At 45.2% G+C, this 57671-nt stretch carries 40 protein-coding genes, 1 tRNA gene, 1 other RNA gene and 1 pseudogene (2 of these 43 cut by a window edge); 29 read left to right on the forward strand and 14 right to left on the reverse strand.

Annotated elements, in window-relative coordinates; genetic code table 11:
* The 3 genes from DQN70_RS02020 to DQN70_RS02030 all read left to right on the forward strand — a co-directional run.
* Positions 1–965, forward strand: the 3' portion of a protein-coding gene (locus tag DQN70_RS02020) for a hypothetical protein (protein ID WP_023938611.1). It extends 238 nt beyond the left edge of the window; only the last 965 of its 1203 coding nucleotides appear in the window; the start codon falls outside the window, past its left edge; its stop codon occupies positions 963–965.
* 9 nt (positions 966–974) lie between these two features.
* Entirely contained in the window at positions 975–2603 is a 1629-nt protein-coding gene (locus tag DQN70_RS02025) for a GLUG motif-containing protein (RefSeq protein WP_023940655.1), read from the forward strand.
* 542 nt (positions 2604–3145) lie between these two features.
* Positions 3146–4480 (forward strand): T9SS type A sorting domain-containing protein, encoded by a 1335-nt coding sequence (locus tag DQN70_RS02030; RefSeq protein ID WP_158441740.1) that lies wholly within the window; start codon positions 3146–3148, stop codon positions 4478–4480.
* Positions 4481–5077: 597 nt separating this feature from the next.
* Here DQN70_RS02030 and DQN70_RS02040 read toward each other — a convergent pair.
* Together DQN70_RS02040 and purN are read right to left on the reverse strand one after the other, a co-directional pair.
* Positions 5078–6394, reverse strand: a complete 1317-nt coding sequence (locus tag DQN70_RS02040) for a DUF6080 domain-containing protein (RefSeq protein ID WP_145980591.1) — start codon at positions 6392–6394, stop codon at positions 5078–5080.
* Between the two features lie 34 nt (positions 6395–6428).
* Positions 6429–7010, reverse strand: a complete 582-nt coding sequence (gene purN, locus DQN70_RS02045; protein WP_036888285.1) for a phosphoribosylglycinamide formyltransferase — start codon at positions 7008–7010, stop codon at positions 6429–6431.
* Positions 7011–7268: 258 nt separating this feature from the next.
* Between purN and DQN70_RS02050 the strand changes: the two genes are divergently transcribed.
* Genes DQN70_RS02050 through rnc form a run of 3 tightly spaced genes read left to right on the forward strand, consistent with a single transcriptional unit; the run spans position 7269 to position 9584 of the window.
* On the forward strand, positions 7269–7502 hold the full coding sequence (locus DQN70_RS02050) for an acyl carrier protein (protein ID WP_023939024.1): 234 nt from the start codon (positions 7269–7271) through the stop codon (positions 7500–7502).
* Between the two features lie 29 nt (positions 7503–7531).
* Positions 7532–8788, forward strand: a complete 1257-nt coding sequence (gene fabF, locus DQN70_RS02055) for a beta-ketoacyl-ACP synthase II (RefSeq protein ID WP_023939023.1) — start codon at positions 7532–7534, stop codon at positions 8786–8788.
* A 43-nt stretch (positions 8789–8831) separates the two neighbouring features.
* Positions 8832–9584: a ribonuclease III gene (rnc, locus tag DQN70_RS02060; RefSeq protein WP_023940648.1), complete on the forward strand. Its 753-nt coding sequence runs from the start codon at positions 8832–8834 to the stop codon at positions 9582–9584.
* A gap of 519 nt (positions 9585–10103) precedes the next feature.
* Here the strand turns inward: rnc and DQN70_RS02065 are convergent.
* The 5 genes from DQN70_RS02065 to DQN70_RS02085 all read right to left on the reverse strand — a co-directional run bounded on the left by DQN70_RS02065 (position 10104) and on the right by DQN70_RS02085 (position 16390).
* Positions 10104–11126: a glycosyltransferase gene (locus DQN70_RS02065; RefSeq protein ID WP_023940645.1), complete on the reverse strand. Its 1023-nt coding sequence runs from the start codon at positions 11124–11126 to the stop codon at positions 10104–10106.
* The gene (gene cysS / locus DQN70_RS02070) at positions 11114–12586 is read right to left on the reverse strand and encodes a cysteine--tRNA ligase (RefSeq protein ID WP_023940643.1); all 1473 of its coding nucleotides are present in this window, start codon (positions 12584–12586) and stop codon (positions 11114–11116) included. Before cysS ends, DQN70_RS02065 begins: the two co-directional genes overlap by 13 nt.
* Positions 12587–12640: 54 nt before the next feature.
* Positions 12641–13924 (reverse strand): nucleoside permease, encoded by a 1284-nt coding sequence (locus DQN70_RS02075; protein WP_036889910.1) that lies wholly within the window; start codon positions 13922–13924, stop codon positions 12641–12643.
* A gap of 289 nt (positions 13925–14213) precedes the next feature.
* Positions 14214–15581, reverse strand: coding sequence for a DUF4270 domain-containing protein (locus tag DQN70_RS02080; protein WP_023940640.1), 1368 nt, complete (start codon positions 15579–15581; stop codon positions 14214–14216).
* Entirely contained in the window at positions 15581–16390 is an 810-nt protein-coding gene (locus tag DQN70_RS02085) for a glycogen/starch synthase (RefSeq protein WP_036888287.1), read from the reverse strand. The genes DQN70_RS02080 and DQN70_RS02085 overlap by 1 nt, the downstream gene beginning before the upstream one ends.
* Before the next feature lie 276 nt (positions 16391–16666).
* On the opposite strand from DQN70_RS02085, the gene DQN70_RS02090 reads away from it, so the two are divergent.
* The 9 genes and pseudogenes from DQN70_RS02090 to DQN70_RS02140 all read left to right on the forward strand — a co-directional run.
* Entirely contained in the window at positions 16667–17929 is a 1263-nt protein-coding gene (locus DQN70_RS02090; protein WP_023940636.1) for a peptidase U32 family protein, read from the forward strand.
* A gap of 64 nt (positions 17930–17993) precedes the next feature.
* Complete coding sequence (locus DQN70_RS02095) at positions 17994–18422, forward strand: acyl-CoA thioesterase (RefSeq protein WP_023938124.1); 429 nt, start codon at positions 17994–17996, stop codon at positions 18420–18422.
* A 1967-nt stretch (positions 18423–20389) separates the two neighbouring features.
* Positions 20390–21679 (forward strand): DUF3575 domain-containing protein, encoded by a 1290-nt coding sequence (locus DQN70_RS02105; protein WP_023940627.1) that lies wholly within the window; start codon positions 20390–20392, stop codon positions 21677–21679.
* Between the two features lie 11 nt (positions 21680–21690).
* Positions 21691–22782 carry a DUF6562 domain-containing protein gene (locus tag DQN70_RS02110; RefSeq protein WP_023940625.1) on the forward strand — a complete coding sequence of 364 codons (1092 nt, stop codon included), beginning with the start codon at positions 21691–21693 and terminating at the stop codon, positions 22780–22782.
* Positions 22783–22798: 16 nt separating this feature from the next.
* Entirely contained in the window at positions 22799–23836 is a 1038-nt protein-coding gene (locus DQN70_RS02115) for a DUF6562 domain-containing protein (RefSeq protein ID WP_036888089.1), read from the forward strand.
* 81 nt (positions 23837–23917) lie between these two features.
* Positions 23918–25915: a DUF6562 domain-containing protein gene (locus DQN70_RS02120; RefSeq protein WP_042225999.1), complete on the forward strand. Its 1998-nt coding sequence runs from the start codon at positions 23918–23920 to the stop codon at positions 25913–25915.
* 56 nt (positions 25916–25971) lie between these two features.
* A complete protein-coding gene (locus DQN70_RS02125) occupies positions 25972–27924 on the forward strand; it encodes a DUF6562 domain-containing protein (RefSeq protein WP_023940619.1) in 1953 nt (650 codons plus the stop codon).
* Between the two features lie 412 nt (positions 27925–28336).
* Positions 28337–30919: a TonB-dependent receptor gene (locus DQN70_RS02135; protein ID WP_023940615.1), complete on the forward strand. Its 2583-nt coding sequence runs from the start codon at positions 28337–28339 to the stop codon at positions 30917–30919.
* A 308-nt stretch (positions 30920–31227) separates the two neighbouring features.
* Positions 31228–32229: pseudogene (locus DQN70_RS02140) on the forward strand (NAD(P)H-dependent flavin oxidoreductase); the annotation flags it as partial.
* A gap of 242 nt (positions 32230–32471) precedes the next feature.
* On the opposite strand, the gene DQN70_RS02145 reads toward DQN70_RS02140, so the two are convergent.
* Together DQN70_RS02145 and DQN70_RS02150 are read right to left on the reverse strand one after the other, a co-directional pair.
* A complete protein-coding gene (locus tag DQN70_RS02145; protein ID WP_036889922.1) occupies positions 32472–32849 on the reverse strand; it encodes a hypothetical protein in 378 nt (125 codons plus the stop codon).
* Positions 32850–32917: 68 nt separating this feature from the next.
* On the reverse strand, positions 32918–34279 hold the full coding sequence (locus tag DQN70_RS02150) for a PhoH family protein (protein WP_023938151.1): 1362 nt from the start codon (positions 34277–34279) through the stop codon (positions 32918–32920).
* 270 nt (positions 34280–34549) lie between these two features.
* Between DQN70_RS02150 and DQN70_RS02155 the strand changes: the two genes are divergently transcribed.
* The 5 genes from DQN70_RS02155 to uvrC all read left to right on the forward strand — a co-directional run bounded on the left by DQN70_RS02155 (position 34550) and on the right by uvrC (position 41455).
* On the forward strand, positions 34550–35476 hold the full coding sequence (locus tag DQN70_RS02155) for a hydrogen peroxide-inducible genes activator (RefSeq protein ID WP_023940610.1): 927 nt from the start codon (positions 34550–34552) through the stop codon (positions 35474–35476).
* 1145 nt (positions 35477–36621) lie between these two features.
* Positions 36622–36918: a hypothetical protein gene (locus tag DQN70_RS02160; protein WP_023940608.1), complete on the forward strand. Its 297-nt coding sequence runs from the start codon at positions 36622–36624 to the stop codon at positions 36916–36918.
* Positions 36919–36944: 26 nt separating this feature from the next.
* Entirely contained in the window at positions 36945–37541 is a 597-nt protein-coding gene (locus DQN70_RS02165) for a hypothetical protein (RefSeq protein WP_145980592.1), read from the forward strand.
* 134 nt (positions 37542–37675) lie between these two features.
* A complete protein-coding gene (gene mnmG, locus DQN70_RS02170; protein ID WP_023938160.1) occupies positions 37676–39565 on the forward strand; it encodes a tRNA uridine-5-carboxymethylaminomethyl(34) synthesis enzyme MnmG in 1890 nt (629 codons plus the stop codon).
* Positions 39566–39583: 18 nt separating this feature from the next.
* Positions 39584–41455, forward strand: coding sequence for an excinuclease ABC subunit UvrC (gene uvrC, locus DQN70_RS02175; protein ID WP_023940604.1), 1872 nt, complete (start codon positions 39584–39586; stop codon positions 41453–41455).
* A gap of 52 nt (positions 41456–41507) precedes the next feature.
* Here uvrC and DQN70_RS02180 read toward each other — a convergent pair whose 3' ends face one another.
* Entirely contained in the window at positions 41508–42500 is a 993-nt protein-coding gene (locus DQN70_RS02180) for a polyprenyl synthetase family protein (RefSeq protein ID WP_081711901.1), read from the reverse strand.
* Positions 42501–42544: 44 nt separating this feature from the next.
* On the opposite strand from DQN70_RS02180, the gene polA reads away from it, so the two are divergent.
* Entirely contained in the window at positions 42545–45328 is a 2784-nt protein-coding gene (gene polA / locus DQN70_RS02185; RefSeq protein WP_036888291.1) for a DNA polymerase I, read from the forward strand.
* Between the two features lie 824 nt (positions 45329–46152).
* Here polA and ssrA read toward each other — a convergent pair.
* Together ssrA and DQN70_RS09475 are read right to left on the reverse strand one after the other, a co-directional pair.
* Positions 46153–46558: a transfer-messenger RNA gene (gene ssrA / locus DQN70_RS02195) on the reverse strand.
* A 95-nt stretch (positions 46559–46653) separates the two neighbouring features.
* Entirely contained in the window at positions 46654–46836 is a 183-nt protein-coding gene (locus DQN70_RS09475; RefSeq protein WP_042120447.1) for a hypothetical protein, read from the reverse strand.
* 386 nt (positions 46837–47222) lie between these two features.
* On the opposite strand from DQN70_RS09475, the gene DQN70_RS02205 reads away from it, so the two are divergent.
* The 8 genes from DQN70_RS02205 to DQN70_RS02240 all read left to right on the forward strand — a co-directional run bounded on the left by DQN70_RS02205 (position 47223) and on the right by DQN70_RS02240 (position 55122).
* Positions 47223–47296 (forward strand) — tRNA-Ile (locus DQN70_RS02205).
* A 234-nt stretch (positions 47297–47530) separates the two neighbouring features.
* Positions 47531–48118, forward strand: a complete 588-nt coding sequence (locus DQN70_RS02210; RefSeq protein WP_023938171.1) for a nitroreductase family protein — start codon at positions 47531–47533, stop codon at positions 48116–48118.
* A gap of 92 nt (positions 48119–48210) precedes the next feature.
* On the forward strand, positions 48211–49113 hold the full coding sequence (locus DQN70_RS02215) for a diaminopimelate dehydrogenase (RefSeq protein ID WP_023938172.1): 903 nt from the start codon (positions 48211–48213) through the stop codon (positions 49111–49113).
* Positions 49114–49140: 27 nt separating this feature from the next.
* A complete protein-coding gene (gene lgt, locus DQN70_RS02220) occupies positions 49141–50043 on the forward strand; it encodes a prolipoprotein diacylglyceryl transferase (protein ID WP_023938174.1) in 903 nt (300 codons plus the stop codon).
* A gap of 39 nt (positions 50044–50082) precedes the next feature.
* Positions 50083–51291 carry an FprA family A-type flavoprotein gene (locus DQN70_RS02225; RefSeq protein WP_023940597.1) on the forward strand — a complete coding sequence of 403 codons (1209 nt, stop codon included), beginning with the start codon at positions 50083–50085 and terminating at the stop codon, positions 51289–51291.
* Positions 51292–51440: 149 nt separating this feature from the next.
* Entirely contained in the window at positions 51441–52802 is a 1362-nt protein-coding gene (locus DQN70_RS02230) for an MATE family efflux transporter (RefSeq protein WP_036889530.1), read from the forward strand.
* A 170-nt stretch (positions 52803–52972) separates the two neighbouring features.
* Positions 52973–53980 (forward strand): glycosyltransferase family 2 protein, encoded by a 1008-nt coding sequence (locus tag DQN70_RS02235; protein ID WP_023940595.1) that lies wholly within the window; start codon positions 52973–52975, stop codon positions 53978–53980.
* The gene (locus tag DQN70_RS02240) at positions 53956–55122 is read left to right on the forward strand and encodes an EpsG family protein (RefSeq protein ID WP_023938183.1); all 1167 of its coding nucleotides are present in this window, start codon (positions 53956–53958) and stop codon (positions 55120–55122) included. The genes DQN70_RS02235 and DQN70_RS02240 overlap by 25 nt, the downstream gene beginning before the upstream one ends.
* Positions 55123–55339: 217 nt before the next feature.
* On the opposite strand, the gene DQN70_RS02245 is transcribed toward DQN70_RS02240, so the two are convergent.
* Both DQN70_RS02245 and DQN70_RS02250 read right to left on the reverse strand, forming a co-directional pair.
* On the reverse strand, positions 55340–55633 hold the full coding sequence (locus tag DQN70_RS02245; protein WP_036888110.1) for a PG0541 family transporter-associated protein: 294 nt from the start codon (positions 55631–55633) through the stop codon (positions 55340–55342).
* Positions 55630–57671 carry the 3' portion of an efflux RND transporter permease subunit gene (locus DQN70_RS02250; RefSeq protein WP_023940593.1) on the reverse strand. The gene runs 1114 nt beyond the window's last position, so the window shows 2042 of its 3156 coding nt (coding positions 1115–3156); its start codon lies beyond the right edge, outside the window — the gene reads right to left on this strand; its stop codon occupies positions 55630–55632. Before DQN70_RS02250 ends, DQN70_RS02245 begins: the two co-directional genes overlap by 4 nt.

A 57671-nucleotide genomic window follows, 5' to 3' on the forward strand; every position in this document is an offset into this window, starting at 1 on the left:
CCCGCAAGGGATATGTAGTCTTTGTGTGGAAGAAAGCGAACAAAGGCAACGAAAGGAAAGAAGAGTTCCCAGAGTCCTATAGCAACACATCAATAGAGATAGAGAGAGTAGAGAACTCAATCGAGATAGAGGCTGATATATGCCGATTGATCCCTGTCGTCTTCACTACCGAGGAAGAAGGTTCGGATGGCAAAGAGGTGAATGTAGAAGAGCAAGGAGAGTTCGGCCGAGCGATTGCCCCGGAAAAAGACGGTAAGACCTACATGCTACCAGAAAATCGAGGAGCCTATTTCGATCCCAAAACAAAGGAAGGATATAATATCCTTTGCTGGTCTTTCGGTGAAGGACTGCGTTTTCCGAGCCGTCCTGACCAGTTTTACAAGCAAAACGTTCCCGAGGACTTTTACCTACACACCCGTTTCTACAAAGACGGAGAAACTCGCACAGTCACTTTCACACAGCCTCTCACAGCCGTACTCTCCTGCTTCAACCAAGGAGAGACAGGAGGTCCCGAGATCGGCACAGGTGCCAAGGTGACACCTGGCGACCCCATCCTCTTCCAAGTAGCACCTCCAGACAACCCCAGTGGAAAAGTGAGCCTGCATCATTGGGAAATAAACGGCCGAGAGTATGTAGACAGAAAGGGTGAATATTATATAGACAACTCCCTCTCTTGGCCTGCCGATGAAGATCTGAATGTGAAAGTCGTGCCGATGGCTGAATACACCTCTACTGAAAACATAGCCCGGCAGACTCAATTCGAATACAGCTATCTGGCAGCAAGCCGGAAAATTGTTGTCCGCACTTCTTCTGAACAAAGCATAGAGCTGCTGGACATAAGCGGCAAAAGTATTGCAACGGTGTATCCTCAAGCCGGTAGCGCAGAGATATCAGCATCAAACCTGCCAGAAGGTACCTACCTGTTGGCACAAGGACGTTGTGTAGGCAAACTCATGATCAAATAAGAGTAGCCCATGAATATGCATCTACACTCAGTAGCAAGCAAGATCTTGCTTTGGTTTGCATTGCCCATGCTCCTTCTGCCTATTGTCTCCAAAGCTCAAGAAGGAGCAGAGCAAGAAGAATATCCCTACCACTTGGCCGCAAAACCGGAGAGAGGCAGTGGCTCAGCTGAAGATCCTTATCAGATCGATCACATATATCAGCTGGTCTGGATGGCGCAACAAGTCAATACAACCAACGATCTGGCCGATGTACACTTCGTGCAGACAAAAGACCTTGACTTCAGTGAAACACAAAAGTGGGAAAACGGAGAGGGCTGGATGCCTATAGGAGGTTTCTATTCCATCGGTGGCATTCCCAAAAAGTTTGGCTTCCGGGGGCACTATGATGGTCAAGGATACAGGATAGTGAATCTGAAGATTAACCGTCCGAAATATCCCTACCAAGGTCTTTTCGGCTATATCAATAGCGGAGAAGTTCGTAACCTGATTATCGAAAAAGCCGAAATAATAGGTCAGGAAAATGTGGGTTGTCTCACGGCTTATGTACACAATAGCCATATTGTCAACTGCCAGGTGATAGACAGTCGTTCTCAGGGAAAAGACTTCTATGTCGGTCTGTTGGCGGGCTATCAAGATGGAGGATTGATAGAAGATTGCATCGTGAAAGGAGAAGTATATGGTCGGGATTATCTCGGTGGTATCACTTCCTGGAACAACGAAGGAGAAATCTCTGGCTGTACGATGGAGGGAAAGATAGTAGGGAAAGTCCCCGAAGGGACTCCGGAAGATGCTTTGGCTCGCGTAATAGGAGGTATTGCCGGATATATACGAGGCAAAATATCCTACTGTATGGCCAATGTAGAAATGACAGGCGATGAAAAAGTGGGAGGCTTGCTGGGAGTCGCTTCGCGTGCTGAAGTCCGCAGGAGCTATGTCATCGGGGGTTGGATTAAGGGGCAGACCTATGTAGGCGGTTTGATCGGAGAGAATGACACTTCGATCATCGAGGACTGCTATGCTCGTGCCAAAGTGCAGGGAGAGCGCAATGTAGGGGGCTTGCTTGGCTCAAGCTCATATAGCGATAGCCGGGTTACCCGCTGCTACTCCACTGGCGAAGTAAAGGCCGAGAATCCCAGCTTCGGAGGGGCTTTCATCGGAGTCAAGTCTACAGGAGTTGTCTCCAAATGCTATTGGAATACAGAAACCTCGAATATGCAAGAAGCTGTGGGAGGTTTCTATCACGAGGATATCCAATGCGACGGAAAGACGTCGGAAGAGATGAAGAAACAAAATACCTATGAAGGTTGGGATTTCTCTCAAGTATGGATGATATCTCCGAGCCTGAATGAGGGATACCCTACCCTGCGAGGAAAGGATAGCTATCCACTCGACAATGCCCATCTGCCAAACCCCACTATACAGCTTACAGCTACGGCAGACGGCTATCACATAGATAGTGAAGAAATGATAGAGCAGATAGATATCTTCTCGACGGATGGCCAAAAAGTGTACTCCCGTCAGGTAAAGGCTAATAGCTGCCGTGTGGCTACAAATAGCCTGCCAAAAGGCTTGCATGTCCTGCGTGTCAAGACTGGCCACAAGGCTGTAAGTTTCAAGCTTTTTCTCGACAAACGATAGAAGAGCATCTGTTGCAAGTCTTATGTCTGTAAAAGGTGAATACACCGGATCTTAGGGAAAAGAGCAAAATAATCTCCTAAGAAAAAAGGCAAACACAAACAAGGCTGTGCTGAAATTCCATTTCAGCACAGCCTTGTTTTATTTTACCCCCCCGGAATATGGACTTCAAAGAAAATGTGATGTGTACTGAGAAAGTTGACAGTTGGAGAGGGGAAAAGAGAGGGATAATAAAAAAATTGACAGATTCTGCTCGTCTTGGGATCCAGCAGGGCTAATACACATTCACCATAGACTACTCTTTTTGTCAAATACTCAAGAATACATTATCTTGGCCGCACAGAAAGAAAATAATTTTCATAGGACATGAAATCCTCTACATTAGTTTGTGGGGTTTCTGTAGGTGCCATGGAGGTCTGATGCAGCTCCGCATCCGCGGAGGGTTGTGTCCCACAGTAATAAACTTAAAAAGAGTATTACGGGAAAAGCACTTCAAACAATCCGCAACACCCCAATTCTCTTTCAATATTAATCATGTGGTCAGTATGAAAAGAATAATCCGTTTCTCCGTAACGTTTCTCGTGTTACTTGGGTTCTCTTGCCCAATAGGCCGAGCACAGTGGGTTTCGCTGGATCTTGAGAAAGAAAGAACCCCCCAAATCTCGTATCAATCACTCAAACTCATTGGCGATCAACTCTATTTCTTTTCCAAGGATGGTGTTTACAGCAAAAACCTTGCGACCAACGCGACTTGGCAAGAACCGACTTTCTCTGGGTCTAGCATTCTGAACTCTGTAATCCATGAAGAGGAGGCGTTTGCTCTTGCTTTTAATGGAGTGGAAGGCTCGCCAACGGACTGTCCTATCTCCTTACTTTACTCTCCGAATAAGGGGAAGACCTTTAAGGATATAACAGAGGAGATAACCTCACGATTGGATCTTCCTAAAGCCCCGAGGCAATATTTCTTAATGCAAAACCCTCAAAACGAAAAAGAACTTCTCCTACTCATAGACGATTGGGATGATATATTTCTCGTTTCCTCCTCCGATTTTGGAAAAACATGGACACCAAAAGTTAGCATAGAGGAGGCGCATTCCGACCTGTCGACTCTTTCTGGAGCTCTGCTTGTCCCCTCTAATCCTAAACAACTCCTTCTCTATGGGGTATCTGCAAGCTATGTAGGATTTATATCGACTATCAATTTAGACGACTTTTCCGTGAAAAATTATGAGTTGAAGAAGACCGATAGCAATCTGGAGAATATCATCTATCACCCCTCCAATCCAAGAAGTCTTTTCGCTTTTTCTGGGATCAATAATATTCTTGTGAAAAGTGAAGATGGAGGCAACACATGGACAGAGAAAATACTTGAGGGTGGCTCCATGATTCTTCTCTCTACCTGCATTGATTACTCATCCCCCAGTACCTTATTCTTATTAGCCACATCCTCGGATAAGTATGAAATATACGTATCGACAGATGCAGGGAAGACTTGTCAGTTGTTCTTCACCGCAGATGCCGAGCTGGGGAAATTGTTGGATATATTGTGCTACAAAGATCGTCTCATCCTTCACTCCGAGAGAAAGGGGTTGATCTCAGTCCCTTTGACCGGAAGCAATCCCATAGAAAAAATTAATACACAAAAGTCCGAGCTGAAAGTTTATATGGATAGCTCAGGTAGGCAACTCCGCTACGAGACGGTCGCAAATAAATCGATCAATCGTGTTGAGCTCTCCGATCTCTCGGGGCAAATTGTCTTGAGAAACTTTCGTGAAAGCCAGAGCGGAACACTGGATGTTTCATCTTTGACACCGGGTGGCTATATCCTCAATATCTACTTCTTCAATGGCCAAGTTGCCTCGTACAAAATACAGATATAGATACATGTACAGGCAAGCTCTATGAACATTACATATATGTTCAATCTCTCCGACTGTCAACTTTTTCAGTACACGTCACACTATGTAGTTTCTTTTGTGAGATACCGCCTTCGCAAAATGTATAGATTTATTTCTCTTTATGTTTTTCCGTTTCTCTTTTGCTATCTTTTTTCCGCCTGAAATGAGATCTCTATTGCCTCGTTTTTCTCTCCTTTCCGACCTCCACAGGTTCTATTTTTTCGTGACACGGGAGAGAACGAAAATTCTCTCCTGAGAAAAATTTTATTCTCTCCTATGTTAGCAAAAATTCTCTCCTGTGAGAATTTTGACCCTCTCAGAATGCCGATGAATAGGGCATTTTGGGAAGCGATTTCGGGAGGCTCCCCAAAGAAGGTATTAGGTCGGATATTTGAGACCCATTTCTTCGATTTTTCTTGTTCGAGGCTTAGTTGCCATTTTACAAAAAACATCATCTTAAAGCCGTACAACAGACTCAGGACTTCTTTGCACAAGCTAAGAGATGGCAATCAATTGCCATTTCGCTCACCTTGCAGAATGTGGTAATCGCAAGGCTTTGAGACTGAGAAGACGGTAGCCTCACGAATACGGGAGAAGAGCCGGATTAAGCACTGTATCGAAGAGTACATCCAGATTATGCCACAGCATTGCCGCCGCTACGAATAGCAGAGCACAATCCAGTACATATCGCGTCCGGTTTTGTGCCTCCCGAGAGTAGGCATAGGCAGCCAACAGTGCCGGGACAAAAACCCAATGTCCACCATATATAATAGCTTCTCTCATGCCGTAGTTGAGGAGAAGGTGGATAGTCAAATCGACAGCTATATAGCAGAGGATAAGATGGAGAGCCTTCTCTCTTCGCCCTCGCCAAATACCCAGTAGGCAAACGGCCAAGAGTGGCCCCAGCACGAACAAGTAGTTTTCAGAGCAATAGGGATCCGGTCTCCAGGTAATCTCTCCATTAAAATCCTGCAGACTCAAATCGGAGATGAACAACGGATGAGCCAAGAAAGCCTCAATGTGAGATTGGGAAGAAGGAAGCATCCAAGAGCTGACATTCCTCAAGTCTATCCACTGCATTTCTCCATGCCGCATCCAATAGGCCAACTGAAAGAACACAATAGACAACAAAAACAATAGAGTGAAACAGAGAGCCAAGACACAAGCTCGCTTAAAACCTCGCTTATACGGCTTCTGTATCAGAAGGGCCAAGGTGGGTTTGGCTACATTGCTCAGAGTGATCCCTCCGGCAATAAAAGACGAAGCCCAAACAGTACGTAATCGGTAGTAGCCATACAGCTGTCTATCTCGCTCAAGCAGGTAGAGAGACAGGATAAGAACAAAGAAACTGAATGGGTAATATTCGCAGGTAAAACTCAGTCCCAAAGCCGTAAAGCTCGTACCGGTGACAGCTGCAACAGCAATAGAGCTGACAAGAGGTAGTTTTTTGAGCCGGTAGGCATAGGCGAAAAGCAGTGCAACACCAGCTGCTACAAGTGTAGCCATGAGAGATATCTGGAAAAGAAAGTTCAGCCGAACCGGAACAATAGCAAGGCCAACAATACCGAAGAGCCAATGCCATGGTCCTACAAAGGGGTGAACAAAATCTTGCACCCCTCCTTTCCGGAAAAAGAAATAGAAGTTGTCGTATCCGAGCATTGCTCCGGGAAGAAAATCATCCTTCTCCAGATCCTCCAAGACAGTGGGTAATTGCAACTGGTATGCAAGCAGAGCAAGAGAGAGGTAACCCAGCCATACAATTGCAAAAAATAGAAGCTCTGCTTTGTGTCGATTGCCCCAAGCCTGCAGACGCTCTTTGTTCAAACTTTGCAAGGAAGAGAGAAATCCGAGGAAAACCTGTCGTGCCTCATGGCAAGAAGTCTTTATTTCGGACATATTCATCAGTGTTTTGCAGCTCCTCATTGTCTCCTCATTGCATTTGCTGCAACTCCTCAATGTATTGCTCGATGCAAATGGGATAATATCGGTGTTCGAGTCGGTGTATCCTTGCAGCCAGAGACTCAACCGTATCTCCGGACAAGACAGGGCAAGAGGCTTGACAAAGCGTTCGTCCATGGTCATAATGGTCATCCACCAAGTGCACACTGATACCACTGACAGTCTCGCCGGCAGCTATCACTGCCCGATGTACATGCTCACCGTACATCCCTTTGCCTCCATATTTGGGGAGTAGGGCCGGGTGAATATTCAAGATCTTATTGGGGAAAGCCTCCAAATAGGGAGCTGTAATGGGGCACATATATCCTGCCAAAACAATCAAATCGGTCTTCCATTTGTGCAGCAAATCGAGGGCCTGACCGCCCTCCAACAACTTTTCTCGACTTATATGTACAATCTCCACTCCCAATCTTTTGGCACGGTCATACACACCGGCCTGAGCTCTGTTGCACACGATCCCCACTATACGGACAGTCTTCGACACTGCAAAAAAATTACAAATCCGTTCCGCATTGGTTCCCTCCCCAGAGGCGAAAATAGCAATGTTCATCATCAATATTTTATTCTTCTTTATATGCACATCTTTCTTGGGTTTGTGCAAGAAAAAGCGTTTTTCCTCCTCTCAAATGGTGATTGTTCGAGGAAATTGTTGTTTCTTTGCTTGCAAATGTACGTAAGCTTTGCCGGATCAATCTCATTGCATACCGCATTGCAGGGTGGATTTGGGAAGCTTCATACGGAGAAAAACAAGCCTGAATAATTTTATTTGGGGAAAAGGTAATGAGTGTTTAACCTATTAATAGTATTAGTTATGTCTGAAATTGAAGCAAAAGTACGCGACATCATCGTTGAGAAGTTGAATCTGGAACCTTCTGAAGTAACAATGGAAGCCAGCTTTACCAACGACCTTGGTGCAGATTCTTTGGATACAGTAGAGTTGATCATGAACTTCGAAAAGGAATTCGATATGCAAATTCCCGATGACGACGCTCGTGAAATCAAGACTGTAGCCGACGCTGTGGCATACATCGAAAGCCACAAGTAATTAGCTCGACTGATTCTCAAATTAGATTTATGGAACTGAAAAGAGTAGTCGTAACAGGAGTAGGTGCCGTTACTCCCTTGGCCAAGACAGCCCATGCTACATGGGATGCCCTCGTGGCCGGTAAGAGCGGTGCCGGCCCGATCACTCTCTTCGATGCGTCTAAGTTCAAGACCCAGTTTGCCTGCGAAGTAAAAGACTTCAATGCACTGGACTATTTCGATCGCAAAGAGGCTCGCCGTTTCGACCGCTATGCGCAATTTGCCATGGTAGCTTCGGACGAGTGTCTGAGCGACTCCGGTTTGAATCTTGAGAAAGTAGACAAAAATCGCGTCGGAGTGATCATTGCTGCAGGTATCGGAGGTTTGCACACTTTCGAATCAGAGGTGATGGATTACGACCCGGAGGCCGGCCCACGATTCAATCCGTTCTTCATCCCCAAGATGATCTCGGATATAGCAGCTGGTCAGGTATCCATTAAATATGGCTTCCACGGGCCTAACTATTCCACAGCTTCGGCTTGTGCTTCCTCTACCAATGCTCTTATAGATGCTTGTATGCTCATTCGTTTGGGCAAGGCAGATGTAATTGTAGCAGGTGGGGCAGAGGCACCTATCTGCGCTGCCGGAGTAGGAGGTTTCAACGCTATGATGGCCCTCTCTACTCGCAACGAGTCTCCTGAGACAGCTTCACGCCCCTTTAGTGCCAGCCGTGACGGCTTTGTAATAGGAGAGGGAGGATGCTGTATGGTGCTCGAAGAGCTGGAGCATGCCAAGGCCAGAGGAGCCCGTATATACGCCGAGTTCGTTGGCACGGGACTTTCTGCCGATGCTTACCACCTCACAGCCAGCCATCCGGAAGGATTGGGGGCACGTCTGGTGATGCAGAATGCAATAGAGGATGCTAACATTCGGCCGGAAGATGTAGACTATGTCAATGTACATGGCACTTCCACTCCGGTTGGAGACATATCGGAAACAAAGGCTATCAAGACTGTATTCGGAGATCATGCATATAATCTGAATATCAGTTCTACCAAATCCATGACAGGACACCTCTTGGGTGCTGCCGGAGCTATGGAAGCCATGGTAACTCTGCTTTCTGTTTACCACGATGTCGTACCGCCTACGATCAACCATGATCCCGAAGACAAGGATCCGGAGATCGACTATAAGTTGAACTTTACCTTTGGTCAGGCTCAACACAGGCCGGTGCGGGTGGCTCTCTCCAACACCTTCGGTTTTGGAGGTCACAATGCAAGTGTGATTTTCAAGAAGTACGAGGAATAATTTTCGAGATTTTCTTCCGATCTATACTTACTCAAATTAGGTCGTGTTAAGATCAATAATCGACTTCCTTAGATCCCCTTGGCGCAAACGCAGCTCAAGGGGATCTCTTGTTGCTCTCCCCTCTGTTTTGGGCTTTGATCCTGCCAACTGGGATTTGTATTCATTGGCTTTCAGGCACAGCTCTTGTAGCCTTACAGCCCTTGATGGCACGCAGATCAACAATGAACGATTGGAATTCCTCGGCGACTCCGTCTTGGCCACAGCTATCAGTCATTTCCTCTACTGCAAATACCCTCAATGGCAGGAAGGAGAGCTGAGCCAACGCAGAGGAATGCTTGTCAAAAGGGCTGTGAACAACAAGATTGCTCAGGAAATGGGACTTGGGCAGATGATCAACGCCAAGATGAGTATCAACAAAATGAGTCAGGATACTCTCGGGAACGCTTTGGAAGCCCTTATTGGAGCCATATTCCTCGACAAAGGGTATCAACAAGCAGAGACATTTGTCCATGAGAAATTCCTGCACGCATTTTACGAACTGGAAGGAGAACTGGAAGACGAAACAACAAACTACAAAAGCCAACTTTTGGAATGGGTACAGAAACACCACCTCTCCTTGGAATATAAGATGCTCCGAGAGCCGGGACGATCCAGGGGAGAGTTTGTCTGTGCCGTTGTTGTAAACGGCTTGCGTGTAGGTGTAGGATACGGACACAATAAAAAAGAGGCCCATCAGGATGCCTCTCACAATGCTCTGAAAGAGCTGACCAAAGCACAACAGACAATAGAACAATAGTTTTCTCTCCCTGCATCTCTCTAATAATCTCCCTCTTCCTTGTCTGGCATGGTTGAGGGATTTCTTTTAAGAATATCATAAAATCCACAGCAGCCTTTCCATAATAACTCTCGAATATGGCTATCCTTTCATAGGACTATTGCATTGTAAAAAGTATCGAGCATAGAGTTGTCGGTTGATACAAACGGCAATTCTTTTATGGGGCTATTACAATGTAAAAAGGGCTGTGTCAAATAGAAATTTTGACACAGCCCTTTCCCCATAAGAATACTCTAATACTGCGTGAGTTCGATATAGAGAGACCTTTTATGTTATTCAAAATCGTGAAGTCCCTCAAAATAATCCCGACTTTTTTCCCTCTTGACAAAAAATGTGGGCTTCTATCGTTGGTACCCAACCCTGTCACTCGCAAGTCATCTTTTTCAGAAATGGAACAACTCTCATTTTAACACCAGTCCGATTTGTTCTTACATCGAACTCACGTTAATACTAATCTCCTAAAGAGAAAAGATCGATTTATCAGTCGTAGAAACTCTTATCGAAGGCTGTAAACTCCGATTTCCTCTGAATGTTTTTGCTCCACCATGCTCTCAAAAGACCTGTGCCATAACCGATCAACTGCACAAATGCAGCCGGTACAGAAAGACAGGCAACACTCAGAGAGTGGTTCTTGAGCAGGGAGTCTACAAAGATCATCAAGACATAAAGCAACAATGGGAGCAAAACCCAAGGGAAGAAGAAACTCAAGATCAGCAACACAATAAGCCCAATCGAAAATAAAGATGGGAGAAGGTGCACCAAGCGCATCGACCCCGAATGACGAGCCTCTATATGTATACGTGCCATTCCCGAGTTGAACACCTGCTTGAAAAACTTCTTGAAATCAACCCTCCGTTTGTGATAAACGGAGGCCTCATCGAAAAGGCAAACCTTGTATCCCTGCTCGAACAAACGGAGACTAAAGTCAATGTCTTCGCCAAAGCGCATATCCTCAGAAAAACCATTTAGCTTGGTAAATACCGAGCGTCTGCAGCCAAGATTGAAACTACGAGGGTAGAAGCGATCCAGCTTTTTCTTTCCCCCTCGTATCCCTCCGGTAGTGAAAAAGCTTGTCATGGAGTAGTTGATTGCCTTCTGTATATCGGAGAAGTCTTCGGCAGCTGTATCCGGCCCTCCGAAAGCATCGGCTCCCGTACGCAGTATGGCAGCTCTCACAGAACGAATATAGCCCGAGGGCAAAACGACATCGGAGTCCAAAATAATTATGTAGGCTCCACCAGCCGCTTTCACTCCGATATTCCGGGCCTTGGAAGGCCCCCCATTGGGGGTTACCAAATAACGTATAGACAGCAAATCCTCATAGCTCTGTACCTCCGCTTTACAGGGGAGTGTAGAGCCATCTTCCACAATGATGACTTCGAAATCCGAATCTGTCTGGGAAGTGAGACTCTGCAAAAGGTCGGCTATCTCTTGCGGACGGTTGTAAACCGGTATAACAAGCGATAGTCTCGGAGCTATCTGAGTCGTATTTAGAGTGTCCACTCTGTACCTTCTTTGGTGTCTTTGATTGTAAAGCCTATCTGTGTCAGTATATCCCGAATCTTGTCGCTCGTAGGCCAGTCTTTGCGCATTTTAGCTTCGGCTCGGATATCGAGGAGCAAGTCCACCGCCTTGGCATAGGCTTCTGCCTTGCTGTCCTCAGCAGCGTGAAGACGATTATCCAATCCCAGTATGTCGAAAAGATAGGTACGGTAAGTCGTTCTCAGACTGTCGAGCTGCTCGGCCGTAATTGTGGCCTGCCCATTGTGTACGGAGTTAATAACACGAGAAGCATCGAATAAAGCAGCAATCACTTTTGGGCTGTTCAAGTCATCGTTCATAGCCTCTTCGCATTGCTTAGCCAAATCGGAGATCTCTACAGAGGACTCATCCGAAGGTTTCAATCCGTCGAGCAATGCTTCGGCTTCCCAGAGGCGAGCGAGAGCCTTTTCTGCAGCCTGGAGGGCTGAGTTGCTAAAGTCCACTGTACCTCGGTAATGTGCCCCAAGAATGAAGAATCTCACTGTCATGGGACTATAAGCCTGTTCCAAGGCCGGATGATCTCCGGTGAAGAACTGGTCGAGTGTGATAAAGTTACCGAGACTCTTCCCCATCTTCTGCCCATTGATAGTGATCATATTGTTGTGCATCCAATAGCGCACCATATCCTTACCTTGAGAGGCCACTGCCTGTGCAATTTCACACTCATGGTGAGGGAATACCAAGTCCATACCACCCCCGTGTATGTCGAATACCTCTCCCAAATACTTCTTGCCCATGGCCGTACACTCGCAATGCCAACCGGGGAAGCCTTCGCTCCAAGGGCTGGGCCAACGCATGATATGCTGTGGCTGAGCAGCTTTCCAAAGGGCAAAGTCGAGCGGTTGTCTCTTTTCGTCCTGCCCATCCAGACTACGTGTATTGCTAAGCATATCCTCTATGTTTCGGCCACTTAGTCGTCCGTAGTGGTGGTCGGCATTGTATTTCGCTACATCAAAGTACACAGAGCCTTTGCTCTCGTAAGCGTATCCTGCATCCAGAATACGTTGTACCAGATCTATCTGTTCGATGATATGCCCACTGGCCATCGGTTCTATACTCGGAGGGAGCACCCCGAGTTTATCCATTGTGCGGTGGTAGCGTGTGAGGTAATATTGTACGACCTCCATGGGCTCAAGCTGCTCCAGTCGTGCCTTCTTGGCTATCTTATCCTCTCCCTCGTCTGCATCATGCTCCAAATGACCCACATCGGTGATATTGCGCACATAGCGAACCTTATAACCTAAGTGCCGCAAATAACGAACCAGCACATCAAAAGTAATAGCCGGTCGTGCATGCCCCAAATGGGCATCCCCATAGACTGTAGGGCCACACACATAAAGCCCCACCAAGGACTCATGCAGTGGGATAAACTGCTCTTTCTTTCTACTGAGTGTATTGTATATATGCAGTGGATGTTCCATAATTTGAGGAGTTGAAGTTAGATATGTAAGTGTGATTGTTTGCTTCCGCTGGACCTATTCGCGAACCTGCTTGGCCGACTCTTTGTATTTGAAAAGGAGTTGGAACAAGATAGCTACCATCAGGGCATATCCGGCAAATATAAACCACACCGGCTGCCAATCCGTCCCCTCTGTTGGCCGGGTAAAGAGGTCCACCACCCAGCCGGAGGCAAAACCTCCGATGATAGCTCCTATACCGTTGGTCATGATCATAAACAGCCCCTGTGCCGAAGCTCTGATCTTAGGCGAGCAGACTCTTTCGACGAAGAGAGACCCTGAAATATTGAAAAAATCGAATGCCATTCCGTACACGATCATCGACAAGATAAGGAAAATAAAACCCGATCCAGGGTTCCCTATCCCGAAGAACCCAAAACGAAGTACCCAAGCTAACATGCTGATCAGCATCACGCGTTTGATGCCGAAGCGACCCAGTACGAAAGGAATAGCCAAGATGAAAAGAGTCTCGGAGATCTGCGACAAAGAAAGAAGTACATTAGGATGCTGCACAGCGAAACTATCTGCAAAGGAAGACTTGAAACTATCGAGGAAGGGGTTGCCGAAAGTATTGGTTACCTGCAGGGCAGCACCAAGCAGCACGGAGAAGATAAAGAAAATAGCCATCTGTTTTTCCTTAAACAGCACCAAAGCATCCAAACCCAAGGCCGAGATAAGGCTTTTCTTCTCTCCCGATCCTTTCCCTGCAAGCCCCAATGGAGGGCATTGAGGAAGAGTGAAACTATAGAGACCGAGTAAAACAGCCGAACCAGCTGCTATGTATAACTGCATGGGACTGCGCCCCGATCCACTCAAATCTACCAGCCACATAGCCAAGATGAAACCAACAGTACCCCAAACCCGGATGGGAGGAAATTCCTTGACAATATCCATTTGTTGCTTCTCCATAGCATTGTAAGCCACAGTATTAGTGAGTGCAATTGTGGGCATATAACACATTGAGACAAGCAGCATAAGAGGGTACATCAGGGTATAATCTTTGACCTGAGCTGTCGTAATCAGCAAACCGGCCCCCAGCAAATGCAAGATACCGAGTAAACGTTCTGCATTGATTCGTTTGTCGGCAATAATCCCAGCCAAACCAGGCATAAAAAGCGAAGCGATACCCATCGTACCATATATGGCTCCTACTTGCAATCCGGTAAAACCCAGACCACCAAGCTCTGCCGGCTTCATCATATAGCCACCAAGAGAGATCAACCATGCACCCCAAGTGAAGAACTGTAAGAAGTTCATCACGATGAGCCTCATTTTCAGAGAAAAGTTCGTTCTGTTGTTCATGTCAATAAAGCATAGACCATTCGGTCAAGTGTGTTGTACAATTAGATAAAGGATTTGATATTGAAAGAGAAGGAAGCAAACTTTAGATACAAGGCACAAACTCAAGTATCAATGACGATCCCATCAGAGCCACACTGTGCAACAACTTCATTTTTCGTTTGCGTAAAAAGCTATCCACCAATCCCATGCAAAAAGAGAGGAAAGACAAACCAGATATTCTATCTTAAAAATGCAGTGCAGCAAAAGCTCTTTGCTTCCGCCCCCTTATTCTTCTACAAATATTTCCTGATCAGTTGTAAGATGTTGTCAGGATACCAATCTTTCTTTCCTTACCGATGAGCAGCTTGGCGGCACTGGGGAATATGAAATTGTCCAGAGCTGTCGTTTCCTGATTGCGCTTGCCTGCTGTCTGTCGTCTGGTTGGGAGCAAAACAAAAGTGAGGTCTTTGTCTATCACTACCTGACCATCCACCTCTTTGGCATGCCGCTCCAAATGCTCACTCAGCAATCTGGCAATATTGCCGAACTGATAAGTTCGTGACACAATGCTATAGTCAGTGGAGAGATAGGCTGTCCGGGGTTGCTTTTGCTCTGTTTGATTGTTCGGAAAGAACGAAGCCACAGAGTCTTTAGGCAAAAGCAACAAGTAGGTAGGAGGATTAAGCAGAGTATTTTCAGAAGGGCGCTCCACATCCAAGCCGAATGCAGCCCTGTTCACGATACGCTTCTTGCCCTTGTCCAACAACACCTTTTGCAGGTCTTCCTTAGCAAGGGTGACTTCTGTTACCACTCCTGCCGGAGCCTTTACATAGGAGTATTCTCCCTGTCCATCGGCAATAAGCTGATCCGTGCCTTCGTAGGCGAAATGATTGACAAGTATTTGGCGTTTGGTATTAGAGAATGTCTCCACCTCAGTATCCCAACCAATAGAGTCTTTACCACTCTTATCCTTAAATGTTCTCTGGTAGGTGTAGTAGATATCCACATGGTTGTTATAGACACTCAATACCGAACCCGTGCCAGTGGTGGTAGTGACATACAACCCTCCCAATACTTCTCTGTAGAAACTCTCATCCGTATCAAACACATGGGGATTGGAGAGACTCAAATCGTAGAACTTCTGCCCCAACTGTTTCGGTAGAGGGATCTGCACTTGGTGCTGTCCCTTGGCATTTGCTGCTCGATAGGTTTTTGTTCCGAGCAAGTTACGCTCGTCTATCAAATGACTGAGATCAGAAGAATAGTGTCCCTCTGGCAGGGGCTTTTTTATCTCATAGACCGCAGCCTTGAGCCAGGCCAAAGAATCTCCTGCCCAAGAGCTGTAGGAGACAACCATCTTGATCGAATCTATCTTGTTGTCTTTGGGAGTGTGCGAAAACTTGAACCCCCTGGCACCCTGCAGCTGTGCGATAAAGTCGGCTTTCATGTGCCCATATTGAGGATCCTGCAAATCGCCCAGCAAAGTGTAGGTGGAGCGACTAAATATGGGGTCTGACAATACGGTACGTGTCTGTATTCGCACGGAATCGAGCCGTGCCGTCACCAGATCGGTCGATGGCCTTATGGAGTCTCCCACCTCGGAGAGAGAGTCGTTGCAGCTCGTTGTCAATAGACCTATGAGGGCCGTGCAGAGCATGGCCATTGCAAACTTTTTCATCAGTTGTGTGTCAGTACTTGATTGTAGAATAGGTTGTAAGCCTCTGTATCAATTTCCTGCTGGTAGCCCAATACGGGTTTGTCTGTCTGAGACAACAGAGTTTCCACCTCGGGGCTCAATTCGGCCGAGCCACGCACCAAACCATCGGCATAGGCAATGGCGAGCCTATCCAGAGCGACACTGTCTGTCTGCCCTCCCATCGAAGCAAGCAGCTCATCCGCGAGTTTGTCGAAGCGGAGCTTTTCAAACAACTCCGCAGGCATCTCTACCGGGCTGGGGTCATTGTACAGAGAGTACACGATCTTGGCCTTGGCAAAGCAAGGATCATCATGATAGACTTGTTTGAGGTAGATAAGGGCCAAAGCAGTGAATGCCCCATGGCAATGGATAACATCGGGGATCCAAAGTAATTTCTTGATAGTTTCGAATGCCCCTCTCACAAAAAAGATACTTCTCTCATCGTTATCCTTATGCTGTTTGCCATCAACGGCAAACTTGCTCTTACGCTTGAAGAAATCATCGTTGTCGATAAAATACACCTGCATTCGCGCCTGAGGAATACTGGCCACCTTGATTATTAGTGGGTGGTCTGTATCGTTTATAATCAAATTAAGACCAGATAGGCGAATCACTTCGTGCAACTGGTTTCTCCTCTCATTGACCAATCCGTAGCGAGGCATAAATATGCGCACCTCCTGCCCGGCTTCCTGAATCAACTGTGGTAAATAGCGCGAAACATGGGCCATTTCGCTCTCGCGCATATACGGCTCTATCTCTTGCGATATGTAGAGTATCTTCTTGTTATCCATAATGGTATCTACATTTGTGTTTTCTACAAAGGTACGAAAAAGCATATAACCGTCCCTGCCACAGGACAAATGGCTTTTTCTTGCTGCTCTTAACATCGGTCAAATGTTTTGCTCCCTCCCCTCATCGAAACTATTTCGAGACTACAACCTAGCCTCTTCCCTGCATGGACAACACGAGGAAAGAAGCAGAAGAAAAACCCTCTTGGTATTCAGAAACAGACGGTAAGGGTTTCATACAGAAAGCTTATATGGTCGGCTCTCTGTATCTTTGCAGCAATGACAAAGAACAAAAACTATGAAGTAATGGCGCCTGCCGGATCCTATGAATCCCTGATGGCAGCCATCAAAGCCGGTGCCAACTCCGTCTACTTCGGAGTAAAGGGGCTCAATATGCGCTCCGGATCGGCCTACAGCTTTACAGTGGAAGATTTGGGTAAGATCGCACAGATCTGCCGAGAGCATGCCGTAGCCTGTTACCTGACAGTCAATACTGTGATCTATGACAATGATATGCCCCTAATGCACAGCATTATCGATGCAGCAAAAGAAGCTCAAATCTCCGCTATTATTGCATCGGATGTGGCAGCAATGCAGTATGCCCGCAGTATAGGCGTGGAGGTACACCTCTCCACACAACTCAATGTTAGCAATGTAGAAGCCTTGCGTTTTTATGCCCAATATGCCGATGTCGTAGTGTTGGCCAGAGAATTAAATCTGGAGCAGGTAAAGTACATCCACGAAGCCATCCTCCGGGAGCCGATCTGTGGGCCCTCAGGCCAACCTATCCGCATCGAGATGTTCGCCCATGGAGCTCTCTGTATGGCCGTATCGGGCAAATGCTACTTAAGTCTGCATGAAACCAATCGCTCGGCCAACCGTGGCAGTTGTTCGCAAATATGCCGCCGATCCTATACTGTGCGGGACAACAGTAGTGACATCGAGTTGGAGGTAGAAAATCCCAACATCATGTCTCCCAAAGACCTCAAGACTATCCACTTCATCAACAAAATGATAGATGCCGGTGTGCAGGTATTCAAACTGGAGGGCCGAGCCAGAGGCCCCGAATATGTCTACACTGTGGTCAAAGCCTACCGGGAGGCTATTGATGCTGTAGTCAATGGGACTTATTCAGAAGATAAGATCGCAGTCTGGGACGAACAGCTGGCCACGGTATTCAACCGTGGTTTTTGGGATGGCTACTATCTGGGACGTCGCCTGGGAGAATGGACTCATCAGTATGGCTCATCGGCTACGAGGGTAAAAGTCGGCCTGGGTAAAGTGGTCAAATACTACTCCCGGCTGGGTGTAGCTGAAATACTCATGGAAAGTGGCGAACTCTCCGTAGGTGAAGAGATATTGATCAGCGGCCCTACGACCGGGGCTTTGATGCAAAAAGTGGAGGAGATACGCTACGAATTACAAAGCGTAGACAAAGCTCTCAAAGGCTGGCACATCTCTATCCCGGTAAAAGAGAAAGTGCGGCCGGGCGACCGGCTGTACAAAATGGTCGTAAAAGAGGAATCGGGAACAAAGTACTGATCCCCTTTGCAGAATCAAAGCAGCTCTGTATAGCTGCCAACAGATAATTTATTCATCAATAAAAATGAAAAAGAAAAAGTACATCTACAGCGTGCCAATGAAGGTGCGAGACTACGAATGCGACATCCAGGGAGTGGTAAACAACGCCAACTATCAACACTACATGGAACACGCTCGTCACGAATTTTGGGAAGCATTAGGATCTGGCTTTGCCGAAATGCATGACCAAGGGTTGGATGCTTTTGTGCGCAGTGTAAATATCACCTACAAAACAGCACTCAGACCGGGAGACAAATTCGATTCTTGCCTGAATTGTCGCAAAGACGGAGCCAAGCTGGTTTTCGATCAGGGTATTGTGCGTGAAGATGGTACCGTTTGCGCCGTAGGGGTTGTAGAAGCCGTAGCTGTACTTAATGGACAGATCACCCGAGGAGAACACTTTGATGCTCTGATGGATATTATTCACAATCAATTCCCCGAGGATGCAGAATAAGAGACCGTACAACTGTCTCGATAGAGGGTACACTCAAGTAAAATACTTAGAGTGTACCCTCTCTCTTTATCAGAACCCACACAAGGCTTCCGCCATTGCATAGGCAATGTAAAACATCATTGGCAGGTATCATACACATAGCTTTGCTCAAGTTGGTAAGTATACCATCCTCTCAAGAGAAGAATTCCACTTGCTTTTAATACATCGCTAAATGTATTCGGCAGTGAAAAGAGACAAACTGCATATATTCCTCCTGATACTGTGCTTTGCGACACAGCTTCATGCTCAAAAAAAAAATTAACCGTAGCAGTGTTTGACACACAGGGAAATAGGTTGTCATATCCAGAGATCATAATTGGTACTGGTTTTCATAAGATAGGAACAGAAAATGGGACTTTAGAGATGCCTCTCAAAACTCTCAAGTTGAAGGACTTACTGACGGTAAAATATCTCGGATACAAGACTACACAAATCCCATTAGATAGCGTTCTTCTGTCCAATGATCTGATCAATGTAAATCTGGAAGAAGACTCATATTTACTTGATTCTGTAGTGGTTCGACCAAGTGGTTTCTCCGCTGAGAAATATTTTCGGCAGAAAAAAAGAACCTACTTCTTCCCTATTATCGCAAATATTTCTTTCACTCGGAATTTGTCTTAAAGAACAATAGCGAAACGGATCGCTCTTATACCGGTCATGTATTGGGAACATCGTGTCGTACCACAATGGACATAGATAGCACAGCCTTAGCGATCTCGGGACAACTAATTTCTTCGTCCTACCATAGTGTCTCTTATCTGTTGGATACTGAGTTTGGCATTTACGAGCGAATCCCTAAAAACTACACCTGCCTTGTGACAAGAGCAGAGATATCCCTCTCCTGTACACCCAACATAAACCCAATCATCCAAAACAAGCACACGAAATCTCTAACCAGTTTTGTGAGGCTCTTTCGCTGTGTATTATTTTGTTTACTTATACAGTCTTTCTGTTATTATCCAACAGTGTTTTTTCGACCCAAATCGAGGGTTTTCCATTGGGCTTTTTGCTCGCTTTTTTGACGCTATGAGGAGTCAGTTTTTCCTAACACGGGAGAAAACAAAAATTCTCTCCTGAGGAAAAAATTATTCTCTCCTGTGTTAGCAAAATTTTTCACAGGAGAGAATTTGACCCCTCCAGAACTCCCTATTCATCGGTGTTCTGGAGGGTGAATAAAAGCCCATAAAAGGGAGGTGTATTTACTTGTCTCTACAGCCTCTTTTTCTTCCGTTTTTCTGGTTTTTACTGAGAGGAAAATTTTACAAAACATATCGGTTTGTCATCCGAAAACAAGCCTTCTTCCTAGGCTGCTGCATGGCCAATTTCTTGGGCCTTGTTCTCGACCTCCCAGACTTCGACCAAGGCAATTTGATAGCTGTGGCTGTCATCCTACTAAAAATATTTAGCCAGAACTCTATCCCTCTCTCCTTCTTCAGACAGCCTTTGAAATTCTACTCGATGACTTCGATTCGCAACTAAATCTTTTTTTACATTCGGATTTACATCTTTTGTATTCCATATCCAAAGAGATGAAATAAAAAATTAGTCTCAAATAAAACAGAGGAACGAGAAAAAATAAACACAAATGGAATATTCTTTCTACCTTTGCGCGCAAGGATTTAAGCACATCCTTAAATATATCCAACATATAAGTGTACTCGAAAAACTAACGAAAATGAAAACAGCTTGCTCAAAACCTCCGACAATAAGGAGGGTGTTTTTCTTTTTGTCTCTTTAAATCAAACGATGAATTTATTGGGGACGCTTGTTTCTTTAGGTATTTTTCGTCTTCCCTCTTTTCCAATTTACAACACTGCGTCCACATCATTTTGAATAAAAATGTGATGCCTTAGGTGTCACTATACATTTGGTTTTCCATTTCTCCATGGCACCTCTTTTACAAAAAGGGTTGCCCAATAAGTTTGTATATGAAAAGAAAACTAACATTACTACTACTCTCACTCAATGCTCTACTGGCAGGAGCTACTATCCACGGAGAATTTAGTTTATCTGAAAGCGACTCTATCTTATCCAAAGCGCGCGAACAGTATCCAAAATACGTTGCTTTCCTGCCCAGCAATAAGCTGGATTCTATTTTGGAGTACAAGGGGACAGATGTTACGCCCATTATTTTTCAGGTAAACAAAGTAGATCTGGAAGAAAATGAGCAGCTTAAAAACATCGTGTCGGTTATCAACAAGTTGCGGAAAGATGAACACTTCGGGATAGGATATATCTGGATTGCAGGTAGTGCATCTCCGGAAGGCCCAATAGATGGTAATAAACGGTTGGGAAAAAGTCGTGCAGAAGCACTTGCGGACTACCTGAAAAGGGAGACTCATTTGGAGGATGTCGATATACGAATAGAAAACATCTGGGAGGATTGGGCCTCTCTTTCTCTTCTCTTGTCGAAGCAGGATTTTCCCAATAAGGAGAAAGTGATCCAAATCATCGCAAATGAGGAAAAGTGGGACCAAAGAAAACTCAAGATCAAACGGATTGATAAAAGGAAAACTTGGAACCTACTTCTACATGAGATGTTTCCAAAATTACGCAATGCTCGTATGGTTATTGTGTGCTCTGTCAAGGAATCTCCAGTTCTCTCCGATACGTCCGTTAGTCTCTCTTTGGAAGAAATTGCCGTTGAAGCACCACCAATCTCCTCTCCTGATATTGAACTACCAACAATAACAACGATGGCCGAGGATCGCTTCTTTGCCCTAAAGACAAATGGTCTCTATTTGGGAGCCTTAATCGCCAACATAGGCTTTGAAGTAGAACTATGGCGTAAATGGAGCTTAGATGTCCCGGTTTGGTACTCACCCTACGACTACACTCCCACCCGCAAGATACGTCTTTTGGCCACTCAACCCGAACTGCGTTTCTGGCCGAAGAAAGCAGGGAAAGGACACTTTTTCGGTCTACACACACATATTGTGGGCTTCAATGTTGCGATCAACGATAACGGACGCTATCAAGATCCCAACCACGCACTGTGGGGCGCAGGATTCAGTTATGGATATACATTCCACTTGGACAAATCCCAAAAATGGAGTCTTGAATTCAATCTTGGAGCAGGCTTCGCCGAATACGACTATGATGTATATCGCAACTGGGCTAATGGCCCCAAATTCAATTCCGGTAGTGATTTTTATTGGGGCATAACAAGAGCCGGAATTTCTATTGCTTACAAGTTCTACAAGCCAAGAACAAAATAAGACAGCGCATTATGTACAAAGCACATCATAAAGTTATTGTCCTCTTATGGGTCTTTTTAGGCTTACTGGCCTCTTGTGACCGCACTATACACGAGTACCCTCATCCTAAAAAGTCACAAGTCATTATAGAACCACACATAGATCGCAATCCTCCTCTGTATTACAAAGAAGTGGTTTATAACGAAAAGTGGCAACGTTCCGAGAAAAACCTCGAGTCTCATCCCTCTTCTCCCTATACCCTCGCTGATGGATACTCTCTGCGACTTATCATTGATATTTACAGATGTAATCCCACGAGAATAACTCCCTCAATGCGACAAGAACAGTTAGTAGATCGCAGAGTGATAGAGCTCGACAAAGACACTATGCCTCCTCAGGACACTCTACACACCTACCTGAACGATGGGAACTACTGCATTTTGGCTTGGGCGGATTATGTACGCAAGGGAGATTTGACAGACATCTATTATTCAACCAATACCCTCCTAAACATCCACTCCAACATCCACAATTATCCACCTGATAGACATCTGAAGAGTGCCGCAGCCGGACGGCAGAGCTTTAATCTTAATATGAATTTGGGGCCCGAAGGCTATCCTATATTACCCAACTCCGGGGTACAGACCTCTCGTATTGTTCCGGTAATGTTGTCTCGGCCAATGGCTCGCTACAAGATTGTGGCTTCGGACTATAACACCTTTGTAAAAGAAGGTGGTAAGCTGCAGGGAGCCACAGTGAAGGTTCTCTATAAACAATATGTAAGTGTTGGATACGATGTGTCGATAAGAGAGCCCAACGAGTTTCTAAGCACTTATAGATTTGAAACTCCTGTATTGAACGAAAGTACTGGTCAAGAGGGAGAGACAGTCCTTGTGGGAGACTATCTCTTTACGAGCTTCGACAAAGAAGACAACATTATCGCAGACCTATGCTTTTTTGATGCCAATGGTAAAGAAATTAGTCGATGCTCCAATGTTGAAATTCCGTTGAAGCGTAATCAAGAGACAATCGTAAAAGGGCCTTTTTTAACAAAAAAGATTGACAATGGTGGCCAAGTAGCGATTGATGAAAATTTTGAGGGCGAACACATAGTAGAGATATAATCTTCATCCACTAACTATGAAACAAAGAATAATAACTGGCATAGCTCTTTTGAGCCTTCTATTCCTGGGTTCTTGTGAGTCCAAGCAAGATATAATGGAAGAGTTAGACAAGAATACACAAATCGTGGATGTAAATCTCTCAGTCAAGTCTCCAGAAGAAGAACTGCAACAAATGCGTTCGGCATTGTTGGGAGATTCAAGCAATAGTTCATTGGGAGGAATCATCAATGTCGATCTCAAAACTCAATATGACCTTCGCTACCAGATCGCTATTTATAAAATCAATACTGATGGTAGCGTCACACAGGTAATAGCACCCATCCTGAAAGTGGAGGATACTGCAAAGACTGTAAATTTCAACTTACGTCTAACACTCAACCATAGCTACAAAGCTGTGCTTTGGGTAGACTTTGTGCCACAAGGGAAAGAAGCCGACTATCACTATAATACACAGCATTTTCCCAATATATCTTTTTCTCAACCCAATAATAGGGAAATCCTCAATGATGAAAGCCGGGATGCTTACTACGCTGTACAAGAGTTTACGGTGGGTACTAAAGGGATAGTTGAACAAATAGTGTTAAAACGTCCCTTTGCTAAGCTGCGTATTGTAACAACCGATTGGAATTCTTCCACTCCGAATGTAGACAGAGTGGCTATCACCTATCATGGTTGCAAACGATTTACCGGTATCAATCTTCTTACGGAGGAAGGAGAAAGCATAGATCTTCCCGAAAATGCAGGAGAAACCTACAAAGGGTCTCTTAGCAAGACACAAAAAGAATATGCACAAGGATACGATCTCAGTGCCAACAACCGCACTTTAGCAATAGAGTACTTGATGATTCCTAATCAAGGACAAATCCCGATTCGTCTCACCTTTGAAAGCTTTGAAGGTGACACCTCCATTGCTAAACATATCCTGACAGGAAATATCCCTATCCAACGAAATTGGCTGACAACAATCACGGGAAATCTCCTCTCTAAAAACAAAAGAAAAGCCCTATATGAATACTCTCTCCAAGAAGTTTTCCCCAATGCTCTACAAGAGTAAGTAGAAATGCACATACGTACATGTCCTATATCTTACTATCTCCGAACAGCTTATTATTAACTCACACATAATTATATCAAGATGAAGAAAAAAGTAATCTATTTCATGTCGTTGTTACTTGCTCTGACCGCTTGCCAGTCAGAAGATATCCTTACAGTGGATAAGCAAGTACCTGATGGTAGTAGAGAGGCTAACGTAAACTTTACTCTCACTCTACCTGAAGATGTAGAACTCCAAGCCTCTCGCGCAGCCCTCTATGGAGAAAAAAGCAGCAGTGCTGCCGGAGGGCTTACAAACGTTAATCTTGCTACTGAGCATGACCTTCGCTATCAGTTGGCTATCTATCGTATAGACCCCTCCGGTAATATGATCGAGGCTGTTGCTCCCATTAAAAAAGTAGTAGATACCTACCAGCCCGTATCTTTTTCGTTACGCTTAACACCAAATCGTACTTACAAAGCAGTGGTATGGGCAGACTTCGTAGCACAAGGTACTGATACAGACCTGCATTACAACACATCCGATTTTAAGAACATTACTTATGCGGATGCAACAAAGACAGATATCCTGAATCAAGAAAGTCGTGATGCCTATTTTATAAGTCAGGAATTCACACTCAATACCGGTGAAATAACAGAAAACTTAGTGCTCAAACGTCCCTTTGCGAAAGTGCGTGTCGTAACGACTGACTGGGGGCTCTACGATTTGGAAAAGGCCGATCACTTCAAAGTCACCTACTACGGATGCAAGCGATTTACGGGTATGAATGCCATAACAGGAACTACCGTTTCAGAAGACCTTCCAACACCTGGTGCTGTATCTTATACGGGACATATCAATAAAGACACCAAAGAGTATGCCCTCAACTACGACCTTAGTGAGCACAACAGGACACTCACTGTAGACTACCTTATGACCGACCTTTCGGAGCAAACTCCCATCCATATGACTTTCGAAGCTTTGGACGGAAATAAACCCATTTCCAAACACGATCTTAAGACAAACATACCCATCCAGCGCAACTGGCTGACAACGATAATGGGTAATGTCCTAACAGCAGATGCTTCCTTCACAATCACCATTGATGAGAATTTTGTAAACAACTGGAATGTCTCGGAAAGATGGTGGAATCCCGCAACACTAAACCCAACAGCTCCTTCTTATGATGATGCAACCAAAACCTATACAATTCAGACTCGTGATGAATTTGCCTGGTTGCCCGACAATGTAGCTGCGATCAATGGCAAAACAGTTGTTTTGGCCAATGACATTGATATGAGTGGTGTAGAATGGAAACCTATTCATAATGCCAGCTTTAATTTCGATGGACAAGGGCACAAACTCAGGAACTTCTCTCTTAATGGCAAACACAGTACCCTATATGAATATAGTGCCCTTGGAGGTTTCATATCGTATAAAGTGATGGCATATACTGGCGTTTTCGGCATATTCAACGGACACATAAGCAACGTTACTTTTGAGAATATCACTATCAACGGTCGTGCCGATGATGCTGTGCACACCGATGAGCATGGCAATCCTATAAAGCATGACAACGAACCTGCCTATTTTGCTGGCTGTATCGCCTACACGGGTCGTGTGTGGGGTACTAACGACTCTTTCGTCAATGTACATGCCAAGCACGTAGACATCAAAGCTTCTATGTCCAAGGGATACACGCAAAACATCGGTGGTCTTTTCGGTTGGATTGGTCGAGGAAAGGTAGTTGTAGAGAACTGTTCCGTACAGGATATATACCTCGTTGCTAAAGGGAGCTTCTTTGATGGTGAAGTTGGTGGATTGATCGGAGAAATTCAAGGTGGTTATGATGTACAGGTACGCAACTGTACGTCAGACAAAGTAACCATCCGCAAAATAGGAGCCTCTCGCAGCAGAAATGCTTTCATTGGTAAAATAAAGTATGGAAGTGGAATCGTATTGGACAAAAACCCCGTTCCAACCAACTTTCAGTATATCAATCATAAAACAGGACTTCCTGCATTAGACTATACTCCTCAAAACGTCTACTATGGAACTGTCGAGCAAGACGAAAATAAAATTGTAATCAACAATCCTTGATTTAGCCACACAACCATATCGAGAGTTATATTCAGTACTATAAATCAAAGACAATAATGAAAAGATTAGCAATATATCTAAGCAGCTTATCTCTTCTCTTCACTGCTTGTCAGACCGAAAATATTGAGATGAATAATCAAGCTGTAAACGGTTCGCAGGAGAGTAATGTAACCTTTACGCTCAGTCTTCCTACCACTGGTGAGATCAGCAACACACGCTCTGCCCTTTATGGCGATAAGAGCAACAGTGCTGCTGGGGGTATTACCAATGTAGATATGAGCAAATACGACCTCCGTTATCAGCTTGCTATCTACCGTGTAGATGGATCCGACACTCCTATCGCCGTGGCTCCCATCAAGAAGGTAGTAGATAAATATGAACCTGTGACTTACTCGCTGCGTCTTACTCCAAACCGTACCTACAAGGCCGTTGTTTGGGCGGATTTTGTGGAGCAAGGCTCGGAAGAAGACTTGCACTACAACACCACGGACTTTACAACTATCACTTACACTCAACCCACAAAAGTGGCTCTCTTGAATGATGAAAGTCGTGATGCCTATTTCGTTACTCAAAAGTTCGAAGTAGAAAACTCCGGTGTGAATCAGTCACTTGTCTTGAAACGTCCCTTTGCCAAGTTGCGTGCTATAACGACAGACTGGGCTCTGCACAATCTGGAGAAGGCCGATAACTTCAAGATAACCTACTACGGCTGTAAGCGATTCAAGAACATCAATGCCGTGACAGGTGTATCGGAAAGTGATGAACTCCCGGCAACAGAGACAATGTTCTACACAGGCTCTATCAATAAGGATCAGAAAGAATATGCTCTCAACTACGATCTGAGTACCAACAACCGTACTCTTGTTGTGGATTATCTAATGACCGATTTGAGCAATCAAACTCCTATCCACCTGAAATTTGAAGCCTTTGATGGCACAACCCCTATCGCTGCACATGACTTCAAGACTAATGTTCCTATCCAACGCAATTGGCTGACTACCATCACAGGTAACCTCTTAACCCATAACGCTACCTTCAATATCTCTATTGACGAACACTTCGCCAACGAATGGAATGTAGCAGAAGAATGGTGGGAAACAAGCACTATCATTCCTGTTGCCCCTTCTTATGACGATGCCACAAAAACCTATACGATCAAGACTCGTGCAGAGTTTGCGTGGCTTCCGGGTCATGAAGCTGAACTTGCCGGTAAGACAGTTGTACTCGACAATGACATTGACATGAGCGGAGTAGATTGGGTTCCTATTGTGGATGCTGGGAGTTATACTTTCGACGGGAAAGGATACACGATTAAAAATGTTTCGATCAACAGCAAATATGTGGATGACAACTACAAACCCAATGTAAAGGCATATACCGGCATCTGGGCAAAGTTCACAGGTACAATGAAAAATGTGACTTTTGAAAATATCACCATAAATGGTCGTGCCGACGATGCTATACACAACAACGCATCAGGGCCGGTAGATCACAGTGATGAACATGCGTATTTTGCAGGGTGTGTAGGCTATGCTGGAGCTAACTATAGTGTCATGGCAGAGTTCGACAATGTACATGTTAAACACATTGTGGTGAGAGCTTCCAAAGGCAAAACGGTGCAGAACATAGGAGGTTTATTAGGTTGGTTGGGCACAGGTACTCATACCATCCAAAACTGTTCGGTAACAGATGCTTATTTCGTAAGCGGTGACATCAAGGGAGAAGTTGGTGGGCTCATTGGCGAAATATTGGGCGGTCGTGGCATCACAATTAAGAACTGTAAGACCGACTACATAACCATAAGAATGGGAACAACAGACTTCCAGGATCGTTCCGGTTTTGTAGGAAAAATCAAACATGGATCAGGGACTAAGTTTGAAGGCTGTACAGCTCCTACAGTGGTAACCTACATAAATGAATTAGGCGAACTCATAAGCAATTATGCTCCGGTTCACCCTCTTTATGGCAGCTGCGAAGACCAGGCAGACCAAATCACGGTAACCCCTTAATTCTCGAATTCTTAGTCAAAGCAGAAAGAGCTGTCCCTATGAAAAGGGGCAGCTCTTTCTGTATACCCCACCCAAGCAAACTATCGTTTTGAGGTTGCGCAAATAAAGTTCTTACAGTATTACATCCATATTTCTCCGAGAGAAACGACTCCCTACAAACAATGGTTACAAAAAGGTCAAAATCCCCATATATAGGCATTATTAGGGGGCTTTTGTATTGAATTACAACTCTTTATTTACTTTCGTGCGAATCCGATCGGCCAACTCATCTGTCTTTGTGCAGAACAAAAGAGAGGCAGATGTGTTTTACTGCATTAACCAAAACTGTGAATAGAACTTATGAAAGATTCTTAATGAAGAATCCGAAGGTTCCCAATTATCTAAGAAAACCTAATATTAAAACCACAATAGTATGAACAAATTACCCTCTTATCTATTCGGAGTTCTTTTTCTTGGCTCCGTCTCCTTATTTACAACAACCCTCGTTCAAGCTACAGAGCCGGCAGTAGGAATGTTTACGGACACTGCCACTACAAAGCCCGTGAAAGTATCTGTCACCGGGACTGTTTTGGACAAGAAGACCCATCAACCGCTACCCTACGTACAAGTTGTCGTAGACGGAACAACTCTCGGTACGACATCCGATGCGGCCGGCAATTTCTCCATAAAGGATATTCCGCTCGGGAGTTTTCGCCTGATTGCTCGTCAGGTGGGTTATGCCTCTTCGACTTATCAAATAAGTAGTCAGGAAGGAAGCAGCCAGCACATAGATATCTATATGCAAGAGGAAGCCATCGAACTGGATGGTGTAGTCGTAACCTCAAGTCGCAGCCAAACACTGAGGCGAGTAGCTCCATCTCTGGTTACTGTGCTATCACCGGAAATGTTTTCCAAGACTTCGTCTTCCACACTCAGTCAGGGTTTGCGCTTCCAACCCGGCTTGCGCATAGAGGATAACTGCCAAAACTGTGGCTTCAACCAAGTACGTATCAATGGACTCGAAGGAGCTTATTCGCAGATCCTTATAGATGGTCGACCTATATTCAGTGCCTTGGCTGGCGTTTATGGGTTAGAACAAATACCTGCCAATATGATCGAGCGAGTTGAGGTCGTGCGTGGAGGTGGATCAGCTCTCTACGGTTCCGGAGCCGTAGGGGGTGTCATAAACATCATCACTAGAGAGCCTGCTCGCAATAGCGGAGAAGTATCGCATCAGTCTATTTTATTGACTGGAAAAAACAAAAGTTCGGTGCAGAACGTAACCTCATTCAATGCTTCGGTTGTCACGGAAGACAGACGTGCCGCCCTCATGGTATTCGGTCAGCACAACTATCGCCCGGGGCACGACTACGATGGCGATGACTTTACCGAATTGCCAAACCTAAGAAACCGCTCGCTCGGATTGCGCTCCTACCTCAAAACCGGATTGTATGGCAAACTTTCTCTCGAATATCACAGTATGCAAGAATATCGCCGTGGTGGAGACAGATTGGATATGCCTCCTTTTCAAGCTCGTATAGCCGAATATTTGCAGCACTATATCAACGGTGGAGGCTTACGCTTCGATCAAGGTTTTGCAGAAGGACGGACTCAACTCTCTCTCTATGCTTCGGCTCAACACATCCAACGACGCTCCTACTATGGTGGAGGAGATACAACCGATGCATTGATAGACCTCATTATAGATCCTTCCAGCGATGATGAGGGACGTAAATCAGCAGCCAATGATGCCAAAACAGCACTCAACAGCTATGGTACCACACAAGATTTGACTGCCCAGAGTGGAGCAATGCTCGTGCATCGGTTCGGAGAAAGCGACTGGTACCTGACTTCCGGATTGGAAAACTCGATCAACCAACTTGATGACAAAAGTGTATACAGGCCGGAGCCTATCGACCAGAAAAGCATTGTATGGGGGCAATACGACCAAGTAGAATTTCGCACTGATAAATTCTCTGCGTTGGCCGGTGGACGCTTTGACCTGACCTATCTCTACGAAAAAGGGAAACGAAAAATCGATCCGCTGTTTATCTTCAGCCCCAGAGCGAACTTGCGGTACAACCCGATTTCGGATATGGCAATGCGTCTCTCGTATAGCGAAGGATTCAGAGCTCCACAATTCTTCGATGAAGAAATGCACGTAGAGCTATTAGGTGGGCAGCCGATCAGTCGTGTCTTGAGCAAAGACCTGAAAGAAGAACGCTCCCGATCAATCAGCGGTTCGATAGACTACTACGGACATTTTGGTTCTTGGCAATACAATGTGATGATAGAAGGCTTTGCCACGTTCATCTCAAATAAATTCGAGGCCGGACCAACTGATACCGATGCCAACATAGTAGAAGTACGAAACCAAACCGAAGGAGTTTCTAAGGTATTCGGAGCAAATTTAGAAGCAAGATTGGCCTACAGCCGGTTGTTCGACTTGCAATTGGGATTAACCCTGCAACGCAGTCGCTATGGTATGGATCATGTGGTTTTTGAAGCCGACTCTGAAACAGGTCAGCAAGAAGTCAAGACGAGGAATTTCGACAAAACACCCAACATTTATGGCTACATGGTAGCTACTCTGCGACCCTCTCACCATAGCTTTGTGAACCTCTCTGCTACCTACACCGGTCCTATGGATGTAAAAAGAGAAGCCTACGAAGGCGTAACGGCAAAGGAAGGCAAGGCTATAATTGACAACAAACCGGTAGGAGATGTCGCACCCGATGGTTCTTTTGACTTTATCCATGAAGGACAACGTTATCGTGGTTTGGCTCAAGGATTTGGTAAACTGCAGCGTGCCAAAGCTTTCTTCGACCTGGATATACAGGCCGGATATGTATTCGATCTGACTTCTTCTACCGAAATGGAACTAAGCATAGGTGTTCAGAACATTCTCAACAGTTACCAAGAAGACAGTGATATGGGGCCGGGTCGGGCATCCACCTATGTTTATGGACCCATGCAACCGCGCCGAGCTACATTAGGCTTAAAACTGAGTTTCTGATAATCGTTTGAATCCATAAACAACAAATCTTTTTCTCAATCTGACAAAGTCGTTTTAACTCTCCAAAAGGGGTGAGTTGAGATGGCTTTGTTCTGCAATATTCTCAAATGGAATCCCCTCGTATAGATTCTAAAATGACAAGTTTTAGTTGCCGTTTTGTTGACTTTGCAGAGTGCAGTAATCTCAAAAGCATTGAGATGAGGATGCAGAGAGTATACTTGTCGTTATGATCAGGCCTGAATATCGAAAATAACACAGCAAGTGCCATGTTATGCAACAGTCTCAAATGACTTGTTACCTTTGACAACCGACTGTATAAGGTTGTAGCCAAGAAGAAAATACTCAAGAATAATCCGAATATGAATAGACTTTGTAGACTTCTCAACATTGAATTGCCAGTAATTGCTGGTGGTATGGTATGGTGCAGTGGCTGGCGACTGGCTTCGGCTGTAAGTAATAATGGAGGGCTGGGCTTGATAGGAGCCGGCTCCATGCACCCCGATACGCTTCGCTACCACATAGAACAATGTGCACAAGCAACAAACAAGACTTGGGGAGTGAATATCCCTCTGATGTATCCTCAATTGGATGAAATCATGGATATCGTTATCTCCTCCAAGGTACCTGTGGTAGTAACTTCGGCAGGAAGTCCCAAATTGTGGACAGACAAATTACACAAAGCAGGAAGCAAGGTATTGCATGTAGTAAGCTCGGCCAAATTTGCCAAAAAGAGTGAAGAAGCTGGTGTAGACGCTGTGATCGCCGAAGGATTTGAAGCCGGAGGACACAACGGACGAGAAGAAACAACTACACTCTGTCTCATTCCACAAGTAGTAAATGCTGTGAACATCCCCGTAGTAGCTGCCGGAGGTATTGCTTTGGGACGAAGCATAGCGGCTGTAATGGCTTTGGGTGCCGATGGCGTACAGATAGGGACACGCTTTGCTCTAAGCGAAGAAAGTTCGGCTTCGGAAGCCTTCAAAGAATACTGTCGCAACAGCGGAGAAGGAACAACCATGCTCACCCTGAAAAAAGTCTCCCCTACTCGCCTCTTGGATAATGAATTCAGTCGCTCTGTAATTGCAGAAGAAGCCAATGGAGCTAGCAAGGAACAACTCCAGGAAATGATGGGGAAAGGGCGCGCAAAAATGGGAATTTTTGAAGGACAAATCAATGAAGGTATGTTGGAAATAGGTCAGGCAGTGTCGCACATCAACAAATCGGAAACAGTGGCAGATATCATGCAAGATCTACAACTCACCTATGAGGCAGTTGTCAAGAGATTGTCCCCTCGCTTGAGACCCATGTAAGTACTCCACACATAAGAAGAGATCGCTGCACGACTCTCTCTCAGAACCTTTCTGCCGGATCTTGCAATAGTCCCGAGAAAGGTCTACAATGCCAAAAATAAGAGACTGCATACAGCAAACCTTTTTCGGATTTGCTGTATGCAGTCTCTGTTATTTACCTATTATTCAGGATCCGAACCTATACGAGAGAGCTACCCAAAAACTGAATAGAAAGTCGCTATCCTGTTTCAGATTATATCCAATCAATTCTTAATCTCCTTTTCTGCTTTCATGAGTTTTTTCTGGTACTCCTGTGCTTTTTTGGCTGCTTGGAGGTTTTTTCTGGCAATGACAAGATTCTTATCCGCAATCTTGCGATCTTTCATAGCCTTCTTGTAGACTTTACGTGCTTCCTTCATAGCTGCCTCATGCTCTTTGTATTTAGAACGAGCAGCTTTCTCTACCTTCTCCAGTTTGTCCAATTCTTCTTGCAACTGCTTCACAATATTTTCTCTCTGCTGCACTTCATTGCCTTTCTGCTCCAATATGGCACGATTATCCACTGGTGGATTTTGTGCCGATGCAACACTAACCGTGAAGCAAGCTGCTACTATTAGGACTGTGCTGATAAATCTTCTCATAAGTAATTAAAATCAATTTGTAGGTGAATACTAACAACAGGTTTTTTATCCATTTTCTCTCTAAAAGATCAGAGCAAATCGGAGGCCAATTCGCTCAACTCACTGCGCTCACCCTTGACAAGATTGACATGAGCAAACAGTTTCTGCCCCTTCATTTTGTCTATCATATAGGCCAAACCATTACTCTGCATATCCAGGTAGGGTGAATCTATCTGGTGTACATCTCCGGTGAAAATCATCTTAGTACCTTCCCCAGCTCTGGTAATAATTGTTTTAACTTCCTGAGGTGTGAGATTTTGTGCTTCGTCTATGATACAAATCGTTTTGGCCAAACTCCTACCTCGTATAAAAGCCAAAGCCTCTATTACCAACCTGTTTTCCTTTTGCATATCCTCTATTTTGCGCAATTCGGAAGCCTTGTTGGAGAGTTGAAATTTGATCACATTCAGATTGTCGAACAATGGTTGCATATAAGGCGCAACCTTGGCCTTCTCGTCTCCGGGTAAAAAACCCAAATCTTTATTTGCCAGAGAAACGATAGGACGTGCCAAAAGTACTTGCTCGTACTCATCGGCCTGATCAAGGGCAGCAGCCAGAGCCAAAAGTGTTTTACCCGTACCAGCCTTACCCGACAGGCCTACCAGCTTAATATCCGGATCTTTGAGTATCTCCAAAGCAAAAGCCTGTTCGGCATTACGTGGTTGTACTCCCATCACCGGGTGCTTCTCTATTTGTTCTATACAATCAGTAAAAGGATTGTATCGAGCCAATACGCTATTACGTTCGCTCTTCATCAAAAAACAGTGATTGGGCTCCAACTTTTCTCCCATTTCCCAATTCTGCACAGGAATTCCCCTTGGCGTAGCATAAATCCTATCAATCAATTCGCCGGATACTCCCTCATAGACCACTTCTTTCAATGCAAAATGATCTACATTCTCCACCTTGTCGCTTATATAGTCTTCAGCCACTATACCCAAGGATTTGGCCTTCATGCGCAGATTAACATCCTTGGTAACCAAAATAGTGGGCACTTCCGGATGCTCCTCAGCTATCGAAAAAGTAATGGATAAAATACGGTGATCAGGGATGTTCTCACGAAAAGCCTGAGTTACTCTCTCATCCTTTTGTCCCCGGACATATACAAAAAGACGGCCACGTCCCTCACCCAACGACACTCCGGAAGCAAACAAATCCTGATCGCTCAACTCATCGAGCTTGCGTACAAACTGACGAGCATTGAAATTGATCTGCTCAGATCCTCGTTTGAACTTATCCAACTCCTCAAGCACAACAATAGGGATATAGATATCATTCTCCTCGAACTTGTCTATTGAGTCGTAATCATGCAATATCACATTAGTATCGAGTACGAAGATCTTCTTGCTCCCATTTCTTTTCGGACTCTTGTTAATTCTTCTGGCTGCCATTTTGGTATAAAATTACTTTTCCATTAGCGGAAACATCAATGAGTCGGTAATCAAAAAAAATTCCAACTCTCATGAAATTCCCTCCGTGCTAAGTTATGACTATTGAACTAAATAAACAAGCTGGGAATATAAGAGAATAAGTATGTTTAACATCCACTCCTTTTTATTTATTAACTTTGAGGTTGTGTGAGTTAGAGCGTGAGAACAAAATTTCACCGACCAAACTCTGTAAGTTCCTCAACAGCTAAAACGAATAGAAATAAAAATACAATGACACTCCAACAACTCGAATACATACTTGCACTGGAGAGAAACAGACATTTTGCCAAGGCTGCAATTGACTGCGATGTGACACAACCAACCCTGAGTGCTATGATACAGAAATTGGAGAGTGAACTTGAAGTCAAACTTTTCGACCGCAACAGAGGAGGTATACAACCCACTCCGATAGGCAAAAAAGTCATAGCTCAGGCTTCTATTGTGCTAAGAGAAGCTTCAAAAATAACTGACCTAATAGCAGAAGAACAAGATAGTCTACACGGAAATCTACGGATTGCCATATTACCTACAATTGCACCTTTCCTGCTACCCAGATTAGGTCAATCACTCTTCAAAGCACTTCCCAAAGTAAGTTTTGAGATCTCGGAAAGAAAAACTTCCCAATGCTTGAGTGGACTCATGGACAACGAAATAGATGTAGCAATCATAGCCAGCAAAGCCAAAACCGAGGGATTGGACGATACACTCCTGTATTACGAGGAATTTTTCGGTTATGTATCAGAGCAAGAACCTCTATACAACTCACCAACCATACGCAGCACCGAGGTCGATGGCAGTAGACTCTGGCTACTGGATGAAGGACATTGTTTCCGAGATCAACTGGTACGCTTCTGTCAGCTTAAAAGTTTTATCAATAAATCTCGAAACTATACCAATGGCAGCCTCTCTACATTCATGCACATGGTAGAGAGTGGTGCTGGTATGACCTTTATCCCAGAATTGGCACTGGATAGGCTCTCCCCCGAACAAAGCAAACTGGTACGCCCCTTTACCATCCCAAAACCAACCAGAGAGATACGACTCTGCTATCGTGAAGATTTTGTACGCAAACGAATATTAGGAGAAATAGAGCGGATGCTTCGCGCATCGGTTCCAAAGTCGATGCACGAATTAAAGACCGGACAACAACTCGTCTGAATAAAATGGGAATCCTTCCCAGAGAGACCTCACTACACAGTCCCCTAAAAGATCACTGAAATGATCTTTTATTGAGATGTGCGGAATGTCGCATCACACAATGGTCTCTAAAGACTAAATCAGAGAACTACCAAAAAGACATCAAGTCTGCGGGAGATAATTAGAATCACCGCAGCTATCCCTTATGGTCTTTTTCTTTCTATTCTTTATGTATATATAGGAAGGATTTTAATTGGTCTAATCAATAATAAGAATGTCTGTGCAAAGTGTTTATAACTCTATTTGTTTCCCTTTTTATACGTGAATAATCTACTGAATAAAGTGGGATTATTAAATGAATATAGACAGAGTTGTAGACAGGTTTCCAACAGGTATATATCCTTTATTGATCGGAGAAGTCATTAGTTTTTGACAAGCCCAGATCTTCGTTTTACTTTCAGGCTCGATATGTATCTATATTCTCCCTTGTCTATAAATTGAGCAAAACAAAATAATAAGTTTTTGACCTTCTGTATTGCATATTTCATTTGTTTTTGATGATATATGAATCTCTGAAAACACCAAAAAACTTAGCGTGTTTTTTTCGACCATTTAAGCACAACTTATTCACAACTTATCCACATGTCTATTTTTCTTATCGGATGTCGGATTACAGCTCTCCGCTTTTCGAGAGCGATTTTCCGGGCATCACTGAGATTGACGTGTACTGAAAAAAGATGACAGTAGGTGTGCTTGGGTTTATTAGCTGTTTACACACTCTTTTCTTACTTCTGTTTTAGGTTTACACCTATCGACTCAGATTCTTCAAAAGGATTACACTGGCAATTTAGCCTTTGCTCGGAATTCATCATTCACTGAAATCAAGTATAATATTTGAAGAATTCGTATTTGAGCTGTGTTGTAGCGAGTTTTAACGAGGTCTCCTGTATATGAAAGTGAGTATCTTTCTGCCCAAAATGAAAGTTCGGATCACAAATAGAGGTCAGACGATGCTGTCAAATACAAGCCTGAAGATTTGGCTTACCATAAATATTCTGAGCTTTCATGAAGAGTCAAGGCCGAGGTGTGTGCAATATGTACTACCCTACCTGATGATATTATAAAGCAGTATTTGTAGAACGATAGAAACAATAGAAGATTTTGGCATGATTCCATTTACAGGACCGGGAATAATCTTGGTATTGGTCGTTTATTTCGGAGGGATATTATTGGTTGGTAAGCTCCCATTTGTTAGTTCGTTACCATTCAAAACTCAAGTACTTCTTGTGCTTTTGACACATGTTGTCCTCTCTGTCGTAAACTATTTTCTGGCCAAATTTCTGAACAGAAATGGAGTTAAGAATACTGTTGCTGGCCTCAGATTGGAAAAGGTAGTTCTTTTCATGAGTATTGTTTTCTCCTTCATAATCCTGTTGATGGTTTATGGAGAATTCAAGGAATGAAGAACATAATTTCGAAAGAAGACACAATGGAAATAATAAGAGACAATATGGATATTCCCAAGCATCCATCTCGGCTATTGACGTTCGTAGGTTTGCTTATCATCTTGTCAGCAATTCCTGCCATGTATGTCCTCGGTTTTATGACAATCGGGAAAATCAATTCGACCCCCAAGGATGCAAAAGTTGTCAGAACTTTCTCGGACGAAAAAATAGATATACAGACCCAAAAAGACGAAAAGACATTTATCTATACAGACTTCTTTTCGATCCATCGCAACGACTATTCGTATGAGGTAAGAGATACCGAAGGCAAGGAAGTACCCCTTACCAAACTAAACGGTAAAAGAGATATTCCTCTTGATGGACAATTGGTGACAAAATTTGTTCCTACAGCCTCCTTCACGGCGCCGGGTGGAACTGTTACCTTCTGTGCCAAAATGGAAGGAAATTCGCGAGGAGAATTTTTCATCGGAGAGAAGATAGATCGTTTTTCTGCCAATTGGTTACTACCATTTTTACTCTTTATTTTTGGTACCCTGATTGGGGGTTTAGGGTTGACAATGGCTATCAAAAACATTATTGCCCGTAGGAATTGGATCGATAAATATGGCCAATATGAATGATCCCCAAGGTCCATACAAAACAGAATATTTATTCTCGAGATATATAATATAAGTCAGGGAGTGATACTCTATACCCTATGAGGGGAGGATTACAACCATATCCGGATAATCTTCTTCCTGAACAGAAATAAATTATGCTATACACGCAAAACAAAAAATATGATGTGATAGTGGTGGGAGCTGGTCATGCCGGTTGTGAAGCTGCTACGGCTGCTGCCAACTTGGGTTCACAGGTGCTACTTATCACATTGGATATGAATAGGATAGCCCAGATGTCTTGTAATCCGGCTGTAGGAGGAATAGCTAAGGGACAGATTGTCAGAGAGATAGATGCTCTTGGAGGCAGAATGGGACTTATCACAGATCGTACAGCCATACAATTTCGTATGCTGAACCGCTCCAAAGGACCGGCTATGTGGAGTCCTCGTTCGCAAAATGATCGAATGCGTTTCTCCGAAGCTTGGAGACAGGAATTGGAGCAACAGGCTAACTTGGAGATCTATCAGGATGAAGTAAAAGAATTGATCCTTGATGGAGAAAAGGTGACCGGTGTACGGACTTTGCTTGGGATGCTCTTTGAGGCTCCTAATGTTATCCTGACTGTGGGAACTTTTTTGGGAGGGCTGATGCACTTTGGAGAGATACAGATACCCGGAGGTCGGATATCTGAGCCAGCTTCTATTGGACTAACCCAGCAACTCTCCGATTTAGGTTTTCGTACCGATCGGATGAAAACAGGGACTCCTGCTAGGATAGATGCTCGCAGCATTCACTTCGATGAATGTGATAAACAGGAGGGAGAACAGGACTTTCATCGCTTTTCTTTCCTTGATACAGAACATCCCAAATTGCAGCAACTCCCCTGCTATATTACCTATACCAATGAGGAGTCTCACGATATTTTGCGTCAGGCATTGGATCGCTCCCCTCTGTATAATGGTCAAATACAAAGTATAGGGCCCCGATATTGCCCCAGTATTGAGACGAAGATAGTCTCCTTTGCAGATAAGCTTTCTCACCAGTTGTTTTTGGAGCCGGAAGGAGAGAAAACAACGGAATACTATGTCAATGGTTTCTCCTCTTCTCTTCCACCCGAAGTACAACTGGAGGCGATGAGGGCCATACCGGCATTGCGTGATGTGCGGTTCTTTAGACCGGGTTATGCCATAGAATATGATTTTTTCGATCCGACACAGCTCAAGCCTACTCTCGAGACAATGCTCATAGAGGGACTTTTCTTTGCTGGACAGATCAATGGGACTACAGGGTACGAAGAAGCTGCCGGGCAAGGTATGGTAGCTGGTATCAATGCACATCTCAGAAATGATTTGGCCAAAAAAGAATTCATATTGCATCGTGATGAGGCCTACATAGGTGTGTTGATAGATGATTTGGTGACCAAGGGAGTGGATGAGCCTTATCGTATGTTTACCTCCAGAGCGGAGCATCGTATTTTGCTAAGGCAGGATAATGCCGATATGCGTCTTACTCCCAAAGCTATCGAATTAGGTCTGGCTTCGGAATTGAGAGAGCAACGATTTGGCAAAAAGAACAAGCTAAGGAATGAGCTAATTCGCTTCTCCGAAACTTTCTCTGTATTACCCGAAAATATCAATCCTTTTTTAGAGCAGATAGGAGATACTCCTATTCGGCAAAAGACAAAACTGAAGGATTTAATTCTCCGTCCTCGTCTGAATATGCTCACCTTGGCTGTGCAAATACCCCCTTTCTTGACACGAATAGAACAGCTTGGGAAGATGAAAGAAGAGGTATGCGAATCGGTAGAGATTCTTATCAAATATGGTGGATATATAGAGCGAGAGAAAAAACAAGCCGAGAAACTTTACCGACTGGAAGAGGTGCGTATACCCAAGCATATTAACTACGAAGAGCTGCTCCAACTATCCACCGAAGCCAGACAAAAGCTCAGCAGAATACGGCCTGTTTCGATAGGACAAGCGGCACGTATTCCGGGGATTTCGCCTCATGATATAAGTATTTTGCTTGTCCTTTGTGGCAGATAAGAAAGCAGATTGTTTCACGTGGAACATAACCAGCATATCTATATCAGTCCTACCAGGCTAAGCAGGGAACAGCTTGTAGCAATCTTGCCTACTCTGCCTACTCTGCCGGGTTGTTACCAGTACTTCGATGAAGAAGGTTCTCTTATATATGTGGGGAAGGCCAAAAATTTGCGTAAGCGAATCAGTTCTTATTTTCAAAAAGAACTCACTGATCGCAAAACCAAGGTGCTCGTATCGAAAATACGTGGGCTGAAATACATTGTTGTAGATACCGAGGCTGAGGCTCTTATTCTGGAGGGTAATTTAATCAAGACACATCAACCTCGGTACAACGTTTTGCTCAAGGATGGCAAAACATACCCCAGCATAGCTATCACCAAAGAACATTTTCCACGGATTATATTTACCCGAGATATACGGAAAGATGGAACAGAATATTTTGGTCCCTATCCCAGTGCCATAGTTGCCAAAAACATGGTTGCTCTGTTGAGGGATCTGTATAAGTTTCGCACCTGTTTGCTTAACCTTAGTCCAGCAAAAATAGCTGAGGGGAAATACAAGGTTTGCTTGAATTATCACATCAAGAAATGCAATGCTCCTTGTATAGGGAGGGTAAATGAGAGTGATTATCTGCACTCCATAGACGAGGCCAGAGAGTTGCTCAAAGGCAATCTTTCTCTGCTTATGAAGATATATAGAGAGGAAATGATTGCCGCTTCCGAGCAGATGAGATACGAACAGGCACAAGTCTATAAAGAACGACTTGCCTTACTGAAGCGTTATGAAGCAAAACATACAGTTGCTCCAAGAGCAATTATGCTTGTGGATGTTTTTTCTTATGACGAAGATCAACAGCAGGCATACATCAACTATATGCAGGTGAGCGAAGGAATGATCCGACTTACCAATACAGTGGAATATCGCAAAAGAGTAGATGAAGAGCCGGACGAGATTTTTGCTCGTGCCATTGCCGAATTGCGAGATCGCTATCAGAGTATGGCAAGAGAAATTATTCTGCCTTTCGATCCAGGTTGGGGAGCGGCGCAGCAAGCCAAGATCACTATACCACAGCGTGGTGATAAAAAGCATTTGCTTGATCTCTCTGAGAGGAATGTCAGACAGTATAAGATTGATTGTCTTAAGCAGGCCGAAAAACTTAATGCAGAGCAATCAGCTGCAAGGTTGATGAAGCAAATGATGAAGGATTTGCATCTGGATAGAGAGCCCAGATTGATCCACTGCTTTGATAATTCCAACATACAGGGCACAAGTCCAGTAGCTGCTTGTACTGTATTTAAGAATGGAAAGCCGGCTAAGAGTGAATACAGAAAGTTCCACGTGAAAACAGTTGTCGGAGCTGATGACTATGCCAGTATGCGAGAAATTGTGGGTCGTCGGTACAGCCGTATTCTGAAAGAGGAAAACAGTGAAGAGAAACTCCCTGACTTGATTGTAATAGATGGAGGTAAAGGGCAGCTAAGAGTGGCATATGAAGTTCTCAGGGAACTTGATTTGGTTGGAAAAATACCCATTATCGGTTTAGCTGAAAGGGTCGAAGAAGTCTATTATCCAAATGATCCGGTTCCTCTTACATTAGGATTCAATAGTGAGAGTCTTCGTGTATTGAGACAGATAAGGGACGAAGCGCATCGCTTCGGTATTACCTTTCACAGGCAGACACGTGGCAAAGCTCAAGTGAAAAGTGAGCTCGATAACATTAAGGGCATAGGACACAATAGCAAAACCAATTTGCTCCGGCACTTCAAATCAGTCAAACGAATCAGAGAAGCGACAGAAGAGGAAATTGCTTCCATCGTAGGCCCTTCAAGAGCAAAAAAAATCCGATCAGCCCTACAAGCTGACCGGAATATCTCATCCATGGAGAGTTAAAAGAGGCATAATAGCCATTTTGTTAGGTCTTAATATCTTATATATCAACCTCTTATACCGATCTATTGCAAATAAACTCTGCAAGTTGTTTTAGTTGCAATCCAGCCTCTTTGTTAGGTAAAGTGTCTATCAAAGCATTGGCTTGGCTCAAGAAAGCTCTCATTCGCTTGTTGGCATATTCTATCCCTCCTGCGGAGATTGCAAACCGGGTAAGTCTGTCTAAATTTTCGTGGTCGAAGCTGCGAGCTTTGATAAGGCTTAGGCATTCTTCTTTTTCTGTCTTTTCGGCACAAGAGGTATTAAGAGCATAGAGCAGAGGAAGGGTTACCTTGCCTTCTCGTATATCATTGCCGGTTGGTTTGCCAATATCTTGTTGGTAGTAATCGAATATATCATCCCGGATTTGGAAGGCATAGCCCAGCAACTCCCCTATTTGTCCGCAAAGAGAGATTAGCCCTTCCTCGGCATCTACAGAGATGGCTGCCAACTCGGCTGCTGCACGAAAGAGTGTAGCCGTTTTTTGTTTAATGACGGAATAGTAGATTTCCTCGTCCAGAACAACTTCGTCTGCCACTTCAAACTGACGTATTTCTCCTTCACTCAATTCTCGCCCGATGGAAGAAATGATTGAGATAATTCGCAAATCTTGCAATTCGATTGCACGCATCAAAGCCGAGGAGAGTACGAAGTCACCCACCAGTACTGCTACTCGATTATCGAAGATGGCATTAAGGGTAGGATGTCCTCGTCTCAGGTTAGAGTTGTCGATCACATCATCGTGTATCAGAGTGGCTGTGTGGATCAATTCGAGCAATACAGCTGCCTCCGTGGTTTTGGCCGAGGGTTCATGATTACAGGCTTTGCTCATCAACCCAATAAGGAGCGGACGCACCTGCTTGCCGGTTGCTTTGTTGAGAAGTTCTATAGCTTGCCCCAACCAGCGAGATTGTGAGGCAAGGGCGTGGGCAAATTCGGTATCGAAAGCCGCTATAAAATCCGCCACGGAAGCCTTGATGGGAGCCAATTGGTCTGTTACACTTTGCATAGCACGCAAATATAATGATACTTAAGCGTACCTTTACCCCTAAGATGAAACAACAACTTTACCTCTTAGATGCTTATGCCCTCATATACCGGGCATACTATGCTTTTATTCGTGCTCCCCGCCGAGATTCTTCCGGTCGAGATACCAGTGCTATATTCGGCTTTGTACTCACTCTGCAAGACCTTCTGGAGAAAGCCAATCCCGATCTCTTGGGGGTGGTTTTCGATCCCTCCGGCGGTACATTCAGGCACAGGGAATATCCCGAATACAAGGCGCAGCGAGAGGAGACCCCTCAGGGGATTACTTTTGCCATTCCCTATATCAAGAAGTTGTTGGAGGCCTACCGTATCCCATCAGTAGAAGTAGCCGATTTCGAGGCCGATGATGTTATTGGTACTTTGGCCGGGCAGGCGGAAGCGGCCGGATACGAGGTACGTATGGTGACTCCCGATAAGGATTATGGTCAGTTGGTTACAGAGCACAGCAAGATGTATAAGCCCTCCAAGAACGGTGGAGGCTATGAGCTGTGGGGGCCTGCCGAAGTGGCCTCATCTATGGATCTCAGTGGCCCGGAGCAGGTAATAGACTATCTCGGTCTGATGGGAGACAGTAGCGATAATATCCCGGGTTGCAAAGGCATAGGACCCAAGACTGCCTCTACCCTGCTCAAAGAATGGGGATCGATAGATAATATTTATCAGCATTTGGATGAGATCAAACCTGCGACTGCCAAGAAGCTAAGAGAGGGTAAAGAGTCTACCCTACTCTCTCGTTATTTGGCTACAATTCGCACAGATGCGCCTATTACATTCCGAGCCGAAGATTTTACACGCAGAGAAATCAATATCCCCGAGCTGATAAGTCTTTTTGAGGAATTAGAGTTTAGATCTCTTTCCAAGCGTGTTTTGGGACAAAGAGTTGCCAAGACGGAGAAGGTGATACAGCAGGACTTGTTTGCTGACGAAGAGTCATTGCAGAGCTCTACTCTCTCGGAGGGAAACACACTTTTCCCTCACCTATCCGACTACCTCGATGCTCAGCCCAACTATCGAAGAATAGAGACACCCGAAGCTCTCAACCAGCTTTGGGGAAAGTTGAGCAAACAAACAGCTTTTGCCTTCGATACGGAGACGACAGATGTAGATCCACTCAAGGCGGAGATTGTGGGGATTAGCTTTTCCTGGGAGGCAAAAGAGGGGTACTATATTCCTCTGCCGGAGGACGAAAAAGAAGTTAGACAAATGCTTCGTCCATTGAAACGCTTGCTCGATGACAACAAACACCTAAAAGTGGGGCAAAATCTCAAGTATGACTTGCAAGTTCTGGATCGCTATGATATTCGAGGGAGAGGACCATACTTCGATACTATGATTGCACACTATGTCTTGGAGCCGGATAGCCGGCACGGGATGGATTATTTGGCCGAAACCCTTTTGAGTTATCGCACCATCAGCTATGATGAACTAATGACAACAGCGACACGCAAGGGAGATATACGTACGACCAATCCGGAGCGACTCACACTCTATGCAGCTGAGGATGCGGATGTCACTTGGCAACTATATCAGAAGTTGCTGCCTCTCTTCGAGCAAGAAGAAACAGCTAATTTGCTCAATCTAATAGAGATGCCCCTCATGCCGGTCTTGGCGCAGATGGAGCGAGAGGGAGTACGACTGGACACCTGTGTATTAGAGGAGCTGGCAGACGAAATTGCCGGACGGATACAGCTGCGAGAGGAGAAGATACAAGAGATGGCAGGCGAGCCATTCAATGTCAATAGTCCCAAACAAGTGGGGGAAATACTATTCGATAAGCTCCAGCTCATGGACAGGCCCAAGAAGACCAAAACGGGGGTCTATAGTACAGCTGAAGAGACCTTGCAAAAAATTCGATCAACCCACCCTATTGTCCCTCTGATTCTTGATTATAGGGCAGATCGCAAGCTCTTGAATACTTACATAGAGCCGCTCCCTTCTATGCTGCATTCGGATGGTCGTTTGCACACATCCTACAACCAGTGCGTTACCAGTACTGGGCGACTTTCCAGCTCCAATCCCAACCTGCAAAATATCCCTATACGTACAGAAGATGGTAGAGGTATCCGTCGCGCTTTTGTTGCACGCTCAGACGAATATACTTTCCTCTCAGCCGATTATAGTCAAATAGAATTACGTCTCATGGCTCACTTGAGTGGAGATCCGGGATTGATAGAGGCATTTCGAGAGGGGAAAGATATCCACACTGCTACAGCTGCAAAAATATATGGCATCAATACCGAACAGGTCAGTTCGGATCAGAGAAGAAAAGCTAAGACAGCCAATTTCGGTATCATCTATGGTATATCGGCATTCGGTTTGGCTGAACGATTGGATATACCTCGTGGTGAAGCCAAAAGTCTTATAGATGGTTATTTCAATCTTTATCCACAGGTAAAAGAGTACATGGAGGCTGCTATTGCAGAGGCCAAGAAACTCGGCTATGTGAGCACTCTTTTTGGTCGTAGACGCTATTTGCCGGATATAAATAGCCGGAATGCCACGGTGCGTAGCTTTGCTGAACGAAATGCTATCAATGCTCCCATACAAGGCACTGCCGCCGACATTATCAAGCTGGCTATGATACGTATAGCCAAGGCTATTGAGGAGCAGGAACTTCGCTCTCGTATGATCCTGCAAGTGCACGACGAACTCAATTTTGATGTTTTCAAGCCCGAGCTTGAGCAAGTCAGCCAGATTGTGCGCATGGAAATGGAGCAGGTATTTCCGGAGCTTTCCGTTCCACTCGTGGCGGATATTGGGTATGGACGCAATTGGTTGGAAGCCCATTGATGAGACAAAAGAGCCTGTTGCGCAACGTTTAATGACACAGCAGGCTTTTATTTCGATTATACCTTAGGAGAGAGAGAATGCTTCTCCAATGTTTTAAGGTCAGCGGACAATAATCTCTTTCAGATCCCAAAATATTGTGGGGCTACTCTACGTGTAGAGTCGATATGTTTTGCTTGGTTTCTTGGGACTGGCAAATGCCGGTTTGAGATGTATTATTATGTTTGTTTCTATTTTGTTCTGTTTCTATTTCTGCTGTGTTTTTCTGCCCGAATTGGGGACTTTTTCCAAGGATTTTCCCTCCTCTTTTTGATGCTGACGGGAGACATTTTTTGCTGACACGGGAGAAAACAAAAATTCTCTCCTGAGGAAAAAATAATTCTCTCCTGTGTTAGCAAAATTTTTCTCAGGAGAGAATTTCGACCCTCTCAGAACGCCCTATTCATCGGTGTTTTGGGAGAGCAATTCGGAGCATATAAGAGGGAGATATATCCACCCCTATACGGAACTCTTTTTTCCTCCTTTTTCCTCGATTTTTGCCTCGAGAAGAATTTACAAAACATGTCTATTCCGAGAGGATAAAATAGGAGCTTCTTGACTGCATTCTGATTGCTCAGCTGCTCTTTGTGAGATTCACGGGAAGGGTTGTTGCATGAGGACACGATGATTTCATGGAAAGCAGCTGTAACAGCCTCTTAGATCTGCCCACACATTGTGCACAGGAGGGGAGGCTTTGGCCCATGCTCTAAACAAAGAAAGTGCCACAACCCTTGATCGGGTTGTGGCACTTTCGATAAGAGCAGTCCCCCATGGGAGGATAGGCTACATAGTGGAGCTGGAGGGAGTTGAACCCTCGTCCAAACGCGGAAACAAATTGCTTTCTACATGTTTAGTTACACCTGCTTTTTTCGGGGCTTATCCTGTCAGTAACCTCCAATGGCATCACCCCTATCCCCCTAAATACGGTCTTCGCCCGAGGGCTTAGCGAGACTGACCCCGACTAACGTGCGCCGCCATATCGATCCGTTTCGGGATAAGAGTGATCGGGCGACGTCTCGTCTCCGCGACTGTCGCAGAGATGAAGCGGTTAACCTACTATACTTCGGTTACGCAGCGAGAGCGAAATTATTTGCGCCAACTAAAAGTTGTGATGTCTGAGATTAAAGTGCCAGGCCAACGACGCACTACATGCTTACAAGTCGGTTCGTCACGCTGTCAAAGCCGGTCAGCCCCGAATTGTAGGGACAAAGGTAGTTCTTTTCGTTTGGATTGCGGCTTAGTGTCGCTACCCTCCCCTTCTAACAGCCTTACAGACACTATGTATATGTTTACCGATGCTCCACGGATACATTAAGAGGGAGGTAAGGAGCAGGGATAAACTCTACAAAAGCTGTGTATGGATAGAGAAAACCGCCAAAAGAGGAGACAAACCAAAGGGCTAACCTCATGAGTTTCGCTCTAGTATGAGTCATAACGTCTGCCGCCTCGTTGGTCGGGTACCCATAGTCCATCTTCCTTGTGCGGTTGGATGGCTTGTATTCTCACAGCTACTTCGGCTTGATTATGCCGAGCTGTCGATTATCAGACCGCAAGGCTCCCTCCATTACAAGGGGTGGTAAATTGTTGGTTCCTCCACATAACTCAACATAGAACTACTGATATATCATTGACACACAATATATAATCACACAACCGAAGTGGTGTGCATTCAAAAAAGTTGATAGTCGGAGAGAGACAAAAGAATATGGAAAAACAATGATTTCTGGATTATTTTCTGAGGTCTGAGACACATTCTCCGGCTGTGTTTCAGTCTCATTTTTATTGAGCAGGTATTGCACGATTGGGGGGAAAGGTATACTTTTGTGTCCGAAATACAGGATGCTTATACGCTCCTGTCGGTCCTATAGCTCAGTTGGTTAGAGCACCTGACTCATAATCAGGGAGTCCTTGGTTCAAGCCCAAGTGGGACCACATGACCGCTCGGCGGTTGTGTTTTCTGTCAGCCTCGGCATATCCCGCCGGGGCTTTTTTATTCCTGAAAATCGGATCCGATTTTCTCATAGCATATTTCTTGCTTCTCTCACTCTTTCCGAACAAACAACTCTCTCATTCAGAATTTTAGATAGGTATTTTCTACTACATAGTTGCAGCCATCCTACGGGGATTGCGTACCTTAGTGCCAGAATCAAAAAACATGCACACCCCATGATAAAAGATTTATTGATGCGAAACCGCTCATACAGACGATTCGACGAAAACGTGGAAGTACCTGTAGAGAAAATAGAGTCTTGGGTAGAAGCAGCCAGATATACCGCCTCGATGCGCAATGTACAGCCTTTGAAGTATATCCTTGTCACAGATCCCACCCATTGCGAACAGCTTTGCCGAATGGTCCATTGGGCAGGCTATCTTACCGACTGGGATGGCCCGGAAGAGGGAGAACGTCCCAGAGCCTTTTTAGTACAGGTGCTGGACAGTAACATTGCTGCTTCGGGCCGGTACGACGAGGGGTTGCAGCTCGAGGCCATTACCCTCTCGGCCATCGAAGACGGTTTTGGTTGCTGCATCATGCTTAGCTTCAGTCAGGGCGAAGTAGCTCGATATTTTGATTTACCTGACAATATCTTCCCATTAGCTATCGTGGCGATAGGGAAACCTGCCGAAAAGGTTGTTTTGGAAGATATGCAAGCCTATGGAGACTATAAGTATTACCATGATGAAAATGGAGTACACCATGTGCCAAAACGCAAATTTGAAGACTTGGTATTTGCTCGTATCTATCCACAAGATTAGATGAGCTTGGGCAACTTGCAGGCTGTGCCGATTGTGTACCTTTGTCGTCGCAAGGGCGATGCCCTGACTAAATACAACAGACAGACTACAAGATGAGCAAACAACAAATACGCATCGCTGTTGTCGGGCTGGGTAATATCGGTCGATATGCCATTGAGGCTATCGAGAATGCACCCGACTGTACCGTTGCCGGGATTGTTCGCCGACAAGTGACAGAGCTGCCCGCCCGGTATTGTGTCTACAAGCAGGTGACAGAGTTGGCCGAGCTGGGGCAAGTTGATGTGGCCTTATTATCCCAACCTTCCCGACTTATTCCGGAGGTAGCTGCCGGCCTTCTTTCTCGAGGGATACGCACTGTGGACAGCTTTGATATACATTCGGAAATACCCGATCTGCGTAAGCGACTCAATGCCGTAGCGCAATCCCATGGCACAGCCGCTATATTGGCTGCTGGCTGGGATCCGGGTAGCGACTCAGTGGTGCGTACGCTGATGCAGGCCATGCTCCCTCAAGGAATTACTTACACCGATTTTGGCCCGGGCATGAGCATGGGGCATAGTGTGGCAGCACAAGCGATTGAAGGTGTAGAAAAAGCACTCTCTATCACGATACCGCTCGGAACTTCCGTGCACCGTCGTATGGTGTACGTAGAGCTTTCCGAGGGATATAGCAAAGAAGAGGTTGAGACAAAAATCAAGTCGGATGACTATTTTGCACACGATGAGACGCACGTCATAGTCGTAGAATCGGTAGATGCGCTCAAGGACGTGGGGCATGGGGTACACATGAGCCGCAAAGGTGTGAGCGGGTGCACACACAACCAACAACTGACATTCGATATGCGCATCAATAACCCAGCCCTTACAGCTCAGATATTAGTAGCATCAGCCAGAGCGGCCATGCGAATGGCACCCGGAGCCTATACTCTGCCCGAAGTGGCACCCATAGATTTGCTTCCTGGTGAAAGAGACCAGTGGATAGGCTTGCTGGTATAGTTTGGAGAATATAAACACAGATACAGTATGATAAACTGGACAGTTTCTCCCGAAATATTTACTCTCTTCGACCACGAAATCCGTTGGTACGGGTTGCTGTTTGGGGTTGGTCTTATTGTTTTCGGTCCCATGATTATGTCGGTTATCTGGAAACGGGAGCAACTCAAAGAAGATTGGATGAGGAAGATGGGTATTTATGTCTTCATCGGCACTATCGTAGGAGCTCGATTGGGGCATGTACTCTTTTATGATCTCGGGTACTACCTGAGCAATCCGATCAAAATTCTCGCCATTCACGAAGGTGGTTTGGCTAGTCATGGAGGCACGATAGGAGTGTTGGTAGGGATGTGGCTATATGGCAAATATGTTACCGGCAAAGGATTTCTTTGGGGGCTCGACAGATTAGCCGTACCTGTAGGACTGGTTGCTGCTATGATCCGGCTAGGCAACTTGATGAACAGTGAGATATTCGGTCGTGCCACCTCTCTGCCTTGGGGCTTTCGCTTCCTGCGTTCGCATGACTATTGGTCCGAAGTTGTAGGAAGCCCGGATTATTCATCCGTATGGGATCAAATCCCGCCCGAGATGGTACAAAATCTGCCAGCTGTCCATCCTACGCAGATATACGAAGCGATCTGCTACCTAATTGTATTCGGCATTTGCCTGTGGCTCTATTTCTGCTACAATGCAACTCGAAAATACAACGGCTTGATAGTCGGTGTTTTTCTGATTGGGATATTCGGCTCACGCTTCTTTATAGAGATGCTCAAGCTGGTGCAGGAGCCGTGGGAGCTGCAACTGATTGATTCAATCGGCATGAACATGGGACAACTACTGAGTATACCTTTCCTCGCCTTGGGCATCTACTGGGTGGTGCGTGCTATAGGCCAAAGCAGGAAACACCAAACTGTTTCTATCGACCAACAATAAAAAATCAAATACCAACCCATCAAATATTCAACAGACGTAATGATACAAATACCTCAAATTACAGAAGGCATCTACTATGTTGGTGTCAATGACCGATCAAAGGCGAAGTTTGAAAATATGTGGCCTTTGACCAATGGCGTATCCTACAACTCTTATCTGATTGTCGATGAGCAGGTCGTATTGGTCGATACGGTAGATGTATGCTATAGCGATACATTTTTCTACAAAATCGACCTTATCCTGCAAGGTCGTCCAATTGATTACCTTATCGTCAATCACATGGAGCCGGATCATAGTGGGTCGATAGGGTTGCTTCGTCAGAAATACCCCAATATCCGTATTATAGGCAACAAGAAAACATTCAATATGCTGGCTGGATACCATGGTATCACGGACAATTTGTTGGAGGTAGAACAGGGTAAGTCTATCTGTATCGGCAAGAGAGAGCTGAGCTTCCTGATGGCACCCATGGTGCATTGGCCGGAAGTGATGTTTACCTACGAACAGCATGACAAGATCCTTTTCTCGGCTGATGCTTTCGGTACTTTCGGAGCCTTGAATGGACACATTCTGGACAAAGACATGAATCTGGAGCCCTATTGGCCTGAAATGGAGAGATACTATGCTTGCATCGTGGGTAAGTATGGTCCTTTTGTACAAAAGGTATTCAAGACCATTGAAAGCATGCCAATCGAGATCGACTATGTATGCCCCACTCATGGTCCTGTTTGGACGGCTGCTCATTTTGGTGAAGCCAAGGATTTGTACGACCGTTTCAGCAAATACCAGCCAGAGGAAGGTGCCGTAGTTGTGTTTGGATCAATGTACGGCCACACAGAAGTTTTGGCTGATACTATTGCCCAATCTATTGCTGCAGCAGGGATCCGCAACGTAGTATGCCACAGCCTTACATCCTCCGATCCCTCCCTCATTCTGAGAGATATATTCCGCTACAAAGCTGTTGTATTGGGTGCTCCGACCTATAGCAATGGGCTATTCTCTCCTATGCAATACCTGATGCACCTAATCGAAGTGCGTGAAATAAAAGATCGCTACTTGTCTGTATTCGGCTCATTTACCTGGGGAAGTCAAGCTGTGAAAAAGATGCTCCCATTGGCAGAAACCATGGGTTGGGAACTGGTAGGCGAACCGGTAGAAATGAAGATGTCTCCCACCCCGGAGGTTTTGCAAAAGGGATGGGACTTGGGACAAGCCGTAGCTGAGAAACTCAAGAGTAATCGCAACTGATTGGCCTTACCAGGGCTTAATTAGGATGGTTTAACCCGTCCTGATAGATAATCAAAGGATCCGGGCGTGAGAAGAGACAATCTCCTCACGCCCGGGTTCTTTGTCTGACAGGCTGTATGCTATCTTTGCAGCAAGAAAAGAATCGACAGGTGGCACAAGCTCTCAATCTCACCGTTGGCGATGTACGCAAGCAACTGGTGCGTATCGCCCTGCCTATCATGGGGACTTCTTTTATCCACATGGCCTACAGTTTTACCGATATGGCTTGGCTCGGGCGACTCGGCTCCGAAGCTGTAGCTGCGGTGGGTGTTGTCTCTGTGCTTATATGGCTGGCCTATTCGATTTCCTATATCAACAAGACAGGTAGCGAAGTGACTGTAGGCCAAAGCCTCGGTCAGGAACAGCAGGATCGGGCAGCTCACTACGCTTCCCACAACATAACCATATCGATACTGATCTCCCTCGTCTTGGGATTGATCTATTTCCTTTTCGGACGAAATATATTCGCATTCTACAAACTCTCCCCCGAGGTCGAGGAACTCTCTTTCTCTTACCTAAAAATTGTGCTTCTGGGTTTCCCTTGCACCTTTTTCTCCATTACGGTAAGTGGGATATACAATGGATCGGGATTGAGCCATATACCGTTCAAGGTAGCAGCATCCGGATTGGTTCTGAATATGATATTGGATCCGTTACTCATCTTTGTGTTAGGCTGGGGGACGGAGGGAGCGGCATGGGCGACCACGATCTCCCAGTTCGTGGTTTTCTGGCTGTCTTATTACTATATCCGTCATAAGGCCCAACTCTTCGGAGGGTTTCCTCTTTTGGTACATTTGCGATGGATCTATGTAAGAGAGATTCTCCGTATCGGATTGCCTGTGGCAATACTCAATTCTTTGTTCGTATTCGTCAGTATTTTTTTAGGCCGGCAAGCTTCTTCAGCAGCCATACATAGTGGCCTCCCGGGGCATATAGGAGTGGCAACGCTTACGACCGGAGGGCAACTCGAAGGTCTCACGTGGAATACCTCCCAAGGGTTTGCTACGGCTCTTTCCTCTATCGTGGCACAAAATTATGCAGCCGGCAAGCCGGATCGTATCTTTTTAGCCTACAAGTACACCTTGATGTATACCTCTATTTTTGGAGGATTGGGAACACTGCTCTTTGTTTTTTGGGGTAGCCAATTCTATTCTCTCATTGTTCCGGAACCGATGGCCTACCAGGCCGGCGGGGTCTATCTCAGGATTATTGGTTTTTCCCAATTGCTGATGATGTGCGAAATTGCAACCCAAGGGTTATTCTACGGTTGTGGTCGTTCTATGCCTCCGGCTATCATAAGTATTGTGGGCAATTACTTGCGCATACCAGTTGCTATCTATTGCATCAATAGAGGAATGGGACTGGAAGCAATTTGGTGGATTATCTCTATCAGTTCGATGTTCAAAGGCTCGGTAGCTCTCTTTTGGATGTTTATCCTTCGCAAAAAGCTTCTGCATAGAGTCTCTTTATGAGCAAGTTCAAAGGGCTATCATAGGAACATAATCCGAGGCGTGTATTGTACATCGAACTGTCAGAAAGGCCAATAAAGTCAATATTGTACCTTTGTTTCCGTAGATATTCCCAAAAACTCAACATCGGAGCGAGGTTTTTACCCGACCGAAACAAATAAAATTGCACCTCCATGTCTGAAAAGCCGACACAAGCTCTCGTCTCTGTTTTGATCCCTGTTTATAGGGTGGAGAAGTATGTAGCTCGTTGCTTATACTCGGTATTGAACCAAACCTACCGCCCCTTAGAATTGGTCATAGTAGACGACAGAGGCGGAGATCGCTCCATGGAGATTGTCAGAGAGTTGTTGCCAGAATCAAGCTCGGAGCTGCAAATACGACTATTGCAAAATGAAACCAATCGAGGCGTGGCCTACTGTCGGCAAAAACTGCTTGAGGAAGCAAGTGGAGACTATTGCTTATACCTTGATTCGGACGACTATTGGCACAGCCCGGATAGCCTGGAATGTCTCATGCAAGCAATGCTCTCAACCGGGGTTGACTGCCTTGTGACAGACTACTATGCAGACTACCCTAAGAAGAAAGAGTACATGCGGGTAAATTGTCCAATAAGTTCCACAGATGCAGCCAAAGCAGTCTTGAGCGGACAAATGTCAGGCTTTATGTGGAATAAATGCTTTCGCACAGAGGCTTTGCGCCATCATGGAGGAGGCTTTGCTCCGGGCAAAAGGCTCATGGAAGATCTGCGTGCCATAATTCCTTTCTTTGCCTCCAACATACGGATTGCCTATCTGCCAATGGCTTTGGTACACTATGAACAGGGAAATGTATCTTCTCTGCTTAGTACGACCGGGGCGAAAGATCTGAATGAGCTAATGGAGGCCGTTGATTACTGCCGGGACGAGCTGCTGCGACGCGATCCCCAAGCACAAGAGCGATATGGAAGAGAAATACAAATGGCCTATCTGAATGCCAAAGCTCTGCTCTATGCTCGCTCCCCCCTCTCCTTTTATCCTCATATCCGAGCCTGTCACCCAGAGGTGGATCATCTGAACAAAATTCGCCCGGCAGCTTGGTACCACAAGCTCATCTATAAGCTGCAATCTCAGGCCCTCACCGGCAGCTTGGGTTATGTCTTGCTATTGCTCTTAAACCGATGGAAGTCATTTTTGCGTCGCTGATATATTACAGTTGCTTCTTTGCTCTTTTTGCCTTGCTCATCTACATGGGTAGGACAACCGAGAGATTGTCTGCCTATCCCATGTTCGCTCTATGGTTGTTGCTCACGATTTTTGCCGGAATGCGTTTCGGTCCAGGACGTGACTTTTCTATGTATCTGAACATTTACGAGTATGGCGAACATACACCAAACTACCACGTATTGGAGCCTTTCTGGAAGGAAATGATAGATCTTTTCCGCCGCTGGGGCGTAAGTTCGGCTGTTTGGTTCACGACTGTGGCCGGACTGACCTATGCTCTACTGATATATGGTTTTCGTCGTCTCTGTGGGGAGAACTGGTGGATTGCGATACTGGCATTCGTACTGGTTTACTCGGGTTATTTCGAGACATTCAATATCATGCGTCAGTACTTGGCTTTAGGGATTATGATAGCCTCCTACCCCTTGATGCAACAAAAGCGTTATTTGTGGTTTGCTCTTTGTCTGGTTGGGGCTTTCTTGGTGCACTCTTCCGCAGCGATCATACTACCGATGCTATTGATAGCCCGGATTAAATGGAACAAATATATTTTGGCTGCATTGCTTGTTTTCTCCCCCCTATTGAGCGAACTTCTGCTCCCTTCGATGTTGGATTTGCTGGGGAATATTCTACCCGACCGATATGGAATCTATACAGAGAAGAGTCAAGTATCCAAGATGCAAACCGAGACCGGCCTATATCCTTTATTCCTGATGTTTGTAGCCCTTTATTTCGTTTTCTCAGCCAAGCGAATAAGTAAATATCGCCCGGAGATATATCCCTATATCAATAGTCTGGTTTTTGCTGTCATCATATACAGCTTGTTCAAGAACTTTGAGACAGGGGTGCGAATCTTCTACTATCCTTTCGCTTTTTTCTTCCCTTTGCTTGCTCTGACAGTGAAGCCCGGCGATAAACTAAAGCGGCAGCCGGCTATTGTAGCCATACTGCTTGTCTTCTCCATCTTTACCTGTAAAAACCTCTCCGATATAAATGAGAGTTATTCCAAATATCGCAATATCTACGATACTCGGCGTTATCGCACTACTGCCATCCTGCAAGAAGAGAGCATTATATCACCTGTGTTGGTGAAAAGCCTTGTAGAGACTAAAGCGAGAGGGTAAGCCAAGTCAGAGTGCCGGAAACGATTTGAAACACAGGCCACATGACTCCCTGTTTTCTACATTCGAGATCGCAGTACGGTCTCTTCCTCATTCGATCGCAATCTCTCTCAGATTGATCGATCCAATTGCTACTAAAAAGGCTTGGCTCTGAAGGAACATCTTTGTTTTCCTTCGGGGCCAAGCCTTCTTGTTTAGGGGATTAGCAGTGAGCTATAACTCAAATACTCTGTTCTATCGTCCAGACAAAAGCCCTCAGTCCCTGTTGAGGAGTGGCCTCATCCAACTCTTTCAGGGCAGAAAGGAGAGGTTCCACCTTGTGATCTTCGCAAACAGTCATGAGAGCTTCGTTGAGAGTAGGCCAAGCATGGGTACCCAAGTGTGGATCCCCATCTCTGCTACCTCTGCCTCTCACAGCAGGCCAATGTGTATATCCCTTCAGATTGAGTCGCTCCAAAGTACGCACGACAATGTCTCTATAGGCCTGGTTATATGTTATCAAAACGGATTTCATCTGTTTGAACTATTGATAAGGTTCGACTTTTGTTTCTCGTACAACTTGCGGTACAGGATTCGACGCTCACGCTTTAGGGTACGTTTCTGCAACGAAGCATAAATAGTGGGCACCAACACCAAGGTGATCAATGTGGATACCGTGAGACCGAAAACAACCGTAATACCCATAGGACGCCACATTTCCGAGCCTTCACCCAAGCCGATAGCCAGAGGGAGCATCCCCAATACGGTGGTAGCTGTTGTCATCAATACGGGACGTAAGCGTGACCGTCCGGCACGGATAATACTTTGTCGTACACTCATCCCTCTTTCTCGACAGAGGCGGATATAGTCGATAAGCACGATACCATTCTTTACCACTATACCCATCAGCATGATAAGTCCGATGAAGGACATCACCGACAAAGTTGTGCGTGTAATCAACAACCCCAATATCACGCCGGTAAAGGCAAATGGGATCGAAAACATGATCACAAACGGATCTCTTAAACTTTCAAACTCTGCTGCCATCACGATGAAGACAAGCATGATAATGAGCACCAAGAGACTCGTAAGGTCAGCAAAACTCTCTTGCTGATTTTCCAGTGTACCACCGACCTTGTAGGTAACTCCTTCCGGTATCTCCAGTTCTTTGAGCATCTTCTTGGATTCTCGAGAAAGGTCACTCAAAGCCTTTCCGGGTGCTACAAGACCTTTTACTGTGACAATACGTTGGCGGTCTTTACGCTCTATCGTAGGTGGCATATAACGCTCCACGACACGCCCCAAGTCTGCCAGACGTATGCCCTTGCCCTGTGGAGTATATATCAGCAAGTTTTCGATGTCTTTTATCGAGCGTCTGTATGTAGGAGCCAGTAGTACCCGAATATTGTACTCGTCGCCGTCCTCACGGAAGAAGCCGGCACGACTCCCCTGAATACTGTTGCGCACGAAAGCAGAAGCCATACTCAGATTCAAACCATTCTCTGCCAGTTTGATCCTGTCAAATTCTATCTGGAACTCCGGAACATAGTCTTCACGGCTCATCCGAATTTCCGAACAGGAAGAGAATGACTTCATCCGCTCTCTAATCTCCTGTGCCAACCTATCCGTTTTGGCAAAATCATGCCCATAAATCTCTATATCCACAGCTTGCTGCCCTCCGGCTCCACCTCCATGGTCTCCTCCGGGGTGTACCCTATAGAGCTTGATCTCGGGGTAATCCTTCAATGTCTCACGCATATAGTCGGCAACTTCCACCATTGAGCGTTCTCGACTGCCGGGATCTGTCAGGCGAACGTTGTACTCTATGATATGGCTACCATTGCTGCGCATAGAGGCAAATGTGTTTTCCGCATCGGCTTGTCCCACGGCATACTGACACATAGCCAATTCGGGTATCTCAGAGGTCCACCGCTTGTATATTTTTTCGCCCAACACGCGAGATTGACTCACAGCCGTACCCACTGGCAATTCGACCTGCACAGTGATATAGGAAATGTCTTGTTGAGGGAAAAACTCTGTCTTGACCAGAGGGAATAAGCAAAGGCTGAAAATAAAAATCGCCAAAGATAATCCTATAACCATACGGCGGCGACTTACGGCTACTCGGAGGGTACGCTCATAGATACGCTCAAAACGCTCGAGGACTCTTTGGATGGGAGCAAAAACCAGCTCCTGTATACGAGATTTCTTAGGGATACGCTTCAAAAGTTGCGAACTGAGAGTCGGAGTGAGGCTAAGAGCCGCCACTGTGGAGATGATCATGATAATACTCACAATCCATCCTAACTGACGGAAAAGAATCCCTGTCATACCTGGCATCAAAGTCAAGGGTAGGAATACAGCCAACATCGTCAAGGTCGAAGCCACAACAGATATACCTACCTCATTGGTAGCATGAATAGCTGCCTGTTTAGGGTAGGCTCCTCGCTCTATGTGAGTGGTAATGTTTTCCAAGACCACGATAGCATCGTCTACCACCATACCGATGGCAATGGATAAAGAACTAAGAGAAATGATATTGAGCGAATTACCCGAGAAATAGAGGTAAATGA

It is taken from the genome of Porphyromonas crevioricanis (assembly GCF_900476255.1).
Taxonomy (GTDB): Bacteria; Bacteroidota; Bacteroidia; order Bacteroidales; family Porphyromonadaceae; genus Porphyromonas; species Porphyromonas crevioricanis.

Coding starts and splice junctions, on each gene's coding strand:
- DQN70_RS02025 (WP_023940655.1), top strand. CDS start 975: ATGAATATGCATCTACACTCAGTAGCAAGCAAGATCTTGCTTTGGTTT.
- DQN70_RS02030 (WP_158441740.1), top strand. CDS start 3,146: ATGAAAAGAATAATCCGTTTCTCCGTAACGTTTCTCGTGTTACTTGGG.
- DQN70_RS02040 (WP_145980591.1), bottom strand. CDS start 6,394: ATGTCCGAAATAAAGACTTCTTGCCATGAGGCACGACAGGTTTTCCTC.
- purN (WP_036888285.1), bottom strand. CDS start 7,010: ATGATGAACATTGCTATTTTCGCCTCTGGGGAGGGAACCAATGCGGAA.
- DQN70_RS02050 (WP_023939024.1), top strand. CDS start 7,269: ATGTCTGAAATTGAAGCAAAAGTACGCGACATCATCGTTGAGAAGTTG.
- fabF (WP_023939023.1), top strand. CDS start 7,532: ATGGAACTGAAAAGAGTAGTCGTAACAGGAGTAGGTGCCGTTACTCCC.
- cysS (WP_023940643.1), bottom strand. CDS start 12,586: ATGGAACATCCACTGCATATATACAATACACTCAGTAGAAAGAAAGAG.
- DQN70_RS02075 (WP_036889910.1), bottom strand. CDS start 13,924: ATGAACAACAGAACGAACTTTTCTCTGAAAATGAGGCTCATCGTGATG.
- DQN70_RS02080 (WP_023940640.1), bottom strand. CDS start 15,581: ATGAAAAAGTTTGCAATGGCCATGCTCTGCACGGCCCTCATAGGTCTA.
- DQN70_RS02085 (WP_036888287.1), bottom strand. CDS start 16,390: ATGGATAACAAGAAGATACTCTACATATCGCAAGAGATAGAGCCGTAT.
- DQN70_RS02090 (WP_023940636.1), top strand. CDS start 16,667: ATGACAAAGAACAAAAACTATGAAGTAATGGCGCCTGCCGGATCCTAT.
- DQN70_RS02095 (WP_023938124.1), top strand. CDS start 17,994: ATGAAAAAGAAAAAGTACATCTACAGCGTGCCAATGAAGGTGCGAGAC.
- DQN70_RS02105 (WP_023940627.1), top strand. CDS start 20,390: ATGAAAAGAAAACTAACATTACTACTACTCTCACTCAATGCTCTACTG.
- DQN70_RS02110 (WP_023940625.1), top strand. CDS start 21,691: ATGTACAAAGCACATCATAAAGTTATTGTCCTCTTATGGGTCTTTTTA.
- DQN70_RS02115 (WP_036888089.1), top strand. CDS start 22,799: ATGAAACAAAGAATAATAACTGGCATAGCTCTTTTGAGCCTTCTATTC.
- DQN70_RS02120 (WP_042225999.1), top strand. CDS start 23,918: ATGAAGAAAAAAGTAATCTATTTCATGTCGTTGTTACTTGCTCTGACC.
- DQN70_RS02125 (WP_023940619.1), top strand. CDS start 25,972: ATGAAAAGATTAGCAATATATCTAAGCAGCTTATCTCTTCTCTTCACT.
- DQN70_RS02135 (WP_023940615.1), top strand. CDS start 28,337: ATGAACAAATTACCCTCTTATCTATTCGGAGTTCTTTTTCTTGGCTCC.
- DQN70_RS02145 (WP_036889922.1), bottom strand. CDS start 32,849: ATGAGAAGATTTATCAGCACAGTCCTAATAGTAGCAGCTTGCTTCACG.
- DQN70_RS02150 (WP_023938151.1), bottom strand. CDS start 34,279: ATGGCAGCCAGAAGAATTAACAAGAGTCCGAAAAGAAATGGGAGCAAG.
- DQN70_RS02155 (WP_023940610.1), top strand. CDS start 34,550: ATGACACTCCAACAACTCGAATACATACTTGCACTGGAGAGAAACAGA.
- DQN70_RS02160 (WP_023940608.1), top strand. CDS start 36,622: ATGATTCCATTTACAGGACCGGGAATAATCTTGGTATTGGTCGTTTAT.
- DQN70_RS02165 (WP_145980592.1), top strand. CDS start 36,945: ATGGAAATAATAAGAGACAATATGGATATTCCCAAGCATCCATCTCGG.
- mnmG (WP_023938160.1), top strand. CDS start 37,676: ATGCTATACACGCAAAACAAAAAATATGATGTGATAGTGGTGGGAGCT.
- DQN70_RS02180 (WP_081711901.1), bottom strand. CDS start 42,500: ATGCAAAGTGTAACAGACCAATTGGCTCCCATCAAGGCTTCCGTGGCG.
- polA (WP_036888291.1), top strand. CDS start 42,545: ATGAAACAACAACTTTACCTCTTAGATGCTTATGCCCTCATATACCGG.
- DQN70_RS09475 (WP_042120447.1), bottom strand. CDS start 46,836: ATGGACTATGGGTACCCGACCAACGAGGCGGCAGACGTTATGACTCAT.
- DQN70_RS02210 (WP_023938171.1), top strand. CDS start 47,531: ATGATAAAAGATTTATTGATGCGAAACCGCTCATACAGACGATTCGAC.
- DQN70_RS02215 (WP_023938172.1), top strand. CDS start 48,211: ATGAGCAAACAACAAATACGCATCGCTGTTGTCGGGCTGGGTAATATC.
- lgt (WP_023938174.1), top strand. CDS start 49,141: ATGATAAACTGGACAGTTTCTCCCGAAATATTTACTCTCTTCGACCAC.
- DQN70_RS02225 (WP_023940597.1), top strand. CDS start 50,083: ATGATACAAATACCTCAAATTACAGAAGGCATCTACTATGTTGGTGTC.
- DQN70_RS02235 (WP_023940595.1), top strand. CDS start 52,973: ATGTCTGAAAAGCCGACACAAGCTCTCGTCTCTGTTTTGATCCCTGTT.
- DQN70_RS02240 (WP_023938183.1), top strand. CDS start 53,956: ATGGAAGTCATTTTTGCGTCGCTGATATATTACAGTTGCTTCTTTGCT.
- DQN70_RS02245 (WP_036888110.1), bottom strand. CDS start 55,633: ATGAAATCCGTTTTGATAACATATAACCAGGCCTATAGAGACATTGTC.